This window comes from Kitasatospora sp. NPDC087314 (assembly GCF_044744365.1).
Taxonomy (GTDB): domain Bacteria; phylum Actinomycetota; class Actinomycetes; order Streptomycetales; family Streptomycetaceae; genus Kitasatospora.
The window spans coordinates 173,015-228,708 of the sequence record NZ_JBIUYE010000010.1 but is presented as its reverse complement, the minus strand read 5'-3'; the positions used below and the strand labels follow the sequence as shown (position 1 = coordinate 228,708).

The window sequence follows — 55,694 nt, the reverse complement described above, 5'->3', positions numbered from 1 at the left end:
CACCGCCCGGCCCGTCCTCGACGGCGTCGACCTCACCGTCCGGGCCGGGGAGACGGTCGCCCTGGTCGGGGAGTCCGGTTCGGGCAAGAGCCTCACCTCCCGCAGCGTCCTCGGGCTGCTTCCCGACGGCGCGACCACCGAGGGCACCGTACGGGTCAACGGCGAGGACGTCCTCACCATGACGCCCGAGCGGCTGCGCGACCTGCGCACCGGCACCGCCGCGATGGTCTTCCAGGACCCCCGCGCCGCCATCAACCCGCTGCGCCGCCTCGGCGACTTCCTCACCGAGAGCGTGCGCCTCAACGGCCGGCTCGCCGCCGCGGCGGCCGCCGAGCGGGCCGCCGAGATGCTGGACGCGGTGGGGCTGCCCGCCGCCGTCCTGGACCGGTACCCGGGGCAGGTGTCCGGCGGCATGCTGCAACGCGTGATGATCGCGGCCGCCCTGATGGGCGACCCGGCGCTGATCCTCGCCGACGAGCCCACCACCGCCCTGGACGTCACCACCCAGGCCGAGGTGGTCGCGCTGCTGGGCGACCTCCAGGAGCGCTTCGGCACCGGTCTGCTGTTCGTCACCCACGACCTGGGCCTCGCCGCCGCCATCGGCGACCGGGTGTCCGTGATGTACGCGGGCCGGATCGTCGAGACCGGCTCCGCCGAGGACCTGTTCGACCGGCCGCGCCACCCGTACACGGCGGCACTGCTCGCCTCGACCCCGCGCCTGGACGCCCCGCAGGGCCGGCTGGCCGCCATCGAGGGCCGGCCGCCCGGCCTGCGCGAGGAGCTGACGGGGTGCCCGTTCGCGCCGCGCTGCCCGATCGCCACCGAACTGTGCACCGAACGGGCGCCCGCCCTGCTGCCGATCGAGGCCGAGCCGGGCCGCCACACCGCCTGCCACCACAGCGACCGGACGGGGGAGGGGAACGCCGATGCCTGACCTGAACCGGGAGGACACCGTCGATCCGAAGGGAGCGCCCGCGGTGCGCAGGACCGTGCTGGAGGTCGTCGGCCTGCACCGCGCGTTCGGCGGGGTGCGGGCGGTGGACGACGTCTCCTTCACCCTGGCCGAGGGCGGGTCGCTGGGCATCGTCGGCGAGTCCGGCTCCGGGAAGACCACCACCGCCCGGATCGTGGTCGGGCTGGAACGGGCGGACGCCGGGCAGGTCCTGGTCCACCGCCGGGACCGCACCGAGCACCGGCGCGGCCGGGCCCACCGGCTCGCCCGGGCCCGGGAGGTCCAACTGGTCTTCCAGGACCCGTACCTGTCCCTGGACCCGCGCACCACCGTCGGCGCCGCGCTGCGCGAGACCCTTCGGCTGCACTTCCCCGACGCGGACCACCCGCGGCGGATCGCCGAACTCCTCGACCAGGTCGGTCTCGGCGAGCGTGAGGCCGACGCACTGCCCCGGCAGCTGTCCGGCGGCCAGCGCCAGCGCGTCGCCATCGCCCGCGCGCTGGCGGTCGAACCGGCCGTGCTCGTCCTCGACGAGGCGGTGGCCGCCCTCGACGTCTCCGTGCAGGCGCAGATCCTCAACCTGCTGGCCGACATCCGCGCCCGGACCGGCATCGGCTACCTGTTCATCACCCACGACCTCGGCGTCGTCCGGTGCGTCACCGACGACGTCGTGGTGATGCGGCACGGCCGGATCGTCGAGTCCGGGCCCACCGCCGAGGTCCTCGCCCACCCGCAGCACGACTACACCAGGCTGCTGCTGGACTCCGTGCCCCGACCGGGCTGGGACCCGCGGTCCATCGCGGCCGCCCGCCGGGCGCTGTAACGCGGCGGCCCCTGACCCGGGTCCGGGTCGTCGACGCCCCCACGGCGGCGGCCCGGACCCGATTCCCCCGATCGGCGGCGCGCGGGTTCACCGACCTGCCCCCGTCCGCCCACCGGGCTTGTCCCACCGTTCCCGCCGCGCGCTGATGCGACCCGAATGGTGAGACGAGCCCTACTGTCGGATTCGCCCGTTTCCGGGTGAATCCGACCACGAGGGGACGTGCCATGAGAGAACCCGCCCTGTCCCGCCGGGCCCTGCTGCGATCCGGAGCCGTCGCCGCCGCGCTGGCGGTACTGGAGGGCTGCGGCTCGGACGCGACCCCGCCCGGGGAGGAGGAGTCCTCGGTACCTCCCGCCGCCACGACGGCCCCGGGCCCGCTCGCGATGCCGGCCGAGTGGCTCCCGCACACCCGGACGTTCATGGCCTGGCCGGCCCTCGACCAGGTGTGGGGCGACCAGCTGCCCGCCGTCCGCCAGGACATCGCGCACGTGGCGCAGGCCGTCGCCCGGTTCGAGCCGGTGGTCCTGATGGCCCGCCCGGACCAGAGTGCCGGGGCCCGGCAGCAGTGCGGTTCCGCCGTCGAGGTCATCGACCTCATGGTGGACGACCTGTGGGCCCGCGACACCGGCCCCACCTTCGTCACCGGGCCGGGCGCGCTGGCCGGCGTCGACCTCAACTTCAACGGCTGGGGCGACAAGCAGAACCACGACAACGACAGCCAGGTCGCCCGCAAGCTCCTCGACCACTACGGGATCCGGCGCATCCAGGCACCGGTCACCGGCGAGGGCGGCGCGATCGAGGTCGACGGCGAGGGCACCCTGATGGCCACCGAGAGCTCGTGGGTCAACGGGAACCGCAACCCGGGCAAGGACCGGGGCCAGATCGAGGCCGCCCTGATGGACCTGCTCGGCGTCCGGAAGGTCATCTGGTTCGCCGGCGTGTCCGGGCAGGACATCACCGACTGCCACGTCGACGCACTGGCCCGCTTCGCCGAGCCGGGCGTGGTCGTCATCCACCGCCCCGGCCCGGACACCCCGCCGGACATCTGGTCCCGCGCCTCCGACCAGGCCCTGCAGGTGCTCCACGGCGCCACCGACGCCCAGGGCCGGAGACCGCGCGTCGTGGAACTCGTCGAGCCCGACCTCAGCGGACAGCCGGACCGGGGCAAGGACTTCCTGGCCACCTACCTCAACTACTACGTCGTCAACGGAGCCGTGATCGTGCCCCAGTTCGGGGACAAGACCTCCGACGACCGGGCGGCGGGCATCCTGGGCGACCTCCACCCCGGGCGCGAGATCGTGCCGGTGAGCATCAACGCGATCGCCGCCGGCGGCGGTGGCATCCACTGCTCCACCCAGCAGCAGCCGGTGGCCGCCGGCTCCTCCGGGTCCGCGGCGGGCGCGGCGACCTGACGGGGGCCGGCCGGGGACGGCGGCGTCCCCGGCCGGCCGGTCGCGGGCCCGCTCAGCGCGGGCGGGATCCCGGCGTCAACACCTGGGCCCTGAGCCGCAGCTCCGGGCTGTGCCGGAAGCCGAGGGTGAACTCCACCCACTGGCCGGCCCGCAGCGGCGGCGGGTCGGCGATCATCAGGTCGGCGTCCTCCGGGGACATCGCCAGCTCGCCGCGGCCCGGTACCGGGAGCGCGCTCACCGGCTCCCAGCGTCCTGCGGCGCCCTGGTGCAGGTGCCGCTTCAGGGTGATCCGACCACCGAACTCCCAGCTGGCACTGGTCAGTTCGTCCGGCACGTCGCCCGGGTTGCGGATCGTGAAGAACGCCGCCGTGGCCGGGGCCGCGCCCGCCGTCGGCAGCAGCAGCCAGCCCGCTCCAGCCTCTACCGGCCGGGGCCGCCCGGCTCCGCCGGCCGCCGTCCACCCGGTCAGCAGCGCCAGCGTCAGCGCCGCCGCGCCCACCGGCGGGCCGACCGTCCGCAGCCGCTCGATCGCGCTCATCGCCGCGCCCCCTTCCAGGCCTTCCGGGCTGTCGAGGTGCCGCGCCCCGGCTGCCAGGTGCGCAGCCGCAGGCTGTTGCCGACCACCAGCAGCGAGCTGAGCGACATCGCCACCGCCGCCAGCATCGGGTTGAGCAGTCCGACCGCCGCCAGCGGGATCAGCACGACGTTGTAGCCGAAGGCCCACAGCAGGTTGGCCCGGATCGTCGCGAGCGTCTGCCGGGCCAGCCGGACGGCGTCCACCACCGCCTCGATCTCGCCGCGCACCAGGGTCAGCCCCGCCGCGCCGATCGCGGCGTCGCTGCCCGAGGCCAGGGCCACCCCGAGGTCCGCCGAGGCCAGTGCCACCGCGTCGTTGACGCCGTCGCCGACCACCGCGATCGTCCGCCCGGAGGCCCGCAGCTCGGCCACCACCTCGGCCTTGCGCTCCGGCGAGGCCGAGGCGTGCACCTGCTCGATGCCCAGCTCGCGCGCCACCGCCCGGGCCGCGCCCGGACCGTCCCCGGTCGCCAGCACGGCCTCCAGGCCCATCCCGCGCAGCCGGTGGAGCGCCCGCCAGCTGCCCGAGCGCAGCGTGTCGCCGACCGCGAGCACGGCCGAGGCCCGCCCGTCCAGCTCCACCACGACGGCCGTGCGGCCCGCGTCCGCAGCCACGGCGACGGCGTCCGCCAGGGCGGTGGGCAGCGGCTGCGCCGTGCCGTCCGGGCGGATCACCCGGACGGCACGGCCCTCGACCGCCCCGGACACCCCGAGCCCGGTGGCGGCCGCGAAGCCGTCCGCCGTGGGCAGCGGGCCGCAGCGCTCCCGCGCGGCCGCCGCCACGGCCCGCCCGATCGGATGCTCCGAGCGGTGCTCCACCGCGCCGGCCAGCCGCAGCACCTCGCGTTCGTCGAGGCCCGGCGCCACCGTGACCTCGGCCAGCTCCATCCGCCCGGTGGTCAGCGTCCCGGTCTTGTCCAGGACGACGGTGTCGACCCGGCGCAGGCTCTCCAGCACCTCCGGGCCGCGCACCAGCACGCCCAGCTCCGCGCCCCGCCCGGTCGCCGCCAGCAGTGCCGTCGGCGTGGCCAGGCCCAGCGCGCACGGGCAGGCCACCACCAGCACCGCGACCGCGGCCGTCACCGCCGCCTGGGGGGCCGCGCCCGCGCCCAGCCAGAAGCCCAGCACGCACACCGCACCCGCCAGCACGCAGGGCACGAACACCCCGGCCACCGCGTCCGCCAGCCGTTGGGCGCGCGCCTTGCCGGCCTGGGCCTCCGCCACCAGCGCGGTGATCCGGGCCAGCTGGGTGTCCGCGCCGACGGCCGTCGCCCGCACCACCAGCGCGCCGCCGACGTTCACCGTCGCACCCGCCACCTTGTCCCCGGGACCGACCTCCACCGGGACGCTCTCGCCGGTCAGCAGGCTCAGGTCGAGCGCAGAACCGCCCTCGACCACCACCCCGTCGGTGGCCACCCGCTCGCCCGGGCGCACCACGAACTCCTGCCCGGGCAGCAGCAGTTCGATCGCCACCAGGCGCTCCTCCCCGGTGCCGGCGTCCCGGACGCAGACCTGCTTCGCGCCCAGCTCGGCCAGCGCCCGCAGCGCGGAACCGCTGCGCCGCCGCACCCGGCCCTCCAGCAGCCGCCCGGCCAGCACGAACAGCGGCACCCCGACCGCGGCCTCCAGGTAGACGTGCGCCACGCCGCCGCCGTCCGCGGTCAGCGAGAACGGCATCCGCATGCCGATCTCCCCGGCGCCGCCGAACACCAGCGCGTACGCCGACCAGCCGAAGGACGCCACCACCCCCAGGCTGACCAGGGTGTCCATGGTGGCGGCCGCGTGCCGCAGCCCCTGCCAGGCCCGGCGGTGGAACCCGGCCGACCCCCAGGTCACCACCGGGACGGCCAGCGCGAAGCAGACCCACTGCCAGGCGGGGAACTGCAGCGACGGCACCATCGACAGCACCACCACCGGGACGGCCAGCAGGGCCGTCACCAGCAGCCGCCACCGCTCCGCCGGCTCCTCGTCCGGCACTCCGACGCCCACCCCCTCGGGCGCGGGCTCTGCGGTGTAGCCGGCGCGTTCGACCGCCGCCACCAGCTCCGCGACCGGCACCGCGGCGGGATGCAGCACCCGGGCCCGACCGGTCGCCAGGTTCACCCCGGCGCTCACCCCGTCGATCCGGGCCAGCCGTTTCTCCACCCGGCCCACGCAGGCCGCGCAGGTCATCCCGCCGACCGCCAGATCGGTGCTCACCAGGGCCCCGGCCTCGGCCCCCGCGACCGGGCTCACCGCATCCCGCCCATGTCGTGCCCGCCCATCCCGGGCGAGTCGCTGCCCTGGTTCCCGGGCCTCAGCCCGGGGGACACCGGCCCCGCCTGCCGTCCCACGGCATACGCCGCCACGAACACCACCACCAGCAGCAGGGCGAACCCCGCCAGCACACTCAACGGCCGGACACCCGGCGACTTCGCACTCACCCCCCAGCAGTCGGACGGCGGAGGCGGTTGGTTCCCGTACGGTTCGAACCACCAGCGGTTTTATTCAGATGACGAGCCCGAACGGAGCGGGTAGCGTCCGGGACGGCGCCTCCCGCTGTGCTGGGCCCGGCTACTTCCCGTCAGAAGAGCTGCCGGTGCCCGTTGGTGATCCCGGGAGGCGCCCTCCATCGCCCACGCCGTCCGCCGCCCACCATCTGGGGTGCGTCCGGGAGCCGGAGTCCGAGCTGTTCCCGCTCGTCGTCATCCCATCCACTCGAACGGGTGTGCAGCTCTCGCCCCCGCCCCGGGGCACCCCGAAGCATGGGGTGCATACGGGCCTCCGGCCGCCGGACGCCGAGCGAGAAGAGAGAACCCCGGTGCGCGAACTCCACAGCCTTCCCAGTCCCTCGGCCACCAGCCGTCGGCGGAGCCGCCGTCCCCTGCTCCGTCCCCGCCGTCGGGCGGCCGCCCTGCTGGCGGCCCTCGCGGCCGCCGGGGTGCTGGCAGCCTGCAGCAGCTCGTCGACCAACCCCTCGGTCGCCGCCTCGGCGCCGACGCCGTCCGAGTCGGCCACCGCCTCCGAGGGCACCGCCTCCCCGTCACCGGCCGGGTCGCCGTCCGTGCTCCCCACGGCCGACGCGTCGGTGGCAGCCTCGTTCGCCGCCTCGGTCTCCGCCCAGGAGGCCCAGACCCAGGCCAAGGCCGCCTCGGTGCTCGCCGATCTGCCCGGCGGCGGCAACGCCCTCGGCTCGGTCACCCTCACCCCGGTGCCGCTGAGTGATTCCGGTGGGCTGCCCGCGGTCGTGGCCACCATCAAGAACCAGGGCATCAACGAGGCCTCCTACGCGGTGCAGGTGGACTTCACCGACACCGACGGAAGGGCCGTGGACAGCGCGGTGGTCGGTGCCGAGCACGTCCCGGTGGGGGAGCAGGCCACCCCGATCGCGTTCAGCCGCACCCCGGCACAGCAACGGCTGCTGCCTGTGGTGGTCAAGGCCGTCCGGTACTGAGTCCGGCTGCCGGTGCATGCGCCCGGCGCCGAATCGGCTTGTCATAGGATCACTTCGTGTGCCGAAGACCGGCACGCCGACCGGCTGCGCGACGTCGTGCGGCCGGGCGGACGGTCAACGCAGCGGGGAGTGGCGATGACAAGGACGAAGAAGCGGATGCTGGCCGGGGCGGCAGCCGCGCTGGGGACGGTGCTGGCGGTCGCCGGGACGGCCTCGGCGCAGCCGGGCACGGCCGCGGTCCAGAGCGGTCCGGGCACGGGGGAGATCCTGCCGCACCCGGGGGAGCAGGGCCTGATCTGGATCCCGGAATGGATCGGCGACGGCGGCGCCGTGTCAGCCTCCGTGAACCCCTCGATGCCCTTCACCGTGACGGTCGGCTGCCAGGGCGGCGGCTCGGTGCAGGTCCACGTCGCCGGCCTGGCCCCGGCCGACTTCGCGGTCCAGTGCCCGGTGGACACCATCGGCGTCGGCTCGGTGGAGATCCCCGCCAGGCCCGGCCGGGACCTGGAGTTCACCGTCACCGCCTCCGACCAGGCGATCCACTGGGGCATGTACGCCACCCAGGCGGACTGACGCCACCGGGGTAGTCCCTGGGCTTGTCCCACCACTCGCGTGCCGTCAGCGCGCGGCGGGAACAGTGAGACGAGCGCTAGCGCCGCACGCTGCGCGGCCCGGTGACCGCTGCGCCCAGCGCGCCGACCCGGGCCCGCAGTTCGCGGTCGGCGGTGACGACCAGGCAGTCCCGGTCAGGCTGATCGGCCCTGGCCGCCCGGACCAGCTCGACGATCAGGTCGTCACCGCTGCCGGTCGCGGCGACCACCCGTACCTCGGGCACCTCGCTCACGCCCCGGGCCGCGCCCTCCACGACCAGCACCACCTCCAGCGGCCCCGGCCGCTCCGGCAGGCCCTGCCCGGCGACGGCGACCAGCTCGTCCCGCAGCCGCTCGGCGGCGCCGCGCCGGTCCCGCCACCACCCGTCGGGCACCGACCCGACCACGTTGGCACCGTCCACCACCAGCAGCGACAGCCCGTCCCGGGCCCCGGCCGCGTCCTTGACTCCCATGGCCGCCAAGCCTGCCACGGCCCGGGCTGCTCCCGCTCCGCCCACCGGGCAGGCCGGGCGGCGGCGGGGCGTCAGGTCAGCGTGATCCGGATGCCGACGGTGCCGCGCTCGCCGCGGCGCAGCCGGCTGCCGAGCAGGGTGAGCACGCCGAGCAGGCCGTACTTCTGCCGCAGCAGGGTGCGGTAGGCGGCGGTGCGCTCGGGGCCGAGGAGTTCGGCGGTGGCCGGGTACTGCTCGCCGGTCGGCCGGCCCTTGACGTCGCACGGGCCGACCAGGACGTCCGCGCGGTTGCGGATCCGCTTGACCTTCCAGGAGTCCGCGACGGTCCAGACGCCGAGCGCCTCGCCGTCGCGGACCACCCACACCGGGGTCGGTACGGCGGTGCCGTCCTTCTTGTAGGTGCTGACGAGCAGGTAGCTCCCGGCGGAGAGGCTGATGATCCGGGCGAGCCGGTCCGGCGAGGCGGGGTCGGGCGTGGTCATGGCCGGAAGTCTAGGGCCCTGGGCCCCGCCCCGATCACCGCTGGCCGGCCGGTCGCGGCCGTGGCCGGGGGCTCAGCGGTGCAGGCGGGTGCGGGCGGTGACGGCCAGGGCGCGGGCCCGGCGGGTCAGCCGGCCGCGCCCGCCGACACCGGTGGAGCCGACGGCGCCGGCGCCCGGGCGGGGGAGCTCGGCCGGCGGCGCGGCGGGGGCCGGGTCGGCGGGTGCGCCGAGGCGGCGGGCGGCGGCGCGCCAGGCGGCCCAGAGCGCGAGTGCGGCGCCGAGGGCCGCGGCCGTCCAGGCGGCCGGGCCGAGGTCGGGTCCGCTGTCCTGGACGGCCTGCGGGTCCACCTTCGCGGTGGGGTCGGAGGCGGACCCGCCGCGCACGGGGGCCGGGCTCGCGGAGGCGGCGGAGGTGTCCTCCACCAGCTGCCCGACCGGCTGGACCTTGCCGGTCGCCGCGAAGCCCCAGTCGAGCAGGTCGGCCGCCTCGTCGTAGACCTTGGCCTGCGCCTCGGGGTGCATCACCGTCACCAGCAGGGTGCGGCCGCCGCGCTGGGCGGCGCCGGTGAAGGTGGCGCCCGCGTTGGTGGTGTAGCCGTTCTTGACGCCGATCAGGCCCGGGTACTTGCCGAGCAGTCGGTCGGTGTTGGCGATGTCGAAGCTGATGCGTTGCCCGGTGAGCTTGTCCAGCCCGCCGGGGAAGCGCGCGGTGCGGGTCGAGCAGTAGGAGCGGAAGTCGGCGTTGCGCAGCCCCGCGCGGGCGAACAGGGTGAGGTCGTAGGCGGAGGAGACCTGGCCGTCCATGTCGTAGCCGTCGGGGGAGACCACCTTGGTGTCGCCGGCCTGTAGCGCCTTGGCGCGGGCCTGCATCTGCGCGACGGTCTGCTGGAGGCCGCCGTTCATGTGCGCGAGGACGTGGACGGCGTCGTTGCCGGAGCTGAGGAAGACGCCGCGCCAGAGGTCCTCGACGCGGTACGGCAGGTTCTCCTTGACGCCGACCAGGCTGCTGCCGACACCGACGTCGGCCAGTTCCGCCGCGGTCACCTGGTGCTCCGTCGCGCGGTCGAACTTGGGCAGCACGGTGTCCGCGAAGAGCATCTTCAGGGTGCTGGCCGGGGCCAGCGGCAGGTGGGCGTTGCGGGCCGCGAGCACCTCGCCGCTGCCGGCGTCGGCGATCAGCCAGGACCGCCCGGTCAACGCGCGCGGGAGCTCGGGCGCCCCGGCCAGCGGCGCGACCTGGACGGCCGATCGGCCGAGCCGCTCCCCGCCGACCGCGCCGGTGGAGTCCTTCCCGAAGGCCGGCGGGGCACCGACGGCCGTCGGATCGCCGTCGGCGGTCGGGACGCCGGCACCGAGCGCCAGGGCGGACACCGCGGCGGCCGCCGCCATCCTGCTGACCTGCTGTGACTTCTGCTGCACACGGCGAACGTACCCGGGCCGCCGCCGGGCCGCCGCGCCTGCTGCTCCGTCCGGCTGGCCGCGCTCCACCTGCGGATCGGTGATCATCCGCCCCGGACGCGCGCCGCCCGCCAGGGCCGCCTCCGGTCGACGAGATGATCGGCTGCGAGCCGGTGACCTCGCCCTCCCGGAGACCTCATCCGGCCTGGTCAGAGGGCATACCGGTAGCGCGTGGCCTCCTGCGGGGCGGGTGGTCGCGGTCCGGGCCGACTACCATGAAAGGGACATTCTTCGGTGCCCGGGCCGCAGTGGTAGGGAGGCCGACATGGCGTTCGGGAATGCTTGTCTCGGAGGCGTGGACGGCGCCCGCTACCTGCCGATCTCCGAGCACGGCCTGATCGGTGACCTCCGTACCGCCGCACTCGTGGGCACCAACGGCACCATCGACTGGTACTGCTGCCCGCGCTTCGACGCACCCAGCGTGTTCGCGTCCATCCTCGACGCCGACCGGGGCGGATCGTTCGAACTGGCCGCCGATGTACCGACCCGCACGCGACAGTTCTACTTCCCCGACACCAACGTGCTGATCACGCGGTTCTTCGCCTCCGACGGTGTGGCGGAGATCCAGGACTTCATGCCGGTCGTCGACGAGTCGCGCGAGGCGGCCCGGCACCGGCTGATCCGACGGGTGATCTGTGTGCGGGGGACGCTCCCGTTCCGGGCACGGATCGCTCCCCGCTTCGGCTACGGGGCCGAACCGCACACCGTGGAGCTGCGGGGCCACGAGGCGCTCTTCCGGTCCCGGTCGATGGCGCTCGCGCTGACGGCCACCGCGACGCTCGAGTGCGACGACCAGGACGTGTGGTCGCACTTCAAGCTCCTCGAAGGCGAGACCGCGGTGTTCGCCCTCGACCAGATCGGCGACGACGTCGTTCCCCGGGCCTGCCCCCGGGCCGAGGCGGAGGAGCAGTTCGAGGCGACGGTCAGGTTCTGGCGGCGCTGGCTGGCCGGCTCGCGCTACCACGGTCGGTGGCGGGAGACGGTGCACCGCTCCGCGCTGGTGTTGAAGCTGCTCACCTATGCGCCGACCGGCGCGATCGTGGCCGCGCCCACGACCAGCCTGCCCGAGCAGATCGGCGGCGAGCGCAACTGGGACTACCGGTACGTGTGGGTCCGCGACGCCGCCTTCTGCATCTACGCCATGCTCCGGCTGGGCTTCACCTCGGAGGCGGAGGCGTTCATGGCCTTCCTCGACGAGCGGGGCATGCAGGGCTCCGGCCAGGGCATCGCCGATACGGGCCCGCTGCAGATCATGTACGGCATCGACGGACGCGACGACCTGCCCGAGTACGAGCTGTCCCACCTGGAGGGATACCTGGGATCCGCTCCGGTGCGGGTGGGGAACGCCGCCACCGGCCAGCTCCAGCTGGACATCTACGGAGCGCTGATCGACTCCGTCTACCTGTACGACAAGTGGGGACAGCCGATCAGCAGCGACCGGTGGGACGAGGTCGGTGCCGTGGTGGACTGGCTCTGCGGTCACTGGGACCAGCCCGACGAAGGCATCTGGGAGACCCGAGGGGGTCGACGGAACTTCCTGTACTCGCGGCTGATGTGCTGGGTGGCGATCGAACGGGCCATCCGGATGGCGAACCGGCGCGGCCTGCCCGCCGACCTCCCCCGCTGGCGGCAGAGCCGTGACGCGATCTACCGACAGATCATGCGGCGCGGCTGGTCGGCCGAGCGGGGAACGTTCGCCCAGGGCCTGGACAGCGACGTACTCGACGCCTCCCTGCTGATGATGCCGATGGCCAAGTTCATCTCGCCCACCGACCCCAAATGGCTCTCGACCCTGGACGCGCTCACCACGGACCTGGTGTCGGACTCGCTGGTCTACCGCTACGACCCGCAGGCCAGCCCGGACGGCCTGCGGGGAACCGAGGGCACCTTCTCGATCTGCTCCTTCTGGTACGTCGAGGCGCTCGCCCGCGCCGGCCGCCTGGAGGAGGCCCAGCTGGCCTTCGAGAAGATGCTCACCTATGCCAACCACCTCGGCCTCTACGCCGAGGAGATCGGCCCGACCGGTGAACAACTGGGCAACTTCCCCCAGGCGTTCACCCACCTCTCGCTGATCAGCGCGGCGTTCAACCTCGACCGGGCGCTCGGCTGACCCGGCGCGGATCGCCGAGGCCATCGCCCACCCGGTCGGCGACTCGGTGACGTCCGCCAAGCCCTAACCAGCGGCAGCGGCGGAGGCCGCCACGCCGTCGAGAAGGACGGCGAGGCCGGTGCGGAAGGCCTCCTGGTCGCGGTCCTGCGGGGTACCGTCGGCGGCGCCCTGCAGTGCGGTCAGCAGGGGGAAGCGCTCGGGGAAGTCCGGTGCCAGTTCGGCGAGTCGGGCGGATCGGGCGGTCCACCAGTCCTCGTCGGCGACGCCGGTCGCGGCGGCCGCGCCGCGCGATTCGGCGGCCACCGCCGCCATGCCGCGGACGAGCTGCCAGAGTGCCGCGACCACGCCGGGCAGCCGCCCCGGGGCGAGGGCGGCCGGCCGCAGGGCGCGCAACAGGCTTTCCATGGCGGCCAGTTCGGCCGGGCCGAGGACCGGGCGGGCCTGGGACACCTGGAGCATCCAGGGGTGGCGCAGGTAGCAGGCGTACAGTTCCCCGGCCCAGGCGGTGACGGCCGATCGCCAGCCGTCCGCGACCGGGGGGGCGGCCGGGAGTTCGGCGAGTGCCCGGTCGTGCATCAGGTCGAGGAGTTCGGCCTTGCCCGGCACGTAGGTGTAGAGGGCCATCGCGGTCCGGCCGAGCCGCTCGCCGACGGCGCGCATCGAGAGCGCGGCCATGCCGTCCGTGTCGGCCACCGCGATGCCGGCGGACACGATCGCGTCCACGCTGAGGCCCGGTTTGGGGCCGCTGCGCCCGGTACGCCCGGTGCCCGGTTCCGGTGTCGCGCCCCAGAGCAGGGACAGGGACCGGTGGGCGTCGCCCTGTCCCGCGTAGACGACCATGCAGCAACTCCTTATGGCGTAAAGTAACCTCGGTCACGGCAACTCTTTATGCCGTAAGGTTATCAACCGAAGGGGTTTCGCGATGACACTGCCCGTCACCTTCGTCGAGGTCGTCGAGGTCCGCCGGATCACGCCGCGCACCGCCCGGGTCACCTTCGAGGCCGGGGCCCTGGCGGACTCCGTGGGCGCGGCGCCCGACCAGCAGGTCAAGCTGTGCTTCCCCCGCCCCGGGCAGGCGGAGCCCGAACTGCCGGCGCAGAGCGACGATCCGATGAGCTGGTACCAGGCGTACCTGGCGATCCCCGAGGCCGCGCGCCCGCTGCTGCGCAGCTTCACCCTCCGCCGCCGTCGGCCCGGCACCCGGCTGGTCGAGATCGACTTCGTCCTGCACGGCGACAGCGGTCCGGCCGCGGCCTGGGCGGACCGCGCCGCGCCCGGGCAGCGGCTCGGCATGGTCGGTCCGTCGGCGCTGTACGCCCCGACGGTCCCGTTCGCCGAGGCCGCCGCCGCTGCCGACTGGGTGCTGCTGGCCGGGGACGAGACGGCGCTGCCGGCGATCGCGACGCTGGTCGCGGCGCTGCCCGCCGGAGTGCGGGCGGTGGCGTTCGTCGAGGTCGCGGACGAGGCCGAGCGGCAGCCGCTGGAGAGCGGTGCCGAGCTGGCCGTGCACTGGCTGCCCCGGTGCGGGCGGGCTCCGGGGGAGGCGCTGGCCGGGGCCGTCCGGGCCGCCGGGCTGCCGGGCGGCACGCCGTTCGCCTGGCTGGCCGGCGAGGCGGGCGCGGTGCGGGCACTGCGCCGGCATCTGGTGGAGGAGCGCGGGGTGCCGAAGCCGTCGATCGACTTCACCGGGTACTGGCGCCACCGGTTGACCCAGGACGACGCGCCCACCCCCGAGGATCTGGCGGACGCCCAGGAGCGTTTCGCGGCCTCCTGATCCCGCCCTTGCGGCTCTGGCGGCCGGGCTTTCCGGCCGCCCTCCCGCGGCCGCCGACTCTGTCATGTCCGGTTTCGGCGCGGGCGTGCGGGGAAGGGTGTGTGGCGGTGTTGACGATGCGTCGCAGGTGGCGGGGGTTCGCCAGTGTCCAGAGTTCGCCACCGATATTTTCCGACCGGGATCGAACGGATCCGACCGGGCCTGGTCAGGGGAAAAGGGGCGGACATGGCCCGATTTCTGCTGTGAATTTTACTTTCTGATGGTCTTTTTTACTTTCTAATGGGGATTTCCCCCCTTGTCGCGGTCGTGTCGGATGCGCTGGAATGCGACCGCTGTCGGGACGCGCGGTCCGGAGCAACCACGCGTCCGACAGGATCCGCGTACGCTGGGCTGCGCAACCTGACGTCTCATCAGACGAAAGGATGTCCATTGATCGGCTGGCGGAAATCCCAGCTAGCAGCTGCCGTCACGGTCACCGCCGCGTCCATGGTCCTGACCTTCGGGTCCAGCGCCAACGCGACTCCGGTCCCCGACTCGCAGAACGCCCCCGTGGCGTCCGCGGACGGGGCGCCGGTGCCGGTGATCGTGATTCTCAAGGACCAGATAGCGGACGCCCCGGCCGACAACGGCCACCTCGGCGCCCGTAAGCAGAAGGCCGCGAACGCCCAGGCGCCGCTGCTGGACAAGGTCAAGGCCAACGGCGGCACCAACATCAAGAGCTTCGTGGTCGGGAACGCGTTCTCGGCCACCGTCAGCCCGGCGCTGCGCGCCGCGCTGCTGGCCGACCCGGCCGTCGCCTCGGTGGTGGCGGACGAGCAGGTCGCCGTCGCGCCGCCGGCCGCCGGCGCGGCCAAGAAGGACGCCGCGGACACCACGGCCGGCGCCAAGGCGCCCAAGGCCGCCGCCGCCCCGCAGGCCGTTTCGGGCAGCAACGGCAGCCAGGGCGCGGAGCAGAACGCCACCAACACGGTCTGCCCGTCCGACCCGTCCCAGCCGCTGCTGGAGCCGGAGGGCCTCTACTCCACGCACGCCGTCGGCGCCGACGGCAAGCCCGGCGCGGCCGACCTGGCCACCGGCAAGGGCGTCAAGGTCGCCTACATCGCGGACGGCCTCGACCCGAACAACCCGGACTTCATCCGGGCCGACGGCTCGCACGCGGTCGTCGACTACCAGGACTTCGCGGGTGACGGCGTGGACGCGCCGACCGGTGGCGCGGAGGCCTTCGGCGACGCCTCGGCGGTCATCGCCCAGGGCCGCCAGGTGTACGACGTCGCGAAGTTCGTCAACCCCTCGCACGCCCTGCCGGCCGGCTGCAACATCCGCATCCGCGGCCTCGCCCCGGACGCCTCGCTGGTCGCCCTGCGGGCCGGCGGCGAGATCATGTCGAACTCGTCGATCCTGCAGTCCATCGACTACGCGGTCTCGGTCGCGAAGGTCGACGTGCTGAACGAGTCCTTCGGTGGCAACGTCACCCCGGACAGCGGCGCGCACGACACCATCTCGCTCTTCAACGACCAGGCCGTCAAGGCCGGTGTCACCGTCTCCGTCTCCTCCGGTGACGCGGGCATCAGCGGCACCATCGGCACCCCGGCCACCGACCCGAACGTGATCGCGGTCGGTGCCTCCACGGACAACCAGAACTACCAGCAGACCGGTTACGCGGCCGCCCAGTTCTCCAACAAGACCTGGAGCAACAACCGCATCTCCGCGCTCTCCTCAGGCGGCTTCACCCAGGCCGGCCGCACGGTCGACCTGGTCGCGCCGGGCGAGTCGGACTGGGCGCTCTGCTCGCCCGACACCAGCAAGTACACCGACTGCACGGGCTTCAGCGGCCAGGGTTCGCCGATCCAGTCGTTCGGCGGCACCAGCCAGGCCGCGCCGTTCGTCACCGGCGCCGCGGCCCTGGTCATCCAGGCCTACCGCGACACCCACCACGGCCAGTCGCCCGCCCCGGCGCTGGTGAAGAAGTTCATCACCGGCACCGCCCAGGACCTCGGCGTGCCGGCCGAGGAGCAGGGCGCCGGTCTGCTGAACGTCCGCGCGGCCGTCGAGGCCGCGCGCGGCTACCAGGGCGGCTCCGGCTCGTCCGACAGCAAGACCGTCGTCGTCACCTCCGGTCAGGTCGACATCGCCGGCACCCCCGGCTCGACCCACACCGCCGACGTGACCGTCACCAACACGAGTGGCGCCACCCAGACGGTCAGCGGTGCGACCCGCACCTTCGTCCCGCAGGCGAGCAACCAGCAGACCGTCCAGCTGGACACGGCCTCGACCGACACCTTCAAGTACGCCACCAACGGCGCCACCTGGGTGCAGAAGCAGGTCAAGTTCACCGTCCCGGCCGGCGCCGACCGCCTCGCGGCGTCGATCGCCTGGCAGGGTGCGGCCAGCCCGGTCGCCAACGGCCCGGTGGTCCGCATGACGCTGCTCGACCCGTCGGGCCGCTTCGAGACCAACACCCGTCCGCAGGGCGGCGCCACCTCGGCGAACTTCGGCCTGGTGGACGTCCCGCACCCGGTGGCCGGCGAGTGGACCGCCATCCTGTACACCCCGGCGGGCAAGGCCGGCTACAACGGCCCGGTCCAGCTGGGCACCGCCACCCAGCGCGCGGTGCCGGCCGGCGCCGTCAGCCCGACCGTCGCGGACCTGAAGCCGGGTGAGACCAAGACCCTGAAGGTCCAGCTCACCACCCCGGCGACCAGCGGCGACTCCAGCGAGTCGATCACCGTGGCCGGCTCCAACGGCACCACCACCAGCGTCCCGGTCGTGCTGCGCAGCCTCGTCCCGGTCAACCAGGGCACCGGCACCTTCACCGGCACCATCACCGGTGGCAACGGCCGCGGCTCCTCGCCGACGCAGAGCTTCGCGTACGCCTTCGACGTCCCGAAGGGCCAGAAGGACCTGCGCGTCGGTCTCACCGTCGCCAAGGACTCGAAGCTGCTCATGCAGGGCGCGCTGATCAGCCCGAACGGCACCCCGATCGACATCGAGGGCAACGGCCTGCTCGACGCGCAGGGCAACCTGACCGGCACCACCGGGGGCGTCTCGGCCACCACCGTCAACCCGGCCGCCGGCCGCTGGCGGTTCGTCCTGAACGTGCTCGGCCCGGTCAGCGGCCAGGAGCTCGCCCAGGACTTCACCGGCACCGTCGCGTTCAACCAGAACCGCGCCACCGCCGCCGGCCTGCCGAACGACGCGCGCACCAAGCTGGCGGCCGGCAAGCCGGTCACCGTCCAGGTGAACTACACCAACAACACCGTCGCCCCGCAGAACATCTCGGCCGACGGTCGCCTGGACCGCCGGGCGGACCTCCCGCTGGTGCCGCAGGGCGCCTCCGCGACGGTCAGCCTGCCGCTGAGCCTCACCTCCGCGGTGCCGTCCTTCCTCGTCCCGCCGGGCACCGACCAGCTGAAGGCGGTGGCGGCCTCCTCGACGCCGGCCCACCTGGAGCTGTCCGGCACCACCGGCTCGCCGGACCTCTTCGGTGACCTGAAGAAGGCCCAGGACGGTTCGACCATCTCGGTCGTGACCGACACCGGCAGCCAGGCCCAGCCGATCCTCCCCGGCGTGTGGGGCACCTTCCTGCAGCAGATCGGTCCGTTCGGCACCGCCGGGGCCCCGACCGGCACCGCCACCATCACGGCGACCGCACACACCCAGGCGTTCGACCCGGCGCTGGCCTCCAGCACCGGTGACCCGTACGCCCGCGCGGTCGACGCCACGGCCCCGGCCGCCAACCCGGTGACCGTCCAGCCGGGTGCCAGCGGCTCGCTGCAGGTGACCGTCACCCCGACCGGCCCGAAGGGCAGCACCGTCCACGGTGTGCTGTACCTGGTGTCCGGCCCCACCTCGCTGGCGACCGCCAACAACGTCCTGAGCACCACCGGTTCGGTGCTCGCGGCGATCCCGTACAGCTACACGGTGAACTGACGCACCGCCATGAGTCCGAGGCCGTCCCGGAGTTCCGGGGCGGCCTCGGCCGCGTTGCGTGCGGGGCGGGGAATGCCCGGGGCTCCGGGGGTGTTGGGGCGGGCAGAACCGGGGCGGCCGACGCCCCGGACCTTCGGAGCGGACCGGGAGCGGGAGTTGAACGACGCGATCAAGCACAGCCACGTCGAGGTGAACGGCGTACGGCTGCACCTGGCGGAACAGGGCGAGGGCCCCCTGGTCCTGCTGCTGCACGGCTTCCCGGAGAGCTGGTACTCCTGGCGGCACCAGTTCGGCCCCCTCGCGGAGGCCGGTTACCGGGTCGTCGCCCCCGACCAGCGCGGGTACGCCCGCAGCGAGCAGCCCGAGTCCGTGGACGCGTACAGCCTGCTGCACCTGGTCGGCGACGTGACGGCGCTGATCGGCGCGCTCGGCGAGGAGCGGGCCGTCGTGGTCGGGCACGACTGGGGCGCCCCGGTCGCCTGGGCCGCCGCCACGCTGCGGCCGGACCTGGTACGCGGCGTCGCCGGGTTGAGCGTCCCGCCGGTGGGCGTGAACGGGCTGCGGCCGACGAGCGAGTCCCGGGAGAGGTTCGGCGAGGGCTTCTACCAGATCTACTTCCAGCAGCCCGGCCGGGCCGACGCCGAGCTGGCGGCCGACATCAAGTCGAGCTTCCGCCGGATCCTCGGGGGCACCCACCCCGACGGCAAGCCACGGGCGTGGGTCGTGCCCGAGGGCAAGACCCTGCTGGACACCGTCCCGGAGCCGGAGCGGCTGCCGGACTGGCTCACCGAGGCGGACATCGACGCCTTCGCGGCCGACTACGCCCGGCACGGCGAGCACGCCTTCACCGGCGGGCTCAACTGGTACCGCAACATCGACCGCAACGCCGAACTGCTGACCGCCTTCGACGGCCTGACGGTGCAGGTCCCGGCGCTGTACGTGGCCGGAGAGCTGGACCTGGTGAACGCGCTCGTCCCGCCGGACGTGCTGGCGCACCTGCTGGGCCGGGTGCCCCGGCTGCACCGCCATGTCCGGCTGCCGGAGACCGGGCACTGGACGCAGCAGGAGCGCCCGGCCGAGGTGAACGAGGCGCTGCTGGACTTCCTGAAGCACCTGGACGACCAGGCGGCCTGAGCAGCCGGCCGACGGGCCGGTCCGGATCCGACGGGGGTCGGACGGGCCCGTCGAGGTCCGTGGTCAGCGGTGGTGGTGGCTGCCCATGGGGTGGTCACACGCGCGGCACTTCCGGATGAACAGCAGGCTCACCCCGACGGTGACGAGTGCTCCCACCGTCACCCCGGTACCCCGCGCCGCCTTGCGGGCCGCGTTGCCGCCGATCGAGCCGGTGCATCGCGAGCAGTTCTGACATCCGGTCCGGACCGGGATCTTCTTCCCCACGGCGGTTCCTCCCAAGCGCGATCCCGGCCAACGGCCGGGAAGGGGCGGGTCCAGGATGCTGGATGCCGGCGGCGCGTGGTGCGGACCGCGCGGTTTCGGCTGGTTCCGGCCGGTGTCCGGCAGACCGGGCGCCCCCTGATGTCCTCCCAGCGTACGAAGGCGCCCGGGGCGGAGCCGAATCGGGGCGGGTTCAGGGATTCCGTCCGTCGGCACGTCGTGTTCCATCGGCCGGCCCGCGCTCGCCGGAGGTGCCGCGCCGGAGGCGTTTCACCCCGGGCGGCCCGACGCCCGGACGATCTGTCGGCTATGTGGGGATACCGTCGCCGAGCCGTGAATTCCCACTGGCCGAAGAGGTCGTGGACCCCCTAAGGTCGGCGAGCCTGCCCCAGTCGGGGCCTCGGCGTGACCAGCGCGGATGTCCGGGCGCGCGGCAAATCCAGGAGTTGACGATCTGATGGTGTGTGTGGCGTGCGGGGCGCGTCCCGTGGGGACCGAGAGCGGGCGCTGCTTCGGCTGCGCGGAGGCGACTCCGGGCTGGCTGGCGGCATACCGCTCGGCGAACGGCCGCGCGGTGGCGGCCTTCGTCCTGCTGGGGCTGAGCGCCGCGGTGTCGGCATGGGTGGTCGTGATCGACCTCTGGAGCGACACGATCCTCGGTCGGCTTCTGGACGGGGCGGGCGACGTCGGCGCCGACGAGGTCGCCTCGCTGCACACTCTGGCGACCGGGGTGAACACGTTCTCGATCGTGGTGATGCTGGCCACCGCCGTGGTGTTCATCCTCTGGTTCCACCGTGTCCGCGGGAACGCCGATCTGCTGGTGCCGAACGGGCACCGCCTCGGGCGCGGCTGGACCATCGGCTCCTGGTTCACCCCGATCGTCCTGCTGTGGTTCCCCTGGCAGTTGATGGTGGACTGCTGGCAGGCGAGCGCCCCACTCGACGCCGACGGACGGCGGCGCACGCTGTCGCAGCGGGTTCTGGTCCTGTGGTGGTCCACCTGGATCGGCTCGCTCCTGGTCGGCCGGTACGCCGACTCCGTCCTGAAGTCCGCGTACGCAGCGGTGGACGGCAACCTGGAGGAACTGCGCAGTGCGGTTCGGGTGGAGGCGGCCGGGGCGGCGCTGCGGCTGGTGGCGGCCGTGGCGGCGATCGTGGTGGTGCACCGGCTGACGGCCATGCAGCAGGCGCGCCGGGCCGACGTCAACCCGATCGCCGTCAGGGCCGCCCAGCTGGCGGCCGAGCGGAGCCGGGCCCCCCTCGCCGCGGTGGCGCCCGCCGCCGCGCCGGCGTCCCCCGAGGTGCCGCGTGATGCCGCACCTCAGGGACAGCCTCCGGCCTGACGACGCCCCGGCCCGGCCGAGGGCGGAGCCGTCGGCCGGGCAGCCGGTCGCGGAACCGGATCCGGTTGCTCCGCAGGCCGGTTGGCGAGCGATCACCCGGTACCGCGGGTCACGCCGTGCGGCCCTCGCGGGGGTCGAGGAGCTCGGCGACGAGGCGGCGTGCGTAGGCGGGGGAGAGGCCTGCCGGGCGGAAGAGGATGCGGTACATCAGGGGGGCGACGACGCCGTCCATGACCGTCTCGACGGCGGGGGTGTTCTCCTGGCGGTCGATCGCGCGGGTGAGGACGGCGTCGATCTGTTCGGCCGCGTAGGCCGAGCACTGGCCGGCGTTGCCGCCGTCCGGGTCGCCGAGCAGGGCGTCGCGGATGTAGGCGCGGCCCGAGGGGGACGCCATCTCGTCGAGGAACTGTTCGGCCCAGGCCGTCAGGTCGGACCTCAGGTCGCCGTGGTCCTCCGGCGCCGTGTCGGGGCGCAGGCGCTCCACCGCGACGTCCGACAGCAGCTCCTGCAGGTCGCCCCAGCGGCGGTAGACGGTCGACGGGGTGACTCCTGCGCGGTGGGCGACGAGCGGCACCGTCAGTGCGTCGCGGCCCACCTCGGCCAGGAGTTCGCGGACGGCGGTGTGCACCGACGCCTGGACCCGGGCGCTGCGGCCGCCGGGGCGCACCATCGGTTTGCGGCTCATGGAATCATCTTAAAACATATTCCTTGCGTTTAGACCGCCCACCATGTGCCGGTCGGTCTTAGTGGGCGGCGGCCGGCGCGAGTGCCCGGGCGGGCTGGGTCTGCTCGTAGGCGTGGCCGACCCGTAGCAGTGTGCGTTCCCCGAGTGGGCGGCCGAGCAGTTGCATGCCGATCGGCAGGCCCGCCGTGTCGTGGCCGACCGGGACGGACAGGGCGGGCACCCCGGTGATGTTGGCGGGGGCGGAAAGGCGTACGAGGGCGTCGGAGACGCTCTCGGCCGTGCCGTCGGGCCAGCTGACCGTCTCCTCGCCGGCCCTCACCGCGGTGATCGGGACGGTCGGGGCGGCGATCACGTCGACCTCCGCCAGCATGCGGCCCCACTCGCTCCGCATCAGCGTCCGGGAGCGCTGGGCGCGCAGGTAGTCGCCGGCGGTCATCAGCTCGCCGGCCTCCAGGAGGACGCGCACGTCCGCCTGGTACAGCTCGGGGGCCGTCCGCAGGTCGGCCTCGTGGTAGGCGCTGGCCTCCGGCGCCACCAGGCCCCACAGGGTGGCCTGGATGTAGCGGGTCATCGGGATGTCGACCTCGACGAGCCGTGCGCCGAGCGCCTCCAGCTGCCCGATGGCGCGCCGGACGGCGGCCTCCACCTGGGCGTCGACGTGGTCGAAGTAGTAGGTGCGCGGCACGCCGACGCGCAGCCCCGTCAGATCCGGGTCCGCGCCGGGCCGGTGGTCGACGGCGGGGGTGGCCAGCGAGGCGGGGTCGCGCGGGTCGTGCCCGGCGAGGGCGTTCAGGACGACGGCCGCGTCCTCGACGGTGCGGGTGATCGGACCGACGTGGTCCAGCGACCAGGACAGGGACGTGACGCCGTGGCGGGGGACCAGGCCGTAGGTCGGCTTGAGGCCGACGACCCCGTTGAGCGCGGCGGGTACGCGGATCGAGCCTCCGGTGTCGGTGCCCAGGGCGAAGGTCGCCGTGCCCGAGGCGACGGCGACGGCGGATCCGCCGCTGGAGCCGCCGGCGACCCGACCGCGGTCCCAGGCGTTGCCGGTCTGCGGGGTGGTCAGGCCGTAGGCGAACTCGTGGGTGTGCGTCTTGCCGACCAGGACCGCGCCGGCCGCCGTCAGGCGCGCGGCGACCGTGCTGTCGGCCCGTGCGCGGTGGTTGGCGCGGACCCGGGAGCTGGCCGTGGTGGGGAGCCCGGCGACGTCGATCAGGTCCTTGAGCCCGGCCGGGACGCCGTGCAGCGGCCCCCGGTCCCGGCCCTGCGCTGCTTCGCGCTCGGCCTCGCGCGCGGCCCGTCGGGCCTGCTCCGCGGTGACCGTGACGTAGGCGCCGAGCTGCGGTTCGACCTGCTCGATGCGGTCGAGGACCGAGTCCACCAGCTCGACGGGGGAGAGCCGCCGGGCCCGGATCGCCTCCGCGGCGGCGGCGAGGGAGAGCTCATACGGTCGCATCGTGCTGCTCCTCTCCGGCGCGGTAGAAGCCGGCGGGCGGGGTGTCCCCGAAGTCGAGCTCCCGAAGGAGGGCGACGACGGAGTGGAGGTGGTTGGCGGTGGCCGCGACCGCGGTGTGGCGGTCGGCGGGCAGCGGGAGTCCGGCGCGGGCGGCCCAGCGGGCGGCCTCGGGCGGTGTCAGGTCAGCGGGGGGCATGGGGGATCTCTCCTGGTCGGGGCCTGGTCGGGGCTGGAGCGAGATGGCCCTCGCTCCAAAAGCTAATGGTTTGCTTTAGGTGGACTGTAGGTTCTACCGTGGCTTAACGCAAATGCCTTGCGTTTGCGGGGTGGGCTCGCGCGTCCAGCGGGATGTGTCGACCTGCCCGCGCCCCGCAGGCAACCGCCTGCGCCGCCGAGAGCGGCCGCCGAGAGCAAAGGAACGACGGATCATGCAGACTTCCCCCGCCGCCCCCATTCCCTCCTGGGCCGTGGGCGACGTCGTCGTCCACCGGGTCGACGAGGCCCTCCTGCCGCCCGCGACCGGACGGTGGCTGCTGCCCGACGCCACCCCCGAGGTGGTGGCCGGCCAGGACTGGCTGCGCCCCCACTTCACCGACCACGACAGCGCCCTGCGCCTCGCCAGCCACAGCTTCGCGTTCGTCGTGGACGGCCTGCGGGTCCTGGTCGACACCGGCATCGGCAACGGCAAGGAGCGGGCCAACCCGGCCTGGCACAACCTGAGGACCGACTTCCTGGAGCGCCTCACCGCCGGCGGCTTCCCGCCGGACTCCGTCGACCTGGTGATCCTCACCCACCTGCACGCCGACCACGTCGGCTGGAACACGCGGGAGGTGAACGGCGAGTGGATCCCCACCTTCGGCAACGCCCGCTACCTCACCGCCCGTGCCGAGCGGGAGTTCTGGGCCGGGTACGCCATGGACGAGGCGCGTGCGCAGATGTTCCGCGACTCCGTCATCCCGGTCGAGCGGGCGGGACTGCTGGACGCCGTCGACGTCCCGGCCGGGGGCGTCGCGATAGCCCCTGGTCTGCGCCTGGTCCCCACGCCCGGCCACACCCCCGGCCACGTCGCCGTCGAACTGACCAGCCGGGGTGAGGTGGCGCTGATCACCGGAGACTGCATCCACCACCCGGTCCAGCTCGCCCACCCTGCGATCGGCGCCTGCGTCGACATCGACCCAAGGCGGTCCGAGGCCTCCCGTCGCGCGCTGCTCGCCTCCGTCGCCGACACGGACACCCTCGTCCTCGGCACCCACTTCGCGCCGCCCACCGCCGGCCGCGTGGTCACGCACGGGGGCGCCTACCGGCTACGGCCCGTGCCCGCGGTCTGACCGCCGCGCGGCCGACTTCTCCGGACTTGCGAGTCCGTTTCTTCGGTCCCGGTCCACTGTGCCGATGCGGCCACGGCGGGCGGGTGTTCGGTGCGGGCCGCCCGACCCCGCCCTTCGATGGGCCCGGGCGGGCGGTGTCCGCCACGACCGCGCCAAAACCGGCCGCGCACCCCCGGAATGCCGCCATGCGCCCGTGAATCCCGGCGCACTCGCCCAAACGCCACCGTCGAACCACGTGACCGGCGTCACAAAACATCGCTCCGCCCTCGAACCGCTTGCGACAGTCATGGTCTAGACCTATAAGTGGTCATGGCAGGTGCGCCCCAAAAGCGCGCCGGCGCACGCCTGTTGTGCGACCGGCGCAGCCGCGGCGTCGACGTCTGCGCAGCAGATCCGTTCCGGGGTGGGGGGTGGAGTGATAGGCGCCGAGCAGTTGCGCCGGCAGCGGAGGCTCTTCCTCGCCGTCGGGATCGACACGGTCGGCGCCGGTGTCTTCATGCCCCTGTCGCTGCTGTTCTTCGTCACCGTCCAGCACTTCTCGGCGGCGGCCGCAGGTACCGCCGTGACGGCGGGATCGATCGCCTCCTTCGCCGTCGTGCCGGTCTGCGGCAGGATCGTCCAGGCCGCCGGGCCGAAATCCTGCCTCCTCATCAGCAACGTGTTCACCGCGTGCGGATACGCCCTGTACTTCGCGGCCGGAGACCTGTTCGTCGTGGCGGCCGCCGCCTTCGTCGTCATGGTCGCCGACCGCCTCTACGGAGCCGCCTGGCCGACGCTGCTCGCGCGGCTCGCGGAACCGGGGGAGCTCACCCAGTGGTTCTCCTCGATCAGCGCCCTCAGGACGACCTGCCTCGGCGCCGGCACCCTGGGGGCGACCGCGCTGATGGCCCTGGCCGGCGGGCGCGGCCTGGAGATCGCGCTGGCCCTGAACAGTGCGAGCTCCCTGCTCTCCGCCTTCCTCCTCCTCGGGGTCACGGCACCGGCATCCGGACCGCAGGACGCGAGGGCGGCGAGGTCCAGCATCCGAGGCGCGATCGGCGACCGGCTCTTCCTGTCGCTGGTCGTGTCGCAGACGCTCCTGTCGGCGGCCTGGCTGATTCCGACGGTGGCCTTCCCCGTCTACCTGGTCCAGTCCCTCGACCAGCCCGCCTACTGGCCGACCGCCGTGGTCGCCGTCCGCTACGCCACCATCGCCTGCCTGCAGATGCGGGTCAGCCGCCGTCTGGCCGGCTGGACCCGGTCGCAGGTCCTGCGCCTCTCGATCGGCGTGGTGGCCGGGGCCATCGCCCTGACCGCGACGATCTCCGGGGCCCCGCACGCCCTGCAAGGGCCGCTCGCCGTCCTGGTGGCGGCGGTCCTGGCCCTGGCGGAACTCGCGTCGAAACCGACCGCCGCCGCGGAGGCGGTGACGATGGCCCCCACCGGCGACGAAGGACCGTACATGTCCCTGTTCCAGGTGACCTGGACCGTGTCCTACGCCGTCGGGCCCGCCGTCATCGGCCTGGGCCTGCACAACCCCCCGCAGCTGTGGGCCGGTCTGGGCCTCTGCGTGGCCGCCAGCGCCCTGGCCCACCGCCTCAGGGCCCCGCTCCGACGCCCCCGCAGCGCGCCCCTCATGTGAGTGCCGCCGGGCCGGCCCGGCGGTCAGTCCGGGGCGGGCGGAAGCCAGCGCAGTGCGAACCAGAGCTCCATCCGGACGTCCGCGTCGCCGAGGTCGAGCTCCAGCAACTCGCCGACCCGGGCGATGCGTTGGCGCACGGTGTTGCGGTGGAGCTGGAGCGCCGCGGCGGTGCGGTCCCAGCTGCCGTGCAGGGCGAGCCAGGTGCGCAGGGTCTCCCGGAGCACCGCCGGGCCGGGGGTGCCGGCGGCGGAGAGCGGAGCGAGGCGGGTGCGGGCGAGGGCCGTGGCGTCCTCGGCGTCGACCAGGGTGTGGACGCTCGGCCCGACGGCCTCGCGGTGGTGGACGGCGGCGGCGCCGGTGCCGAGCGCGTGGCGCAGGGCGCGGTCGGCCTGGGCGTCTGCGGTCCTCAGGCCGGCCGTGGCGACGGGCGCGCTGACGCCGAGCGTCCAGCCGAGCCGGGTGACGGGTTCGGCGTCCACGACCCGGCCCGGAGCCGCCGGGCCGGGTAGCAGCGCCCGCAGCCGGGTTCCGTCCAGGTCCAGGTACGGCGTGCCGAGCGCGGTGCCGAGGGCGGCGAGCTGGACGGCCTCCCCGCCGCCGCCCGCCCGGCCGGTCAGCCGGCCGTGCACGACCAGCCAGGTCCCGTCCGCCGGCAGCAGGGTGGCCGCTGCCTCGTCCGGCGTGGCGCCGAGCAGCAACCGGACGAGTGCGCCCGAACTGCGGGCGTCCGCGCCGAGCGCGTGCCGCGGGCTGGTGAGCAGCGAGAGCAGCACGACCGCGACCCCGGCCACGGACCGGTGGACGGCCGTGGGCGGCTCCTGGGCGGCGGTGACGAGTGCGAGCGGGCCGCCGGGGCCGTCCGAGCCGGGCAGGGTTCGTACGGTCAGGTGCCGCCCGGCGTGGTGCTGGGCGGCCGCGGTGGGCGGCTGGGCACGGCCGGCGGCGCGCGTGGTGGTCCGGGCTGCGAGGGCGCGCAGTTCGGCCGGCACCGGCGCGGGCGGGCGCGGTCCGGCGCTGAACAGTTCGGCGCCGCGCCCGTCCAGCAGCGCCGTCCAGCCGCCCAGGTGCACGGCGAGCTGCTGGACGACGGCGCGCAGCGCGTCCGGGCGGGCGGCGGCGGAGGCGAGCGCGGACTGGGCCTCGGAGATCTGCCGGAGGTTGCGGTGGGCGGCCTCGGCCATCGCCGAGTAGGCCGCCCGGCCGACGGCCACGAACGGGGTGCCGTCGGGCACCCGCAGCAGGGGCAGGGCGTGCCGTTCGCAGGCGGCGACCAGGTCGGGCGGCACCTCCTCGTAGACCGGTGCGACGCCGAAGCCGAGCGCGGCGGCGCCCGCCTCGACCACGCAGCGGACGTAGGCGTCGATGCCCTCCGGGCTCTCCGGGAGGCGGACGCCGGCGGTGAGCAGCAGTTCCCCGCCGAGCAGGTAGGGCCCGGGGTTCTCGACCTCGGTGGTGCCGACGGTGCCGATCAGCCGGGCGTCGACCGGTCCGGCGATCTGGCGCAGCCCGAGAACGGGATCGGCGAGCAGTGCGGCCAGCGGGACGCCGGGGCCGCCGGGGGAAGGGGACGGGTTCGACACACCGGCCGCCTTTCGTCAGAGGTTTTGCACACCGGTCACCACCATATTGGACGAAACCGATACTTCTGCAGGCCAGACGGGGCGGTTAGGTTCGGCGCACGGCACTCCCCCTCGGGCACCCCCGGCCCCGGCCGTTCGCTCCCCGCCTTCCCTGCCTGCCCCGCTTCCCCCCGCTCCCCCCACCCACAGCCCTGGCCCCGGCCGCTCCCCCCGGAGCGTCCGGCCGGATCGGAGGACCCCCCATGACCCTCGACTACGTCGTGATGATCGGCTACCTGTTGGGCATCGTCGGCGTCGGCTGGTGGGGCAAGCGGCGCGCCTCCTCGAAGGCCGACTTCCTGGTCGCCGGCCGCCGTCTCGGCCCGCTGATGTACACCGGCACGATGGCCGCCGTCGTGCTCGGCGGCGCCTCCACCATCGGCGGGGTGCGGCTCGGCTACACCTACGGCCTCTCGGGCGCCTGGATGGTGTTCGCGATCGGCCTCGGCCTGCTGGCGCTGAGCATCCTCTTCTCCGCCCGGATCGCCCGGCTGCGTGTGTACACCGTGGCCGAAATGCTGTCGCTGCGCTACGGCGGGGCGGCGAGCGTGATCTCCGGCGTGGTGATGTGGATCTACACCCTGATGCTCGCGGTGACCTCGACGATCGCCTACGCCAGCGTCTTCGACGTGCTGTTCGACGTTCCCCGGTGGGCGGCCGTGGTGATCGGCGGCACCATCGTGGTCGGCTACTCGGCGCTCGGCGGCATGTGGTCGATCACCCTCACCGACATGGTGCAGTTCGTGGTGAAGAGCATCGGGGTGCTGTTCCTGCTGCTGCCGATCGCGCTGGTGAAGGCCGGCGGCTTCGCCCGGCTCAAGGCCGAACTGCCGTCCGGCTACTTCTCGTTCGGCTCGATCGGCGGCGACACCATCTTCACCTACGTGCTGATCTACACCTTCGGCATGCTGATCGGCCAGGACATCTGGCAGCGGGTGTTCACCGCCCGCACCGACCGGGTGGCCGCCTACGGCGGCACGGTGGCCGGCGCGTACTGCCTGGTCTACGCGATCGCCGGCGCGGTGATCGGGATGGCGACCAAGGCGCTCTACCCGCACCTGGCCAGCGCCGACAGCGCGTTCGCGACCATCGTCAAGAGCACCCTGCCGGCCGGGGTGCGCGGCCTGGTGCTGGCGGCGGCGCTGTCGGCGATGATGTCGACCGCGAGCGGCGCGCTGATCGCCTCCGCCACGGTGGCCAACAACGACATCTGGGCCCGGGTCCGCACGCTCCTCGGGCGGGGCGGGCCCGGTGCCCCGGCCGCGGACCATGACGAGGTGCGGTCCAACCGGCTGGCGATCGTGGCCCTCGGCGTGGTGTCGATCGGCGTCGCCTGTGCGCTGGACGACGTGATCTCGGCGCTCACCCTCGCGTACAACCTGCTGGTCGGCGGCCTGCTGGTGCCGATCCTCGGCGGGCTGGTCTGGCGGCGGGGCAACCTGCCCGGCGCGCTCGCCGCGATGATCGCCGGCGGCGGCACGGTGATCGTGCTGATGGCCGTCAAGGGTGTCCTGGCCAACGAGCCGATCTACTTCGGCCTCGCGGTGAGCCTCGTGGTCTACCTGGTCGTCAGCCTGGCCACCCGCCCGACCGACGCCACCGTGCTGGAGCGCTGGCGCGGCCGGCTCGCCGGGCAGACCGAGACCCCGGCCGCGCCCGCCGCCACCGTCCCGGCCACCGCCGCGGTCTGAGAGGAAACCCATGGCCCTGCCCGCCGCACCCGCCACCTGCGCCGCGCCGCCGGCGGCCCCGCCCGCCCGAGCCGAGGCCCGGCTGCGCCGCGAACTCGCCGCCGTCTACCGGCTGGTCGCCCACTTCCGGATGACCGACCTGATCTTCACCCACATCTCGGTCCGGGTCCCCGGCCCCGAGCAGCACTTCCTGATCAACCCGTACGGCCTGCTGTTCGAGGAGATCACCGCCTCCGGACTGGTCAAGATCGACCTGGCCGGGAACCCGGTGGAGCCGACCCCGTACCCGGTCAACCCGGCCGGTTTCGTGATCCACAGCGCCGTCCACGCGGCCCGCCCGGACGCCCACTGCGTGCTGCACACCCACACCCGGGCCGGCTGCGCGGTCGCCGCCCAGCGGGACGGGCTGCTGCCGCTCAACCAGATCTCGATGGAATTCCACGACCGGGTCGGCTACCACGACTACGAGGGCGTCGCGCTCAACCTGGCCGAGCAGGAGCGGCTGGTCGCCGACCTCGGCGGGCACCCGGCACTGATCCTGCGCAACCACGGCCTGCTGACCGTCGGCCGCACGCCCGGAGAGGCCTTCCTGCGGATGTACTACCTGGACAAGGCCTGCGAGATCCAGATCGCCGCCCAAGCCGGCGGCGGCCCACTCGTGCTGCCCTCCCGCGAGACCGCCGAGCTCACCGCCCGCCAGCTCACCGGCCAGGACCACGGCTCCGACCTCCAGGACGACCAGGCCGCCGAACTGGCCTGGGCCGCCCTGCTGCGCCTGGCCGACCGGATCGCCCCCGACCACGCGGACTGACCCCGTCGGCCCGACGGACCGACCGCCCTCCGCCCTCCGCCCTCCGACCTCCCGACCGACCAGCTCCAGGAGTCCCCATGAGCACCGCCCCCACCCCCCACCGCCCCCTCGGTCCCACCGACTCCTCCCGCGTGCCGCGCTACGCCGGGCCCGCCACCTTCGCCCGGCTCCCGCGGATCGACCAGGTGCCGCGTGCGGACGTCGCGGTGGTCGGCGTGCCCTTCGACACCGGCGTCTCCTACCGACCCGGCGCCCGCTTCGGCGGCAACGCGATCCGCGAGGCCAGCCGGCTGCTGCGTCCGTACAACCCGGCCCAGGACGCCTCGCCGTTCGCGCTCGCCCAGGTCGCCGACGCGGGGGACATCGCCGCCAACCCGTTCAACATCCCCGAGGCGGTCGACACCGTCGAGGCCGCCGCCGGCGAGCTGCTGGACACCGGCGCCCGGCTGATGACCCTCGGCGGCGACCACACCATCGCGCTGCCGCTGCTGCGCGCCGTCGCCCGCCGGCACGGGCCGGTCGCGCTGCTGCACTTCGACGCCCATCTGGACACCTGGGACACCTACTTCGGCGCCGAGTACACGCACGGCACGCCGTTCCGCCGGGCCGTCGAGGAGGGGCTCCTGGACACCTCCGCGCTCTCCCACGTCGGCACCCGCGGGCCGCTCTACGGCAAGCAGGACCTCACCGACGACGAGAAGCTCGGCTTCGGCATCGTCACCTCCGCCGACGTCATGCGGCGCGGCGTGGACGAGGTCGCCCAGCAACTGCGCGAGCGGATCGGCGACCGGCCGTTGTACATCTCCATCGACATCGACGTGCTCGACCCGGCGCACGCCCCCGGCACCGGCACCCCGGAGGCCGGCGGACTCACCTCGCGCGAGCTGCTGGAGATCCTGCGCGGCCTGAGCGACTGCCGGCTGGTCTCCGCCGACGTGGTCGAGGTCGCGCCCGCGTACGACCATGCCGAGATCACCGCCGTGGCCGCCTCGCACACCGCTTACGAGCTGACCACGCTGATGTCACGTCAGATCGCCGCTGCCCGTTCCGAGTCCGGCCCCCAGGCCACCGCGGACGGCCACGCCGGCACCCGCGCCGAGGTCCGCGACGCCGCCGGTGAGGTGCGCGCATGACCCACGTCCGCAACGGCGGCGACCTGGTGGTCGAGTCGCTCGCCACGCTCGGCGCCCGGTGCGTCTTCGGCCTGCCCGGCCAGCACGCGCTCGGCCTGTTCGACGCGCTGCGCCGCTCCGCCCTGCGCTACGTCGGGCTGCGGGTGGAGAACAACGCCGGCTTCGCCGCCGACGGCTACGCCCGTACCGCCGGGACGGTCGCCCCGCTGTTCCTGTCCACCGGGCCCGGCGCGCTCACCTCGCTGGCCGCGCTCCAGGAGGCCGCCGCCGCCTCGGTGCCGGTGCTCGCGGTCTCCAGCCAGATCCCCTCGGCCGGGCTGGGCGGGCGGCGGCGCGGCTACCTGCACGAACTCGTCGACCAGCAGGCCAGTTTCCGGGACGTGGTGAAGTCCGTGCACACCGCGCGCACCGCCGCGCAGATCCCCTCCGCGCTGGCCGCCGCCTGGGAGTCGGCGCTCAGTGCGCCGTACGGGCCGGTGTGGGTGGAGATCCCGCAGGACGTCCTGCTCGCGCCGGTCACCGTGCCGCCGGTCACCGGGCTGCGCGCCGAACCCCGGCCGCCGGTTCCCCGCCCGGAGCTGATCGCCGAGGCGGCGGTGCTGCTCGCCGAGGCCGAGCGCCCGGTGATCCTGGCCGGCGGCGGCGTGGTCCGAGCCGGAGCCAGTGGCGAACTGCTGCGGTTGGCCGAGTTGTTGCGCGCCCCGGTGGCCTGCACCTTCGGCGCCAAGGGGGCCTTCCCGTGGGAGCACCCGCTGTCCCTGCGGTCCTGGCTGGAGGACCGCCACACCACCGACCTGCTGGAGGACGCCGACGTCCTGCTCGTCGTCGGCTCCGGCCTGGGCGAACTGTCCAGCAACTACCACACCCTGGCGCCGCGCGGCCGGATCGTCCAGATCGAGGCCGACGCGGGCAAGCTGGAGGCCAACCACCCGGCCTTCGGCATCCACGCCGACGCCCGGCTGGCCCTGTCCGCCCTCGCCGACTCGGTACCCGCCGCCGCGCCGGACGGTCGGGCCGAAGCGGTGGCCGCCGAACTGCTCAAGCGGGTGCGGGAACGGATCGACGGCCAGGGGCTGGAGCTCGAACAAGGCCTGTTGGAATCCGTTCGCCGTGCGCTGCCGGACGACTCGCCGGTCTTCTTCGACATGACGATCCTCGGCTACTGGGCCTGGTCCGCCTTCGATGCCCGCCACCCGGGGGCGATGCACTCAGCCCAGGGCGCCGGCGGACTCGGGTACGGCTACCCCGCCGCGCTCGGCGCCGCCGTGGCCACGGACGGCCGCCCGGTGCTCGCCGTCTCCGGCGACGGCGGCGCGATGTACTCGCTCGCCGAGCTCGCCAGCGCCCGCCAACTCGGGCTCGACGTGACCTGGTTGATCGTGGACGACGGCGGCTACGGCATCCTGCGGGAGTACATGACGGACACCTTCGGCGAGGCCACCGGCACCGAGCTGGCCCGCCCGGATTTCGTCCGCCTGGCCGAGGCCTTCGGGGTCCCGGCCGCCCTGACCACGCCCGACGACCTCGCCGACGACCTGGCCGCCGCGCTCGCCGCACCGGGCCCCAACGTGCTGGTCCTGCCCGCCGTGCTGCGGATGTTCGCCCCCACGCACCTGGACGTCTGACCTGCGGCGCCAACGGTGTTCACCCTTTCAGGTGAACGCCGTTGGCCTTTGCCTGCGGGGGCCGATCGTCGGCTGGATAGTGAGGGGTCCCGGGAGGCGGCCCGGACGGCGACGGGATCGTCCTGAACGGCCGACTCCCACGGCGTCGACCAACCCGATCGGCCACGACCGCACGGACCTGGACGCCCTCGACGGTTCGGCGCTTCGACGCCGCGCCGCCTCGGCGCCCGATCGCCGGTCGAGGTGACGACCGGGCACCGACCCGCATCGCTGTTCGTGGTCTCGACTCGCCCCAAGGGAGGACACATGGTCGGCACAGCACATCCGAGCACCGGTGTGGAAGGCGTGGAGGGGGGAGTCGGCCTGACCGCCCTCCTGGTCGCCGCGGCCCGGGCGATCGAGACCCACCGCCACGACAGCCTGGCGCAGGACGTCTACGCGGAGCACTTCGTGCTCGCCGCTCCGGCGTCCGCGGCCTGGCCGGTCCGCATCCAGGAGGTGGCGGACGGGGACGCGGACCCGCTGTGGGGGCGGTTCGCGCGCTACTTCGGCCTGCGGACGAGGGTCCTCGACGACTTCCTCCTCCGGTCGGCGCACGCCGGAGCCCGCCAAGTGGTCCTGCTCGGCGCGGGGTTGGACACCCGGGCGTTCCGACTCGACTGGCCGCCCGGCTGCGTGGTGTTCGAGATCGACCGGGCGGGCGTGCTGGCGTTCAAGCACGGGGTGCTCGGCGGGCTGTCGGCCGCCCCGACGGCGGCGCGCGTACCGGTCCCGACCGATCTGCGCGCCGACTGGATCGAAGCGCTGACCGCCGCCGGCTTCGACACCGCCGCACCGAGCGTCTGGCTGGCCGAGGGCCTGATGTTCTACCTGCCCAGCGCCGTCGAGACGTCCCTCATCGACACGGTGGACCGGCTGAGCCCGGCGGGAAGCGCCCTGGCCTTCGAGGTCAAGCTCGACAAGGACCTGCTGGAGTACCGCGACAGCCCGCTCTACACCTCGACGAAGCAGCAGATCGGCATCGACCTGCTCAACCTGTTCGACCGGGAGCCGCGCCCCGACTCCGCGGGCGACCTCGTGGACCGGGGTTGGTCCACCTCGGTGCACACCCCCTTCGAGTTCACCCACCGGCACGGACGGGGCCCGCTGCCCGAGCCGAACGACGCGCTGGCGGGCAACCGGTGGGTGTTCGCGAACAAGCCCCTCGACGAGCCCGTTGACAAGCCTCTCGACGAGCCGCTCCCGTAACGCCGTTGTCAGCCGGCCCGGCGGCGGGGACGGAGCCTCCGTTCACCGCCCCGGCCCCTCCGGAACCAGGACGGGCTTGACCACCCGGCCCGCCTCGCAGTCCCGTTCCGCCTCGTTGATGTCGGCGAGCGGGTACGTGCGGATCAGCTGGTCGAAGGGGAACCGCCCGGCCCGCCACAGCCCGGTGAGCCGCGGGATCAGCAGCCCCGGCACCGCGTCCCCCTCGCAGATGTGGGAGATCCGCCGGCCCCGGTCCAGCGTCCCCGGTTCGAGCGCCAGCGCGGTGTGGAGCCGCGCGACCAGTCCGAGGTGGCCGGTCGGGCGCAGCGCCCGGAGTGCGTCGTTGATCAGCCGGGCGGAGCCCGTGGTGTCCAGCGCGTACTGCGCGCCGCCGCCGGTCCGCCGCCGGATGCGCCCGGGCAGGTCCGCCGAAGCGGCGTGCAGTGGGACCGCGCCGAACCGCTCGGCGAGGGCCAGGCGTTCGGGCTGCCGGTCGACGGCCACGGTCACCGCCCCGGCGGTGGTGGCCGCCAGCACCGCGGCCAGTCCCACCGCCCCCGCGCCGAAGACCGCGACGGTGTCGCCGGGGCCGACGCCGAAGGAGTTCAGGACGGCCCCGGCGCCGGTGAGGAAGCCGCAGCCGAGCGGTCCGAGCAGCTCGACGGGCAGGTCGGGGTCGACCCGGACGGCGTTGCGGGCGGCGACCATCGCGTACTCGGCGAACGAGGACTGTCCGAACCACCGGGGCGCCAGTGCGCCCCCGGCCGCGTCGGTGAACCGCGCGGCGTTCTCCTCGCGGCCTCCGAAGAGGTTGAGCGGGGCGAAGGTGTCGCAGTAGGCGGGGGCCGCGCCCAGGCAGTTCCGGCAGCGCCCACAGGAGTCGAAGCTCAGCACGACGTGGTCGCCGATGCTCAGGCCGGTGTCCGGGCCGCCCGCCTCCACCACGACCCCGGCCCCCTCGTGACCGAGCACCGCCGGCAGCGGCGAGCGGCCCGCCGAGCGCCGGACCGCGAGATCCGTCCGGCACATCCCGCAGCCCGCGATCCTGACCAGGACCTCGCCGTCGGCCGGCCCCGCGTCCAGGCGCACCTCCTCGACGGCGAACCGGCTCTCGTACGAACGCAGCACCGCCGCGGTGAATTTCACGGTCACGCCTCCTCCGGGCGGTGCACGACGAACGGACTGAGGTTCCCGTAGAGCCCCCACGGCCCGCCCGCGACGCCGACACCGCTCTCCTTGGTGCCCGCGAAGGGCTGGGCGAGGGACAGCTCGGCGTGGTGGTTGATCCACGCCGTCCCGCACTCCAGCCGGTCGGCCACCGCCTCGGCCCGGTCGAGGTCGCTGCCCCAGACCGAGCCGCCCAGCCCGAAACCGGTGTCGTTGGCCGCCTCGACGGCGTCGTCCAGGTCCTCGTAGGGCAGCACCGGCAGGACCGGTCCGAACTGTTCCTCCGTCACCACCGGGCTGTCGGGCGGGACGTCGACGAGGACCGTCGGGGCGAAGAAGTAGCCCGGCCGGTCCAGCCGGTGGCCGCCGGCCGCGGCCCGGGCGCCGTCCGCCAGGGCCCGGGCCGTGTACCGCTCGACCCGGGCCAGTTGGGGCCCGTTGTTGACCGGCCCCAGCTGGGTACCGGGATCGAGCCCGGCTCCGACGACGACGGACCTAGCGCGCTGGGCGAGGGCCTCCACCACCTGGGAGTAGAGCCGGGCCGGGGCGTAGACGCGCTTGACCGCCATGCAGACCTGACCGCAGTTGCGGAACGCCGCCCAGAACAGCCGGTCCGCGATCCGGTCCACCTCCACGTCCTCCAGCAGGATGGCGGCGTCGTTGCCGCCCAGCTCCAGGGTGACCCGGGCGAGCGAGGCCGCCGCGCCCTCCGCGACGGCCCGTCCGGTGGGGATCGAACCGGTGAAGGTCACATGGCGGATGCCCGGATGGGACACGAGGCGGGCACCGAGCGGTTCGCGACCGGTGACGATCGTCAGGACGCCCTCGGGGAGGGCGGCGGAGAGGACGGACCCCAGCAGCCGGGTGGCGAGGGGCGTGAACGGGGAGGGCTTGAGCACCATCGTGTTGCCCGCGGCGAGCGCCGGTGCGAACTTCGCCGCCGCGAGCTGGAGGGGGAAGTTCCACGGGACGATCGCGGCGACGGGCCCGAGCGGCCGCCAGCGGACCTCGCTGCGCACCGGCCGGCCGTCCGTGATCGGCCGGGGCCCGGGGTCCAGTGTGGCGAAGTAGCGCAGGCGGGCCGCCGTCCGGGCGACCTCCGCGGACGACTCGGCCAGGGGTTTGCCCTGTTCCCGGGTGAGCAGCGGAGCGAGGTCGGCCCCGGCCGCCTCCACGGCGTCGGCCGCCGCGAGCAGGGCGGTGGTGCGGGCGACGGGGTCGGCCCGCCAGCCGCACCAGGCCGCGCGGGCCCGGTCGACGACGGCGTCCACCTCGTCCGGCGACTGGTCGGGAGCCTCGTCGAAGGCCTCACCCGTGGCCGGATCGAGGACGGCGAGGCGACCCGCGCCGGCCAGCGGTGCGCGGCGGGGCTGACGTGTCGGCATGCCGGCGGTCAGCTCGCGGCGGCGGCGGCCGAGTGCTCCCGGGCGTGCCGGTCCATCTCCGCCCGGAAGGCGGCCACCAGGTGCGGCCGGATCCGTCCGGTGGTGCGGTCGCCGCCCTCGCAGACCGCCCCGCGCACGCCCACGATGTCGGTGCCGATGCGGGTCAGCTCGCCGAGGTCCGCCGCCTTGACGCTGCCCGCGAGGGCGGCGAGCAGGTCGGCCTCGTGGGCCAGCCGGACGAACTCCGCGCAGACGTCCGGCCGGACGTGGTCGAACAGCCGCGTCCCGTCCTTGATCGCGGTGTCGAGCATGGCCGCGTCGGCGCCGGAGCGGAGGGCGACGTCGGGCAGCGCGAGCGGGTTGATGCAGCCGATCCGGTGGGCGTCGGCGTAGCCCGAGGCGACGACGAAGGCGTCCGGCCGGTAGTCCTTCACCGCCCGGACGACCCCCCGCATCACGTCGACGGCCTGTTCGGGCGTCGTGCACCCGTAGAGGCCGACCTTGATGTACGTGGCCCCGGAGACGGCCGCGCCGAGCGCTGCCTGGGCCACCGTACCGGGCTTGTACGGCACGTCCCCCACGGTGGCGGACACCGGCTTGTCCGCCGGGACGGCGTCGCGGATCTCCCGGATGACCCACGGGAAGTTCGCGCCGAGCGAGCCCTCGTCGGGCTTCTTGACGTCGACGATGTCGAGGTGTTCCGCCGCCTTGGCGCAGTCGAGGGCCTCCTCGACGCTGTCCGGGGAGATGAGAAGCAACAACGTGGACTCCTTCCACCGCACGTCCGCCCGTGGCGGGCGGGCCTGCGGAGCCGTCTGGATCACGCGTGGTCCGCTCATCATCACCGCGGCCCGTGGCCGCTGGTAGGGCGCGCGCTGCCCGACCGGATCACTGCCACGGCGTGTCCGCACCCCGACGCGCCGTCCACACCAGTTCGAACCGACCGGACACCCGTGCCCGCCGCCGGCGGCCGCGGCGTCCCGCCCTCCTCAAGCGGCAGGTGACGGCCATTCGGTGCAGCCGGCTCCGCGCGTCGCGGGCCCGGCCCGGGCGGGCGCCTACCGTGGGCGGATGACCGATCGTCGGACCACGCGGCCCGCCGCAGGCCGGGCGGGCTACCTCGGAGCCGCCGGCGCCTTCGCCGTCGCCATGGCGGGGACCACCCTGCCCACCCCGCTGTACGGGCTGTACCAGGAGGAGATCGGCTTCTCCGAACTGATGGTGACGGTCGTGTTCGCGATCTACGCCGTCGGTGTGATCGGTGTCCTGCTGCTCGGCGGCAACGTCTCCGACTCCGTCGGACGCCGGCCCGTCCTGCTGTGCGGGCTGGTGCTCTCGGCCGCGAGCGCCGTCGCCTTCCTGGCCGAGGGCGGCCTGCCCCTGCTGTCCCTGGGCCGCCTGCTGTCCGGCCTGTCGGCGGGCCTGTTCACCGGCACCGCCACCGCGTACGTGCTGGAGCTCGCCCCGCCCGGGGAGCGGAGCCGGGCGGGCTTCGCCGCGACCGCCGCCAACATGGGCGGCCTGGGCTGCGGACCGCTGCTGTCGGGAGTGCTCGCCCGGTACGCGCCCGGCCCCCTGGTCCTGCCCTTCGTCGTGCACCTGGGGCTGCTCGCCGTGTCGTTCGCGGTGACCTGGTTCCTGCCGGAGACGGTCGCCGACGCCCGCCGGCTGCGCACCGCCCGGCCGCGCCTGCCGTCCCTGCCGCCGGAGGTCCGCGGGGTGTTCGTCCCGGCCGGGGTCGCCGCGTTCGCCGGCTTCTCCCTGCTGGGCGCGTTCACCGCGGTCAGCCCCGCCTTCCTCGCCAGGGTCCTGCACGTGCACGACACCGCCGTCGTCGGCCTCATCGTCTTCACGGCCTTCCTCGGTTCCACCCTCGGCCAGCTCCTGGTGCCCCGGCTGGGCACCGCACGGGCGATCCCGCTGGGCTGCCTGGTGCTCATCGCCGGGCTGGCCCTGATGGCCGCCTCGCTCGCCTCGACCACCCTGCCACCCCTGGTGCTCAGCGCCCTGATCGGCGGCGCGGGCCAGGGCATGGGCCTGCGCGGCGCGGTGGGCGAGGTCGCCGTCGCGGCTCCCGCCGAGCACCGCGGCGGCGTCCTCTCGGCGCTCTTCGTCGTCGCCTACCTCGGCATCTCGATCCCGGTCCTCGGGGTCGGGCTGCTCGCCGAACTGATCGGCCTGGCCGACGCCGGTCTGGTCGTCGCCGTGTGCATGGCCCTCCTGGCCGCCGCCTCCGGGGCGTACCTGCTGCGCCGGGCCGGCGCCACCACGTGAACCACCGCCCCTCCGGCGGCCGCTGCCGGGCGGGTCAAGCCGCCTGCGGGTGATCGGGTGAGTGGACCTAGCCGTGGCGCGCCGGGCCGAGTACCTCGTCGATGCTGCGCGGCTCCGTGCGCGGCTGCCGGTTGAGCTTGTGGCGCTCGATGGAGGAATGCCGGTAGACCTCCTTGCGGGCCCGCATGATGTTGCCCAGGGGTGCGTGCTCGGCGGTGACCCGCCAGGGCGTGAAGGACAGTGCATCCATCGCCTCGAGGTTTTCCGGGCCGGAGATGTCCTGCTGTGGTAGCCGCAGCTTGGCCACGGTGACGGATGGCGAGAGCTGCTCGGGCCACTCCACGGTGGTGTCCTCCACCGGCATGCGCTCCAGGTCGGTACAGAGCTGGACCTGGATGTCGAAGGAGTAGGGGCGTTCCTGCAGCTCGGCTTGCAGGGCCGGTCGGAAGACCTCCGCCGCGGAGGCCGGGTCGATGGCGCGCCGAACCACCGCAGCGGCGAAGCGCGGGTCGGGGGCGATGCGCACCTTTGCGATGTAGTCCCCGTGCCTGACCGCTCCCATGGTCCAGTAACTCGACAGCAGGACGTTGACCGGGGCGATCTTCGACAGCCGCACGAAGGCCAGGAACTCGTCCCACGCCCAGTCGTCCTGGTCCAGCGTTCCCTTTCCGGTCACGAAATCGGTGAAGAAACGATGTGCTCCGGGTCGGCCCCGGGAGAAGTAGGCCGGCGCGTTCAGGAACAATTCCTGGATGAACAGGTAGTGCTCGACCGTGTTGCAGAAGAAAACCGGCGCGTTGATGTTGGCGTAGTCGAAGGTGCCGGTGTCCGGTTCGTCCTCCAGCAGGGTCGGGCCGGCGATGTCGAAAATCTTCAGCGCCAGTCCGGTGGCGCTGCCCAGTCGCGCGTCGGCTCCGGCGTGAGGCGAACCGTTGGAGAAGCGGATGAGCGCGTCGTGGGTTCCCGGAGTCGCGTAGATGCCCTGGGCGTACTCGGGAGGAAGCCCGTCCAGGATCTCCACCTGCCCTCGGACCAGCCCGTAGCCCTTGGCATGGGCGTCGCGGAGGGCCCGGCCGGTGCCACCGGCGCTGACCGACTCGCTGATGTAGCTCTCGGTCCTTTCGATCACCGTCTGCAGGGTGCGGTCGAAATGCGGATCATCGTCTTCGACATCCGGCGTGTAGGGGACGAACTGTGCTGCCATGGCTTCGACCTCTCCTCGGAGCCTAGTGGGGTCTGAGGGGGCGGAAATCCGCCTCAGCCCTCCAGTTCCGCGAGCCAGCGCAGGGCGCGCAGACCCGGCACGAAGCAGTACTCACCGCCCCGGGTGACCACGAAGCTGGGCAGGTTCCGCAGACGACGCCGGACCGGCTTCTCCGGGATGGTGACGCTGCCGGTTCCGCCGTGATGCCCCGCTACCGGGTCCTGCTCGCCGGGGTAGCCGATGAAGTTGCCGTCGTTGACCCACTCGGCCTTGATGAACTCGAACTGCCGTTCCAGATGGGCCCCGAGGAAGACTCCGACCAGGCCCCGGTCGGCGCCGTCGTCCTCCAGCACGCCCTCGGGCAGCGGCGGGCCGTAGGTGGTGCCGCGGCGGATGAGGCGGTGCATCCGGGCATCGCCGATGATGGTGGCATCGCGGGGGTTGGTGCGCCGGATGTGCGCACCGGCGGGGCACCGGAAGCCACGATCATCGTTCTCCCGGTACAGGAAGTCGTTGACGCGGTGCGGATCGGCCGCCAGCTCCGGATCATCGCGCTCCGGCGTCAGCGCCAGTGGCGCCCCGCTGGGCCAGCGCCCGACCATCTTCGCCGCCAGGAGTGCCTCCTCCTCGGCGCTGGAGCTGTTCGCGCGCAGGTACCGGCGCCAGGCCGCCACGTTGGTGTGGACCTTGCGCACGGCCGCGTAGGTGCCATTGCGCCCCAGCACCTCGGGGCTGGGCATGGGCGGCAGATTGCCGGTTTCGTCGGGGTAGCCGAGGATGAACTCGCCGGCCTTGATGGGGGTTTCCCGCGGGTTGGAACCGGGCAGTCCGACGCCTTCGATGTTCGGATGGCTGATGCCGTCGCGGAAGCCGAAGGTGGTGCGCCCGGTCGGAAGTTGATGGACCTCCTGCTGCCAGATCACCTGGACACCGGGCGTGTCCTGGAAGGCGACCCGGGCCCGCTCCAGCTCCTGGTCCAACTGCGCCGCATCGGAGGAGAGGGCGCTCAACGCGATATGAACATCGCCCGTTCCGAACGGTGCCTCCCAGTGGGCCGGGCCGCTCTCGCCCACGTCACCGATCAGCTCCGCCCGAGCGGCCATGCCCTCACGAAACGCCCGCGGAAAGCTGTCCAGCGATTTCTGCGGCACCCCCAGGGCCCTCAGTCCCTGGTACGTGAACGCCACCGCCACCCAGGCGCCCTGGTCCGAGTCCACGTTGGGCAGACCACCCGAGGTCAACGGAAGCAGCCGCTGCAGCAGGGCACGCCCGGCGTGGCGGTCGTCGACGCGCAGGAAGACGAACTTTCCCTGGTACGGAACTGGCCGTGGACGCAGCGCGCCACTCTGGACGTCGTCGATCTCAACGCCCACGTCGGCTGCGCTGCCGCTGTCCGCCGTATTCATGTGTGCTTCTGCCTCCGTATCGGTCTCTGTATCGGTCTCTGTCCGGACAGCCCAGCCGCAGCCGGCCGACCACCGCCCGCGCGGGGCCAACGGTGTCGGGCCGGCTGTGAGGGTTGATCGTGTCCGGGTGCTAGGCCGCGGCTTCCTCCAGCAGCTTCTGGAAGGCAGGCGTCGCCAGCAGCTCCGCGTTGGCCGGGTTCTCCAGTGCCGCCCGGAACTCAGGGGTGTCCAGCACCGCCTGGAACGCCTCGTTCACGTGCTGGTCCTTCCAGATCTGCTGAACGGTCAGATCGGGATAGGAGCTGACGAAGACACCCGCGGGTTCCTGGTGAGCGACGAACCAGTCCTTCGCCCCTGGATCGCTGACGCCGGGGAACCCCTCGCTGTGTGCGAAGATCCTCTCGAAGTTCGCTCCGACCGCCGTCTTGCCGAAGTCGTCGATATAGGTGTCCCAGGAGCCGTCGAAGACGCTGGCGAACATGAACCGGGTGTCGTTGTCGAATATCACATGGCGTGCGTCGTGCAGGGTGCCGATCTGGCGCAACGCCGCACGGTTCCCCTCGTTGTCCGCCGTGTCGGCGATCTTGGCGAGATCCTCACGCAGCGCATCCGCATGGCCCGGCTTGATCTTGGTGAACACCGTGAACTCGCCACAGACCCCGTCTTTCCTGCCCGGACGCTCGGGTTGAGCCGACTGGGCTGCTCCTGCCGTTGCGGTCATCGTGAGATCCTCCTGCCACGGATCGGCGCGAGGGACGCCAGGCACCCGAAACGGGGCGCCATCGCCCTCACCCTCAATCCTGGCCGCCTACGCGCCGCCTCGCACGTCCGGCCCGAGGCGATGTGGTGACCGGGAGTGGCTTCGGGAGAGCGCTCCGAGAAGCTCCGGAGGACATATGCGGAACGGCGCAGGACCATGGAACGGGGAGCTGCGGATCCTCTCCACACGCCCCGGACACGTCCACGGCAGTCCCGTCGCGCCGCGTGCCGGCGGTCGGGGCACGCACTCCCCGCCGGCCTTGCTCGACTCGATCGCCACCCGACCCCTCAGCTGGAGGCACGCATGGGCAAAGTCCTCGGTGACGTGCTGGGGCTTGCGGCCGGTGTCGCGATCAGCCCGCTCCCGATCATCGCCATCATCCTCACCCTCGCCACGCCTCGGGGACGTCTCAACGGATCGCTCTTCGCCGTCGGCTGGATCCTGGGACTCTCCGCACTGGGCGCGGTGATGCTGGCGATCGCCTCCCCCGCAGGTGCCTCCGCCCACGACCACCCGGCCACCTGGGTGGGGGTTCTCAAGCTCGCTCTGGGCGTGCTTCTCGTCCTCTTCGGCGCCCGGCAGTGGCACCGGCGCCCGGTGGATCCCTCGCAAGCTCAGCTGCCGAAGTGGATGGGCGCGATCGACCGCCTCACGCCGGTCAAGGTGTTCGGACTCGGAACGGCCCTGGCCGCGCTCAACGCCAAGAACGCCCCGCTGACCATCGCCGCAGGTGCCGCGATCGGTTCAGCCGGACTACCGGTCGGGCAGCAGATCGCGTCGCTGGCAATCTTCGTCCTGATCGCCTCCCTCGGCCTGCTGGCCCCACTGGGAGTCTTCCTCCTCGGAGGAGAGCGAGCGAGAACCACGCTCGGCGGTTGGAAGGACTGGGCGGCCCGGCACAATGTCGCTGTGATGGCGGCCCTGTTCTTCGTTCTCGGGTTGAAGCTGCTCGGAGACGGCATCTCCGTCCTCACCTCCTGACACGCCTAGACCGGCAGCAGGCGGGCGATCAGTTCGGTGAGGCGGCGGGCGTTGCGGCAGGAGTGCATCTCGACGACGTCCGCGTAGGCGGGGGCGGCGGAGTCGCCGGTCGGCCAGAGGGCGGGCTGCTCGGGGTTGAGCCAGTAGACCCGCCGGGCGCGGCCGGAGATCCGGCGCAGCGCGTCCAGGTTCGGGTCGCGGTGGTTGTTGCGGGCGTCGCCGAGGATCAGCACGCTGGTGCGCGGGCCGACCGCGTCGAGGTGCCGCTCGGCGAACTCGCCCAGGGCGGAGCCGTAGTCGCTGTTGCCGTGGTGGCCCATCACCCTGGCCTCGGTGAGGATCCGGGCGGCGATCCGGGCCGGGTCGGCGCCGCCGCGCGACAGCAGGGCCGTCACCTCGGCGGTGCGGTTGACGAAGGCGAACACCCGCACCTTGCTGAACTGCTCGCTCATCGCCTGCACCAGCAGCATGGTGAAGTCGGCGAACCCGGCGACCGAGCCGGAGACGTCGCACAGCAGCACCAGTTCCGGCCGGGCCGGGCGGCGCCGCCGGTACGCCGGGCGCAGCGGTACCCCGCCGGTGGACAGCGAGCGGCGCAGAGTGCGGCGCAGGTCGATCTGCCCGCGTGCGGCGCGGCGGCGCCGGGTGGCCAGCCGGGTGGCCAGCTTGCGGGCCAACGGGTGGACGGTGCGGCGCAGTTCGGCCAGCTGGTCGCGTCCGGCGGCGAGGAAGTCGATCCGGTCGGCGGTGGGGGCGACGGCGCGCTCGGCGATCCGCTCGGCGCCGCGCAGCTCGGCGACCCGGCGGCGGGCCTCGGTGGTGACCCGGGCGCGGAATTCCTGGATGCGACGGCGGATCTCGTCGGCGAGCACCCGGTCGGAGAGGTCCGGTGCGCCGGCCTGCTCGCGCAGGGCGGCGAGGATCCGGGCGAGCAGCGTCTCGGGGGCGAGCCGGCCGAGGGCCTGGTGGGCCGACCAGCCGTCCGAGGTCGGCGTGTTGCCGGTGCCGTACCGGCCGAAGGCCTCCACCACCTCGCGGGCCAGCCGGGACTGGGCGGTCCGGTCGTCGGCCGCGAGGGCGGCGGCGAGGCGTTCGCGCAGGTCGTCGCGGAGCGGGTCGGGCCGGCCGAAGCGCGGTGGCGGGGAGTCGTCCGGGTTCCTGGGCGGGCTCCCGTCCGGGTGCTCGTCCGAGTGTTCGGCCGGGTGGGTGCGCAGGGCCTCGGGAGTGCCGACGCCGAGCGGGAAGAACAGGTCGAAGGTGGCGTCGAAGACGGCCCGTTGGCCGTCCGAGCGCAGCAGCGCGGCGGCCAGACCGGCCCGCATCTGCTCGCGGTCGGCGAGCCCGAGGACGTCGAGGACGGCCGCCGCGTCCACGGTCTCGGCCGGGCCGATCCGCAGGCCGTGCCCGCGCAGCGCGCGGACCAGGCCGGTGAGCCGGGTGGCGGTGTCGGCGGGTGGCGGGGCGGTGGTCATGCGACGGTGAGCTTCTGCGCGGCCTTCCGGATGTCGTCCTGGTGCTTGAGGATCACCCCGAGGGTGTCCTGGACGACCGCCTCGTCGAGGGTGTCCGCGCCGAGCGCGAGCAGGGTGCGGGCCCAGTCGATGGTCTCCGCGACGGACGGCGCCTTGCGCAGTTCCATCGCGCGCAGCGCGCCGACCACCCGGACCAGCGAGGCGGCCAGTGTGTCGTCCAGGCCGGGCACCTTGAGCCGGACGATCTGGCGCTCCAACTCGGCGTCCGGGTAGTCGAGGTGGAGGAAGAGGCAGCGGCGGCGCAGCGCCTCGGACAGCTCGCGGGTGGCGTTGGAGGTGAGCAGGACGAACGGCCGTCGGCTCGCGGTGATGGTGCCGAGCTCGGGCACGGTGACCTGGAAGTCGCTGAGCACCTCCAGCAGCAGCGCCTCCACCTCGACGTCGGCCTTGTCCATCTCGTCGATCAGCAGCACCGTGGGCTCGTCGCCGCGGATGGCGGTGAGCAGGGGGCGGGTGAGCAGGAACTCCTCGCCGAAGATGTCGGTGCGGGCCTGGTCCCAGCCCTCGTCGCGGCCGGCGGTGATCCGTAGCAGCTGCTTGGCGTGGTTCCACTCGTAGAGCGCGCGGGCCTCGTCGATGCCCTCGTAGCACTGCAGCCGGACCAGCCGGGCCCGGCCGACCGCGGCCACCGCCTTGGCGAGTTCGGTCTTGCCGACGCCGGCCGGGCCCTCGACCAGCAGCGGCTTGCCGAGCCGGTCGGCGAGGAAGACGGTGGTGGCGACGGCGGTGGAGGCCAGGTAGCCGGTGGCGGCCAGCTGGTCGGCGGTGTCCGCCACCGATGCGAAGAAGCCCGTGCCGTCGCCGTCGCCGCTGCCCATGCCCCGCCCCGTTCCTGTCGGCCGTGTCCGTGCGGCAGCACCCTACCCGCCGGTCACTTCGCTGTCGCGGGGGTGGCGCGGTCGCCTCTCCGGTGCGTGGTTAGGGCGGGTCTGACGATTCGCGGCGAGGTGCGTGCCCAGGCGCCGCTCGCCATGGCGGTCTTCGCGCTGGGCAGTTACGCGGCGAAGCAGATGGAGGAGGCCACCGTCCTGGCGATGTACACGTCGGTGGTGCTGGTATTCCCGCTGGGTGCCATCGGCCAACGCAAGGAGCTGGCCCGGCGGTTGATGGAGGCGAAGCGCAAGGGGGAGTCGGAGGACAGGACCTGGCCGCCGACGATGGTGGGTCAGATCTTCCTGGCCGCTGCCGTGATGGTGGCGGTGTACTGCGTCTGGCTCGCCCCGTAGGCCCTGGACCTGACGAAGCGGCGTACGGCGACCCCGGGTCGCCGTACGCCGCTCGTTCGTTCCGGCCCGCCCGGGGGCGTCGATCGACCGTCAGTTGACGAAGATGAGCGGGCTGCCCGCCACCGAGCTGTCGGTGACCGGGCCGTAGGTGGCGCTGAAGTAGCCGGTCGAGAAGCACAGGCCGGAGCCGGAGACCAGGCTGAACGGCTGGCTGGAGAAGCCGATGGTGTTGCCGGTGTTCGAGGTGGTGCCGGAGATGCCGGTGGTGGTCTGGTAGACGCAGTTGATGCTGCCGAGGATGGTGTTGAGCACCACCGTGGTCTTCATCGCGCCGGCCGCGCCGGGGGTGAGGGAGACCGGGTTGCCGGGGCCGTCGCCGACGGTGTTGGTGAACGGCAGGTTGTTGACGGTGATGCTCTTGACGCCGGTGACGCCGAGGACGTTGGAGGAGCAGGAGCCGAAGGTCTGGGTGTTGAGCTGCTCCACCGCGTTGCCGGGGGCGGCCGGGTTGGCCGTCACGGTGGCGGAGAAGGCGGAGTTGGCGCAGCTGATGCCGCTGGAGCCGGTGGCGCTGTTGTAGAAGGTGGCGTTGGTGCCCGAGACCAGGCTGGCGGTGAGGACGTCGCCGACGGCGGCGTTCGGGCCGGTCGAGCTGCCGGTGGTCAGGACCGCGGAGCCGGCGGCCTGGGCGGGTGCGACGGCCGCGCAGGTGAGGGCGAGTGCGGCGAGGGCGGCGGTACCGAGGGTGCGGCGAAAGCGCATGAGGGTGACCTCTCTCCGTGCGGAGACGGGTGGGGGATGCCCGCGGTGCGGGTGTGACGGCGTGCACGGCGGGGGAGGTGCGTGGGCATGGCGTGCGTGGCCCGGCGTACCGGGGGCTCCGCGGGGCCGTGGTGCGGCGGGCCCGGCGCCACGGGCCCGCTCGTACGGCACAGCGGTGTGAAGGCACAACGGTGTGAAGGTGCGGACGTGCGCTGCAGTGCAGTGGGGTGCACGTCGGCGGCTGCCACCGCCGCGGGCCTGCGTCCGCTCGTGGTCCCGCGGCCCGGGCGGTTGGCCCGGGGCCGTCGGAGCCCTGGAGGTCCGCCGGTGGTGACAGGGTCGCCCACCGGTTGGAAACCTGTCAGTGTTGTAAACCCGGCGTTGCGTCAATGTCAAGACAGGTCACAGGAGTTGGTGATGGAACGGAAACACCTCCGAAGTGCCGACGTGATCCTGCTGCCGGGCGCGCGGACCGGCCGTGACCCGGCCCGGTCGATCAAGCGCGGGCCGAGCCGGCTGCCCCCGGGCGTGGTCGCCGCCACCCAGCGCGAGCGGCTGCTCGACGGGCTGGTCCACACGGTGGCCGAGCGCGGCTACCAGCGGGCCACGGTCAGCGACATCTGCCGCGCCGCGGGTGTGACGAGGCCGGTCTTCTACGAGTTGTTCAGCGGCAAGGAGGACGCCTTCCTGGCCGCGCACCGGCACGGTACCGGGGTGGTGATCCGGCGGATGGCGGCGGCCTTCGCGGCGGAGTCGGACTGGTGCGCCGGGATCCGGCAGGCCCTCGGCGCGATGCTCCAACTGCTGGCGGGGACACCGGCCTTCGCGACCATGGCGGTGATCGAGATCGAGGCGGTCGGCCCGGCCGGGCGCCGCGAGCGGGACCAACTCCTCACCCGATTCCGGGCGTTCTTCGCTGAGGTGCCCCAACCGCCCGCTGGTGTACGGCTGATGGAGATGGTGGATGCCGTGGTGGGTGGTGTCTACAGCGCGGTCTACCGGCGGATCGACTCCGGTCGGACCGTTCAACTGCCGGAACTCCTGCCGGTGTTGAGCATGTTCTGCCTCGCGCCCTTCCTCGGTGCGGCGGAAGCGGCCGGTCGGCTCGGGTTGCCGATTGGTGAAGATCCTTCGTGCACCCGTATTGACCCGGCCAATACTGAGCAGTAGCTTCCCAGTTACTCAACCTGCGGTCCGACCGCACCCGCCCCGCTGCCGAGGGGCGGGCGGCCCGGTCGGGCCGTGGAACGCTGTCCGCGCCAGGGCACCGTGCCAGTGCCTGTACACCCCACCCACCTACAGGGAGCACACATGGCCATGTCCGAGGAGGCCGCCGCCGCGGCCGAGGCACCGGAGACGCCGACCGGCGCCAGGAGAGGTCGGGTACGGCTGAAGCGCAGCGCCCTGATGGCCGTCCCGGCCGTCGCGGCGGGCGCCGTGCTGATGACCCTCACCGCCCAGGGCGTACTCGCCGCCCAGTTCTCCATCAGCGGCATGCCGTTCACGATCACCGCGGACAGGCTCGACGGCAAGGGCTTCGCGCAGTTCGGCGGTCTGGACTCGATGATCCCCGACAGCCCCAACCAGGGCTCCACCGGCGGTCAGGTCCTGGTCGCGGTATCGGCGATCAAGAACGCCCAGATCACCAACCTGTGCCAGAGCGTCGACCTCGGCGGCGTCAACCTGGTGATCCACGCGGGTGACGGCGGTACTCCCGTCAGCGCCACGGACCTCACCACCGACTCCGACATGCTGTCCGGCGACGCGGAGTTCAGCAACATCGAGATCGGCGGCGACGCCAGCACGTACACCAAGGCCGGCGACAAGGGCAAGGGCAACCCCGGTGTCTTCGGGCAGCAGGCCGACACCGTCGTGCTGACGCACCTCAACCAGCACAACTACGCGAGCACGGCGGTCGGGTTCAAGCTGCCCAACCTGCGGCTGAGCTTCAGCTCCAAGGGCTGCTGACCATGGCGGAGTCCGTGCCGGAGCCGGCCGGCCCCGGCGAGGGCGTGGCGGAGGGTGCCGAGGGGACGGCCCCCACCCCTGCCCCCGCCACCCGCCCGGTCAAACGTGACTGGCGGGGCAAGCGGCCGTTCTGGGGCGGGCTGCTGGTGTTCCTCGGCGGCGCCGAGATCCTGTTCATCGAGCGCGCCCCGTTGCCCGTCATCCTGCACGTCGGGATCCAGGGCCTGGCCGGGTACCTGGTACCGGCGGTGATGGTGGTGTGCGGTCTGCTGATCCTGTTCAACCCGGCTCAGCGGCTGTTCTACTCCGTCATCGGCGTGCTCGCCTCGCTGGCCAGCTGGCTCACCTCCAACTTCGGCGGCTTCCTGATCGGGATGCTGCTCGGGCTGGTGGGCTCCTGCCTCACCTTCGGCTGGCTGCCCGAGCAGCCGCTGCGCCGGGGGCGGCAGCGGCGGGAGGACCGGCGCCAGGAACGCCGATCCTCCCGGGCCAAGGTCGGGGTGTAGGGCTGGTCCGACAAGCCCTGGGACGCCCCGGCCCGCGATGACGCCCGCCCCCTGGTGTTGGGAGAGCACCAGGGGGCGGGCGTCGCCGGGTACGGGGCGTCGGGGCGCCGCCGGAGGTCGGGGCTCCGGCTGCCGACCCGCGGGATCAGATCGTCGCGGCGTCGATCACGAAGCGGAACCGGACGTCGCCGGCCAGCACCCGCTGGTAGGCCTCGTTGATCTGCTCGGCGCGGATCAGCTCGATCTCGGCGGTGATGCCGTGCTCGCCGCAGAAGTCCAGCATCTCCTGGGTGCCGGGCAGCCCGCCGATCATCGAGCCGGCCAGCGAGCGGCGGCCGGTGAGCAGTGCGTGCGCGTTCACCGTGACCGGCTTCTCCGGCGCGCCGACCTGCACCAGGGTGCCGTCGGTGCGCAGCAGGCCGAGGTAGGCGCTCAGGTCGAGGTCGGCGGAGACCGTGTTGACGATCAGGTCGAAGGTGCCCGCGAGCTCGGTGAAGGTGGCCGGGTCGGAGGTGGCCCGGTAGTGGTCGGCGCCGAGCTTCAGCCCGTCCTCCCGCTTGCGCAGCGACTGGCTGAGCACCGTGACCTCCGCGCCCATGGCGTGGGCGATCTTCACACCCATGTGGCCGAGCCCGCCGAGGCCCACGATCGCGACCTTCCGGCCAGGGCCCGCGCCCCAGTGCGCGAGCGGCGAGTACAGGGTGATCCCGGCGCACAGCAGCGGCGCGGCGGCGTCCAGCGACAGGTTGTCGGGGATGCGCAGCGCGTACTCCTCGTCGACGACCAGCTCCGAGGAGTAGCCGCCGTAGGTCGGCAGGCCGTCGTGGCCGACGCCGTTGTAGGTGAAGACGGCGCCGCCCCGGCCGGTGCAGTACTGCTGCAGGCCGGCCCGGCAGTTGTCGCACTCCCGGCAGGAGTCGACGAAGCAGCCGACCCCGACCCGGTCGCCGACCTGCCAGCGGGTGACGCCCGGGCCGACCTCGCGGACCACGCCGGCGATCTCGTGGCCCGGCACCATCGGGAAGATGCCGGAGCCCCAGTCCTCGCCGACCTGGTGGATGTCGGAGTGACAGATGCCGGAGAACTTGATGTCGATCACGATGTCGTGCTCGCCCACCGCCCGGCGGGTGATGGTGGTCTTCTCCAGCGGGGCGTCCGGCCGCGCCGCGGCGTAGGCGGCGACCGTGCGGGTGGTGCCCTCGGTGGCGACCTCGGTGGTGCTCGTCGTCGTTGCGTTCGTCGTCGTGTTCGTCATGCTTCCAGCCTGCAGCGGCGCGGAGCGGCCAACCAGTCCAGAGGTCTTCGTACGAACCCCGGACGTAGGGAACCCGGACGTACGACCAGGGAGCGTACGCATGGCAGTGTCACCCTGGCCCACCCCGTCCGCGCGGATCCCCCGCATACTGCAGACATGGACCAGCGCACCGAACTGAGCGAGTTCCTCCGATCCCGCCGCGCCCGGCTGCGGCCCGAGGACGTCGGGCTGCCGGGCACCACCACCCGGCGGCGGGTGCCCGGGTTGCGCCGGGAGGAACTGGCCCAGCTCGCCGGTGTCAGCACCGCCTACTACACCCGGCTCGAACAGGGCCACGGCGAGAGCGTCTCCGCCGCCGTCCTGGACGCCATCGCCCGGGTCCTGCGGCTCAGCCCCGCCGAGCGCGAGCACCTCGGCCGGCTCACCAAACCCGCCCGCCGCCGCCCCGGCCGGGCCGTCACCCGCCGGCAGTGTGTCCGGCCCGCGCTCCAGCAGCTCCTGGACGCCATGGAGGGCGTGCCCGCGTACGTCATCGGCCGGCGGCTGGACGTCATCGGCTGGAACCGGCTCGGTACCGCCCTGCTCGGCGACTTCGCCGCGATGCCGCCCGAGCAGCGCAACATGGCCTGGCACGTCTTCCTCGACCCGGCCGCGCACGAGCTGTACCAGGACTGGGAGGGCAAGGCCACCGACGTCGTCGGCATGCTGCGGCTGGACGCCGGACGCGACCCCGACGACCCCCGGCTCGCCTCGCTGATCGGCGAACTCTCCCTCAAGAGCGCCGACTTCCGTCGCCTCTGGGCCGCCCACGGCATCCAGGACAAGGGCCACGGAACCAAGCAGCTGCACCACCCGGTGGTCGGCCGGCTCAGCCTCCAGTACGAGACGCTGCGCCCGGCGGGGGAGCCCGACCAGGTGCTGGTCACCTACCACGCCGAGCCCGGCTCCGGCTCGGCCGAGTCCCTGCGCCTGCTGGCCAGCTGGGCGGCCACCGACGACCACGCCGAGGCGGCCGGGGCGACGGGCGGCTCGACGGGCGGGGTGACCCGGGCCGGGCAGGCCGTTCAGGGCAGCCAGGGCAGCCAGGGCGGCCAAACCGGCCAGGGCGCCTGAGAGGGGCCGATGGTCCCGGGACCGTCCGGGGCCATCGGCCCTTCACCGTTTCGGCGGACGGCGGTTGACTGGGCAGGTCATGGACAACAGCAGCACACACGAGTACGACCGCCTGATCGCCCGCCACCACGCGATGCGACTGCGGCGCCAACTCCTCACCCCCGCCTCGCCGTCGGAGGCCGAGACCGGGAGCGACGGCTACGACGGCGCCGCCGACCAGCAGGTGATCCGACGCGGCCTCGGCCCGGTCTCCCCGCTCGCCGACCTGATCGACCACCTCTACGCGGTCATGTTCAGCCAACGCCCCTACCTGCGCCCGCTCTTCCCCGCCTCGATGGACTTCCAACAGGCCCACCTGGAGCGGATCTTCCGACACCTGATCGACCAGCTGCACCGACCGGCCGAACTGGAGTCGATGCTCCGCCAACTCGGCCGTGACCACCGCAAGCTGGGCGTACGGCCGGTCCACTACGAGGCCTTCGAGGAGGCTCTGTGCGCGGCGATCCGGCACCGGGCCGGCGAGCGGTGGAGCGGGGAGCTGGAAGCCGCCTGGGTGCGGATGCTGCGCTTCGCCGTCGGCGCGATGACCGCCGGCGCCGACTCCGCCCTCACCGAACCCCCGTACTGGCACGCCGTGGTGACCGGCCACGAGCGCCGCCGCCCCGACCTGGTCGTGCTGCGGGTGCGCACCGGCGAGCCGTACCCGTACCGGGCGGGGCAGTACGGCACCGTCGAACACCCGCGGCTGCCGCACACCTGGCGGCAGTACTCGATGGGCTGCGCCCCGCGCACCGACAACGAGTTGGAGTTCCACGTCCGCCGCACCGGCCCGGACGGGGTCAGCGCGGCACTGGTCGAGCACACCGCCGTCGGCGACCGGCTGCGCCTCGGCCCGCCGCGCGGCGGCCTGCCGCCCGAGGACGACCCCCGCGACCTGCTGCTCGTCGCGGGCGGCACGGGGCTGGCCCCGATGAAGGCCATCATCGAGCAGCAGGCCGCCCACCGGCCGCCCGGGCGCCGGGTGCACCTGTTCGTCGGCGCCCGGGACCGAACCGACCTCTACGACTGGTCGGCCATCGCCGAACTGGGCGTGCACAAGCCCTGGTTGGCGCTCACCCCGGTCACCGCCGGGCGGCTCGCCGACGCGGTCGCCGGCGCCGGGGACTGGCGCGAGCACCTGGCCTGCATCAGCGGCCCGGTCGGCATGGTCGCCTCCGTCCGCTCCGAACTCCTCGCGGCCGGGCTGCCGTTGGCGCGGGTCCGGTACGACCAGGCGCTCTACCGGTAGCAGTACGAGTCCGAGGAGGCGTCGCCGCCCGACAGGTGGGTCTGGTGGACGCGCAGGCCCCGGAAGTCGGCGCCGTGCGGGAAGAAGCGCTCGTCGATGCGCAGCCCGCCCGCCTCGGTGTCGGCGTCCAGCTTGACGATCCACGGCTCGATGCCGTCCGGGTAGAACTGGTCGTCCCAGGCGCCGTAGAGGGAGTTGGTGAGGTAGAGCCGCCGCCCGTCCCGGCTGATCTCCACCATCTGCGGTGCGCCGCTCAACGGGCGCCCCGGCTCGGCCGGGTGCGGGGTGCGCGCGGTGACGCCGCCCAGGCGCACCGAGTCGGCGAGGCGGGGGTGGAACGGGTCCGAGACGTCGTACTGGAACAACTCGCCGGTGCCCCAGGCGGACACGTACAGCCAGCGGTCGTCCACCGACAGGTTGATGTCCGTGACCAGCGGTGGCACCGCGCCGAACGGCTGCAGCGCGGGCGGCAGATCCTCGGCCTTGGCCGGTTCGGCGGGGATCTCGATCACCTTGCGCGCGGTGAACGCCGGTCCCTCCCGGTACCAGAGCCAGACCGAGGAGGACAGGTCCTCGACGTTGGTCACCACCCCGGCGAAGCCCCACTCCGCCTGCGGATCGTGCGCCGGGCGCAGCTCCAGCACCATCTGGTACTGGTCGCCGAGGTCGACGCGCTGGAGGTGGCGTCCCGAGTCCAGCTCCCAGAAGTGCAGCGCGTGCCCGTACTTGCGGCCCAGCAGCAGCTCCGGCAGCACCCCGTCCTCGACCATCCACGGGGTGCCCCACTCGCTGGTCACGCCGACGTTGGTGCCCAGGTGCCACCAGACGTCGTACGCGAAGTGCTGCGGCCCGCGCTCGGTCTCCCAGGGGCGCAGCACCTCGAAGGTGGTGTGGTCCAGCAGCGCCACCCCGCCCGGGCCGTCGGTGCCGTCCCCGCAGCCCAGGCAGGACAGGAACACCCCGTCCGGCCCGCAGTGCAGCGTGTGCGGCCGCGAGTACCCGGCCTTGGCCGCCAGCTCCTCCGCCTCGACGGTCTTCACCAGGCGCGGCCGCACCGGGTCGGGCCTGGTGTCCATCACGTGCAGCCGCGACGACCGCAACCCCGGCAGCAGCAGATACCGCCGCTCCGGGTTCTCGTGGCAGGCGTGCGCGAGGGCACTGGAGCAGGCGTTCCACCCGAAGTGGTGCAACTCGTCGCCCAAGGTGGGAAGTTCGGCGAAGTTCAACACCTTCCCGTAGCTCGCCGAGGCCGGGTCGGTGTCCACCGTGAGCAGCGCGTCCGGCCGCTCCCCGGCCCGGTCGAACCCGGCGACGTACGCCAGCCGCTCCGGCGGCGCCGCGATCGCCTCAGCGGCCGAACGGTACAGCGACGGATCGGTGTGGCTCTGGCCGGCCTGCGGCATGTGTTCTCCTCAACTCGCCTGCGTGACAACCGGAGTCGGATCTGTCCGGAAGCGTTCCACACGACCACCGGCGCACAGCAGGCGCACGGGGAGCGGGCAGGAGGTGCGGCGCGGACCGGCCCCACCCGCGCAGCCCCGCCCCACCCGGAACCGGCCCGATGCGCCCCGGAGGCGGACGCCGCCGCGCAGTGGGGGGCTACCGGCCGGTATGGTCGTGGCTCGGAACGGTGGCGGCCTGCCAGGTCGGCGGGCAGAGCAGAGGACGGGTGCGGCGCAGATGGAGTTTCGGGAAGACGTCCTGGGTGCCCCCTACGAGGCGGCCGAGCTGACCCTGCGGGCGGACGAGGAGGGGGAGGTCTGCGCGACGCTGGTGCGCCGGGTGGTGCCGGGGGCGGAGCGGGCCGTGCTGTACATCCACGGGTACAACGACTACTTCTTCCAGACCAACCTCGCCGACCACTTCGCCGCGCTCGGGTTCTCCTTCTACGCCCTGGACCTGCGCAAGTACGGCCGCTCGCTGCGCCCGCACCAGTCGCCGAACTTCGTCCGGGACCTCGCCGAGTACGACGAGGAGATCGACGAGGCGGTGCGGATCATCCGGGAGGTGGACGGGCACCGGCAGCTGCTGCTGAACGGGCACTCCACCGGCGGGCTGATCGGGGCGCTGTGGGCCGGGCGGCGATCGGGGCGGGGCCTGGTGGACGGGCTGTTCCTGAACAGCCCGTTCCTGTCCATGCCGGCCGGGCCCGCCGTCCGGACGGTCGGCGGCCCGGCGGTGACCGCGATCGGGCGGCTGGCGCCGACCCGGGTGCTGCCGTCGACGCTCAACCCGCACTACACGCACAGCCTGCACAAGGACCACAAGGGCGAGTGGGACTTCGACCTCACCCTCAAGCCCGCCGAGGGCTTCCCGCTGTTCGCGGGCTGGCTGGCCGCCATCCACCAGGGGCACCGGCGGCTGCGGCAGGGGCTCGGGATCGACGTGCCGGTGCTGCTGATGGCCTCCACCAGGTCGATCGCCACCACCAAGTGGCACAACGCCCTGCACCACGCCGACGCCGTGCTGCGCGCCGACGACATCGCCGACCAGGGCCCCCGGCTGGGCCGGCACGTCACCGTCGTCCGGATCAAGGGCGGCATGCACGACCTGGTCCTCTCCGGCGAGGCCGCCCGCACCCAGGTCTTCGCCGAACTCGACCGCTGGCTCGCCGCCTACCTGGACGTCGTGTCGGTGGGGGAGCAGCCGGTGGAGGAGAAGGCATGACGAACGAGCCGGTGCCGGTCGGGCGGCAGACCGACCTCGGCTTCGCCAAGCTGATGCCGGACCTCGACCGGGACGGCGGCTGGCTGCTCACCCTGGACGGCACCCCGCAGTCCTACGTCGACCTCGCCGACCCGACCCACCTGGAGTTCGAGTACACCCGGCGGCTCGGCCACCTCGCCGACGCCCTGGCCCCCGCCGGGCGGCCGCTGGAGGCGCTGCACCTCGGCGGCGGC

Annotated in this window: 50 protein-coding genes (2 of these 50 running past the window's edge); 27 read left to right on the top strand and 23 right to left on the bottom strand. The window is 73.5% G+C overall.

Translation table 11 applies throughout. The annotated features are described in order from the left end of the window. The 3 genes from ACIO5E_RS22965 to ACIO5E_RS22955 all read left to right on the top strand — a co-directional run. Positions 1-934, top strand: the 3' portion of a protein-coding gene (locus ACIO5E_RS22965) for an ABC transporter ATP-binding protein (protein ID WP_400670752.1). Its footprint begins 44 nt before the window's first position; only the last 934 of its 978 coding nucleotides appear in the window; its start codon lies beyond the left edge, outside the window; the stop codon is at positions 932-934. After that, the gene (locus tag ACIO5E_RS22960; RefSeq protein ID WP_400670750.1) at positions 927-1,775 is read left to right on the top strand and encodes an ABC transporter ATP-binding protein; all 849 of its coding nucleotides are present in this window, start codon (positions 927-929) and stop codon (positions 1,773-1,775) included. The genes ACIO5E_RS22965 and ACIO5E_RS22960 overlap by 8 nt, the downstream gene beginning before the upstream one ends. A 224-nt stretch (positions 1,776-1,999) precedes the next feature. After that, positions 2,000-3,187 (top strand): agmatine deiminase family protein, encoded by a 1,188-nt coding sequence (locus ACIO5E_RS22955; RefSeq protein ID WP_400670749.1) that lies wholly within the window; start codon positions 2,000-2,002, stop codon positions 3,185-3,187. Between the two features lie 52 nt (positions 3,188-3,239). Here the strand turns inward: ACIO5E_RS22955 and ACIO5E_RS22950 are convergent, their stop codons facing one another. From ACIO5E_RS22950 to ACIO5E_RS22940, 3 genes are read right to left on the bottom strand one after another with little or no spacing between them, the layout of a single operon-like run. Continuing rightward, on the bottom strand, positions 3,240-3,725 hold the full coding sequence (locus ACIO5E_RS22950; protein ID WP_400670747.1) for a copper chaperone PCu(A)C: 486 nt from the start codon (positions 3,723-3,725) through the stop codon (positions 3,240-3,242). Further along, positions 3,722-5,935 carry a heavy metal translocating P-type ATPase gene (locus tag ACIO5E_RS22945; protein ID WP_400671046.1) on the bottom strand — a complete coding sequence of 738 codons (2,214 nt, stop codon included), beginning with the start codon at positions 5,933-5,935 and terminating at the stop codon, positions 3,722-3,724. Before ACIO5E_RS22945 ends, ACIO5E_RS22950 begins: the two co-directional genes overlap by 4 nt. Before the next feature lie 59 nt (positions 5,936-5,994). Then, positions 5,995-6,156 carry a hypothetical protein gene (locus ACIO5E_RS22940; RefSeq protein WP_280683222.1) on the bottom strand — a complete coding sequence of 54 codons (162 nt, stop codon included), beginning with the start codon at positions 6,154-6,156 and terminating at the stop codon, positions 5,995-5,997. Positions 6,157-6,563: 407 nt separating this feature from the next. Between ACIO5E_RS22940 and ACIO5E_RS22935 the strand changes: the two genes are divergently transcribed. Next, on the top strand, positions 6,564-7,196 hold the full coding sequence (locus ACIO5E_RS22935) for a hypothetical protein (RefSeq protein ID WP_400670745.1): 633 nt from the start codon (positions 6,564-6,566) through the stop codon (positions 7,194-7,196). Positions 7,197-7,331: 135 nt separating this feature from the next. Next, on the top strand, positions 7,332-7,769 hold the full coding sequence (locus tag ACIO5E_RS22930) for a hypothetical protein (protein WP_400670744.1): 438 nt from the start codon (positions 7,332-7,334) through the stop codon (positions 7,767-7,769). Between the two features lie 76 nt (positions 7,770-7,845). Here the strand turns inward: ACIO5E_RS22930 and ACIO5E_RS22925 are convergent, their stop codons facing one another. The 3 genes from ACIO5E_RS22925 to ACIO5E_RS22915 all read right to left on the bottom strand — a co-directional run bounded on the left by ACIO5E_RS22925 (position 7,846) and on the right by ACIO5E_RS22915 (position 10,160). Beyond that, positions 7,846-8,259, bottom strand: coding sequence for an NTP pyrophosphohydrolase (locus ACIO5E_RS22925; protein WP_400670742.1), 414 nt, complete (start codon positions 8,257-8,259; stop codon positions 7,846-7,848). A 71-nt stretch (positions 8,260-8,330) separates the two neighbouring features. Continuing rightward, a complete protein-coding gene (locus tag ACIO5E_RS22920) occupies positions 8,331-8,741 on the bottom strand; it encodes a PPOX class F420-dependent oxidoreductase (protein WP_400670740.1) in 411 nt (136 codons plus the stop codon). A 72-nt stretch (positions 8,742-8,813) separates the two neighbouring features. Continuing rightward, the gene (locus ACIO5E_RS22915; RefSeq protein WP_400670737.1) at positions 8,814-10,160 is read right to left on the bottom strand and encodes a D-alanyl-D-alanine carboxypeptidase family protein; all 1,347 of its coding nucleotides are present in this window, start codon (positions 10,158-10,160) and stop codon (positions 8,814-8,816) included. 304 nt (positions 10,161-10,464) lie between these two features. Between ACIO5E_RS22915 and ACIO5E_RS22910 the strand changes: the two genes are divergently transcribed. Then, positions 10,465-12,309: a glycoside hydrolase family 15 protein gene (locus ACIO5E_RS22910; RefSeq protein WP_400670735.1), complete on the top strand. Its 1,845-nt coding sequence runs from the start codon at positions 10,465-10,467 to the stop codon at positions 12,307-12,309. Positions 12,310-12,372: 63 nt separating this feature from the next. On the opposite strand, the gene ACIO5E_RS22905 is transcribed toward ACIO5E_RS22910, so the two are convergent. After that, a complete protein-coding gene (locus tag ACIO5E_RS22905) occupies positions 12,373-13,149 on the bottom strand; it encodes a TetR/AcrR family transcriptional regulator (RefSeq protein WP_400670732.1) in 777 nt (258 codons plus the stop codon). An 82-nt stretch (positions 13,150-13,231) separates the two neighbouring features. Here ACIO5E_RS22905 and ACIO5E_RS22900 point away from each other — a divergent pair, with 82 nt between their 5' ends. The 3 genes from ACIO5E_RS22900 (at position 13,232) to ACIO5E_RS22890 (ending at position 19,147) form a co-directional block, all read left to right on the top strand. Next, positions 13,232-14,083, top strand: coding sequence for a siderophore-interacting protein (locus ACIO5E_RS22900; RefSeq protein WP_400670729.1), 852 nt, complete (start codon positions 13,232-13,234; stop codon positions 14,081-14,083). Positions 14,084-14,512: 429 nt separating this feature from the next. After that, on the top strand, positions 14,513-18,013 hold the full coding sequence (locus ACIO5E_RS22895) for a S8 family serine peptidase (RefSeq protein WP_400670726.1): 3,501 nt from the start codon (positions 14,513-14,515) through the stop codon (positions 18,011-18,013). A gap of 156 nt (positions 18,014-18,169) precedes the next feature. Beyond that, positions 18,170-19,147 (top strand): alpha/beta fold hydrolase, encoded by a 978-nt coding sequence (locus ACIO5E_RS22890; protein WP_400670724.1) that lies wholly within the window; start codon positions 18,170-18,172, stop codon positions 19,145-19,147. A gap of 63 nt (positions 19,148-19,210) precedes the next feature. On the opposite strand, the gene ACIO5E_RS22885 is transcribed toward ACIO5E_RS22890, so the two are convergent. Then, complete coding sequence (locus ACIO5E_RS22885; protein WP_400670721.1) at positions 19,211-19,411, bottom strand: hypothetical protein; 201 nt, start codon at positions 19,409-19,411, stop codon at positions 19,211-19,213. A gap of 484 nt (positions 19,412-19,895) precedes the next feature. Between ACIO5E_RS22885 and ACIO5E_RS22880 the strand changes: the two genes are divergently transcribed. Continuing rightward, positions 19,896-20,750, top strand: coding sequence for a DUF4328 domain-containing protein (locus ACIO5E_RS22880; RefSeq protein WP_400670718.1), 855 nt, complete (start codon positions 19,896-19,898; stop codon positions 20,748-20,750). Positions 20,751-20,859: 109 nt separating this feature from the next. On the opposite strand, the gene ACIO5E_RS22875 is transcribed toward ACIO5E_RS22880, so the two are convergent. The 3 genes from ACIO5E_RS22875 to ACIO5E_RS22865 are packed head-to-tail and all read right to left on the bottom strand — an operon-like array spanning position 20,860 to position 23,087. Beyond that, entirely contained in the window at positions 20,860-21,435 is a 576-nt protein-coding gene (locus tag ACIO5E_RS22875) for a TetR/AcrR family transcriptional regulator (RefSeq protein ID WP_400670716.1), read from the bottom strand. A gap of 58 nt (positions 21,436-21,493) precedes the next feature. Beyond that, entirely contained in the window at positions 21,494-22,891 is a 1,398-nt protein-coding gene (locus ACIO5E_RS22870) for an amidase (protein ID WP_400670713.1), read from the bottom strand. Further along, a complete protein-coding gene (locus ACIO5E_RS22865; RefSeq protein WP_400670710.1) occupies positions 22,878-23,087 on the bottom strand; it encodes a hypothetical protein in 210 nt (69 codons plus the stop codon). The genes ACIO5E_RS22870 and ACIO5E_RS22865 overlap by 14 nt, the downstream gene beginning before the upstream one ends. A 232-nt stretch (positions 23,088-23,319) precedes the next feature. On the opposite strand from ACIO5E_RS22865, the gene ACIO5E_RS22860 reads away from it, so the two are divergent. Both ACIO5E_RS22860 and ACIO5E_RS22855 read left to right on the top strand, forming a co-directional pair. Then, positions 23,320-24,219, top strand: coding sequence for an MBL fold metallo-hydrolase (locus tag ACIO5E_RS22860; protein ID WP_400670708.1), 900 nt, complete (start codon positions 23,320-23,322; stop codon positions 24,217-24,219). 415 nt (positions 24,220-24,634) lie between these two features. Then, positions 24,635-25,840: an MFS transporter gene (locus tag ACIO5E_RS22855; RefSeq protein ID WP_400670706.1), complete on the top strand. Its 1,206-nt coding sequence runs from the start codon at positions 24,635-24,637 to the stop codon at positions 25,838-25,840. 23 nt (positions 25,841-25,863) lie between these two features. On the opposite strand, the gene ACIO5E_RS22850 is transcribed toward ACIO5E_RS22855, so the two are convergent. Further along, a complete protein-coding gene (locus ACIO5E_RS22850) occupies positions 25,864-27,420 on the bottom strand; it encodes a PucR family transcriptional regulator (protein ID WP_400670704.1) in 1,557 nt (518 codons plus the stop codon). A gap of 242 nt (positions 27,421-27,662) precedes the next feature. Here ACIO5E_RS22850 and ACIO5E_RS22845 point away from each other — a divergent pair, with 242 nt between their 5' ends. The 5 genes from ACIO5E_RS22845 (at position 27,663) to ACIO5E_RS22825 (ending at position 33,967) form a co-directional block, all read left to right on the top strand. Continuing rightward, positions 27,663-29,150, top strand: a complete 1,488-nt coding sequence (locus ACIO5E_RS22845) for a sodium:solute symporter (RefSeq protein WP_400670702.1) — start codon at positions 27,663-27,665, stop codon at positions 29,148-29,150. A 10-nt stretch (positions 29,151-29,160) separates the two neighbouring features. Further along, complete coding sequence (locus ACIO5E_RS22840) at positions 29,161-29,961, top strand: class II aldolase/adducin family protein (protein ID WP_400670700.1); 801 nt, start codon at positions 29,161-29,163, stop codon at positions 29,959-29,961. Positions 29,962-30,038: 77 nt separating this feature from the next. After that, complete coding sequence (speB, locus tag ACIO5E_RS22835; protein ID WP_400670697.1) at positions 30,039-31,094, top strand: agmatinase; 1,056 nt, start codon at positions 30,039-30,041, stop codon at positions 31,092-31,094. After that, complete coding sequence (locus ACIO5E_RS22830) at positions 31,091-32,719, top strand: thiamine pyrophosphate-binding protein (protein ID WP_400670696.1); 1,629 nt, start codon at positions 31,091-31,093, stop codon at positions 32,717-32,719. The genes speB and ACIO5E_RS22830 overlap by 4 nt, the downstream gene beginning before the upstream one ends. Before the next feature lie 306 nt (positions 32,720-33,025). Continuing rightward, positions 33,026-33,967, top strand: coding sequence for a class I SAM-dependent methyltransferase (locus ACIO5E_RS22825; RefSeq protein WP_400670694.1), 942 nt, complete (start codon positions 33,026-33,028; stop codon positions 33,965-33,967). 42 nt (positions 33,968-34,009) lie between these two features. Here the strand turns inward: ACIO5E_RS22825 and ACIO5E_RS22820 are convergent, their stop codons facing one another. From ACIO5E_RS22820 to ACIO5E_RS22810, 3 genes are read right to left on the bottom strand one after another with little or no spacing between them, the layout of a single operon-like run. Further along, positions 34,010-35,113, bottom strand: a complete 1,104-nt coding sequence (locus tag ACIO5E_RS22820; RefSeq protein ID WP_400670692.1) for an NAD(P)-dependent alcohol dehydrogenase — start codon at positions 35,111-35,113, stop codon at positions 34,010-34,012. 2 nt (positions 35,114-35,115) lie between these two features. Further along, positions 35,116-36,519 carry an aldehyde dehydrogenase family protein gene (locus ACIO5E_RS22815; protein WP_400670690.1) on the bottom strand — a complete coding sequence of 468 codons (1,404 nt, stop codon included), beginning with the start codon at positions 36,517-36,519 and terminating at the stop codon, positions 35,116-35,118. A gap of 8 nt (positions 36,520-36,527) precedes the next feature. Further along, on the bottom strand, positions 36,528-37,280 hold the full coding sequence (locus tag ACIO5E_RS22810) for a (5-formylfuran-3-yl)methyl phosphate synthase (protein WP_400670688.1): 753 nt from the start codon (positions 37,278-37,280) through the stop codon (positions 36,528-36,530). Positions 37,281-37,590: 310 nt separating this feature from the next. Between ACIO5E_RS22810 and ACIO5E_RS22805 the strand changes: the two genes are divergently transcribed. Next, the gene (locus tag ACIO5E_RS22805) at positions 37,591-38,793 is read left to right on the top strand and encodes an MFS transporter (RefSeq protein ID WP_400670686.1); all 1,203 of its coding nucleotides are present in this window, start codon (positions 37,591-37,593) and stop codon (positions 38,791-38,793) included. 67 nt (positions 38,794-38,860) lie between these two features. Here the strand turns inward: ACIO5E_RS22805 and ACIO5E_RS22800 are convergent, their stop codons facing one another. Genes ACIO5E_RS22800 through ACIO5E_RS22790 form a run of 3 tightly spaced genes read right to left on the bottom strand, consistent with a single transcriptional unit; the run spans position 38,861 to position 42,124 of the window. Further along, complete coding sequence (locus tag ACIO5E_RS22800) at positions 38,861-39,997, bottom strand: catalase family protein (protein WP_400670684.1); 1,137 nt, start codon at positions 39,995-39,997, stop codon at positions 38,861-38,863. A gap of 53 nt (positions 39,998-40,050) precedes the next feature. Beyond that, the gene (locus tag ACIO5E_RS22795; RefSeq protein ID WP_400670683.1) at positions 40,051-41,493 is read right to left on the bottom strand and encodes a Dyp-type peroxidase; all 1,443 of its coding nucleotides are present in this window, start codon (positions 41,491-41,493) and stop codon (positions 40,051-40,053) included. 40 nt (positions 41,494-41,533) lie between these two features. After that, complete coding sequence (locus ACIO5E_RS22790) at positions 41,534-42,124, bottom strand: hypothetical protein (RefSeq protein WP_400670680.1); 591 nt, start codon at positions 42,122-42,124, stop codon at positions 41,534-41,536. Between the two features lie 342 nt (positions 42,125-42,466). Between ACIO5E_RS22790 and ACIO5E_RS22785 the strand changes: the two genes are divergently transcribed. Then, a complete protein-coding gene (locus ACIO5E_RS22785) occupies positions 42,467-43,144 on the top strand; it encodes a GAP family protein (protein WP_400670678.1) in 678 nt (225 codons plus the stop codon). A 5-nt stretch (positions 43,145-43,149) separates the two neighbouring features. Here the strand turns inward: ACIO5E_RS22785 and ACIO5E_RS22780 are convergent, their stop codons facing one another. Beyond that, positions 43,150-44,616 carry a VWA domain-containing protein gene (locus ACIO5E_RS22780; protein WP_400670675.1) on the bottom strand — a complete coding sequence of 489 codons (1,467 nt, stop codon included), beginning with the start codon at positions 44,614-44,616 and terminating at the stop codon, positions 43,150-43,152. Beyond that, positions 44,613-45,494 (bottom strand): AAA family ATPase, encoded by an 882-nt coding sequence (locus tag ACIO5E_RS22775; protein WP_400670672.1) that lies wholly within the window; start codon positions 45,492-45,494, stop codon positions 44,613-44,615. The genes ACIO5E_RS22780 and ACIO5E_RS22775 overlap by 4 nt, the downstream gene beginning before the upstream one ends. Before the next feature lie 129 nt (positions 45,495-45,623). Here ACIO5E_RS22775 and ACIO5E_RS22770 point away from each other — a divergent pair, with 129 nt between their 5' ends. Then, entirely contained in the window at positions 45,624-45,902 is a 279-nt protein-coding gene (locus ACIO5E_RS22770) for a hypothetical protein (RefSeq protein ID WP_400670670.1), read from the top strand. A gap of 90 nt (positions 45,903-45,992) precedes the next feature. Here ACIO5E_RS22770 and ACIO5E_RS22765 read toward each other — a convergent pair whose 3' ends face one another. Then, the gene (locus tag ACIO5E_RS22765) at positions 45,993-46,664 is read right to left on the bottom strand and encodes a Tat pathway signal sequence domain protein (protein ID WP_400670667.1); all 672 of its coding nucleotides are present in this window, start codon (positions 46,662-46,664) and stop codon (positions 45,993-45,995) included. Between the two features lie 417 nt (positions 46,665-47,081). Here ACIO5E_RS22765 and ACIO5E_RS22760 point away from each other — a divergent pair, with 417 nt between their 5' ends. From ACIO5E_RS22760 to ACIO5E_RS22750, 3 genes are all read left to right on the top strand, one after another. After that, positions 47,082-47,834 (top strand): TetR/AcrR family transcriptional regulator, encoded by a 753-nt coding sequence (locus tag ACIO5E_RS22760; protein WP_400670664.1) that lies wholly within the window; start codon positions 47,082-47,084, stop codon positions 47,832-47,834. Between the two features lie 141 nt (positions 47,835-47,975). After that, the gene (locus tag ACIO5E_RS22755) at positions 47,976-48,632 is read left to right on the top strand and encodes a DUF6230 family protein (protein ID WP_400670662.1); all 657 of its coding nucleotides are present in this window, start codon (positions 47,976-47,978) and stop codon (positions 48,630-48,632) included. 2 nt (positions 48,633-48,634) lie between these two features. Beyond that, a complete protein-coding gene (locus ACIO5E_RS22750; RefSeq protein WP_400670659.1) occupies positions 48,635-49,138 on the top strand; it encodes a DUF6114 domain-containing protein in 504 nt (167 codons plus the stop codon). Between the two features lie 145 nt (positions 49,139-49,283). Here the strand turns inward: ACIO5E_RS22750 and ACIO5E_RS22745 are convergent, their stop codons facing one another. Then, positions 49,284-50,393: an NAD(P)-dependent alcohol dehydrogenase gene (locus tag ACIO5E_RS22745; RefSeq protein ID WP_400670658.1), complete on the bottom strand. Its 1,110-nt coding sequence runs from the start codon at positions 50,391-50,393 to the stop codon at positions 49,284-49,286. Positions 50,394-50,549: 156 nt separating this feature from the next. On the opposite strand from ACIO5E_RS22745, the gene ACIO5E_RS22740 reads away from it, so the two are divergent. Continuing rightward, positions 50,550-51,506, top strand: a complete 957-nt coding sequence (locus tag ACIO5E_RS22740; protein WP_400670655.1) for a helix-turn-helix domain-containing protein — start codon at positions 50,550-50,552, stop codon at positions 51,504-51,506. Between the two features lie 79 nt (positions 51,507-51,585). Further along, entirely contained in the window at positions 51,586-52,794 is a 1,209-nt protein-coding gene (locus ACIO5E_RS22735) for a globin domain-containing protein (protein ID WP_400670653.1), read from the top strand. Here ACIO5E_RS22735 and ACIO5E_RS22730 read toward each other — a convergent pair. Continuing rightward, a complete protein-coding gene (locus tag ACIO5E_RS22730) occupies positions 52,785-54,197 on the bottom strand; it encodes a selenium-binding protein SBP56-related protein (protein WP_400670651.1) in 1,413 nt (470 codons plus the stop codon). The two genes, ACIO5E_RS22735 and ACIO5E_RS22730, sit on opposite strands and share 10 nt — an antisense overlap. Before the next feature lie 277 nt (positions 54,198-54,474). On the opposite strand from ACIO5E_RS22730, the gene ACIO5E_RS22725 reads away from it, so the two are divergent. Both ACIO5E_RS22725 and ACIO5E_RS22720 read left to right on the top strand, forming a co-directional pair. Then, complete coding sequence (locus ACIO5E_RS22725) at positions 54,475-55,461, top strand: alpha/beta hydrolase (RefSeq protein ID WP_400670649.1); 987 nt, start codon at positions 54,475-54,477, stop codon at positions 55,459-55,461. After that, positions 55,458-55,694: the 5' portion of a spermidine synthase gene (locus tag ACIO5E_RS22720; RefSeq protein ID WP_400670647.1), read on the top strand. 615 nt of this gene lie beyond the right edge of the window; the window shows 237 of its 852 coding nt (coding positions 1-237); the start codon lies at positions 55,458-55,460; its stop codon lies off the right edge, out of view. Before ACIO5E_RS22725 ends, ACIO5E_RS22720 begins: the two co-directional genes overlap by 4 nt.

Coding starts and splice junctions, on each gene's coding strand:
- ACIO5E_RS22910 (WP_400670735.1), top strand. CDS start 10,465: ATGGCGTTCGGGAATGCTTGTCTCGGAGGCGTGGACGGCGCCCGCTAC.
- ACIO5E_RS22780 (WP_400670675.1), bottom strand. CDS start 44,616: ATGACCACCGCCCCGCCACCCGCCGACACCGCCACCCGGCTCACCGGC.
- ACIO5E_RS22905 (WP_400670732.1), bottom strand. CDS start 13,149: ATGGTCGTCTACGCGGGACAGGGCGACGCCCACCGGTCCCTGTCCCTG.
- ACIO5E_RS22920 (WP_400670740.1), bottom strand. CDS start 8,741: ATGACCACGCCCGACCCCGCCTCGCCGGACCGGCTCGCCCGGATCATC.
- ACIO5E_RS22775 (WP_400670672.1), bottom strand. CDS start 45,494: ATGGGCAGCGGCGACGGCGACGGCACGGGCTTCTTCGCATCGGTGGCG.
- ACIO5E_RS22900 (WP_400670729.1), top strand. CDS start 13,232: ATGACACTGCCCGTCACCTTCGTCGAGGTCGTCGAGGTCCGCCGGATC.
- speB (WP_400670697.1), top strand. CDS start 30,039: ATGAGCACCGCCCCCACCCCCCACCGCCCCCTCGGTCCCACCGACTCC.
- ACIO5E_RS22740 (WP_400670655.1), top strand. CDS start 50,550: ATGGACCAGCGCACCGAACTGAGCGAGTTCCTCCGATCCCGCCGCGCC.
- ACIO5E_RS22840 (WP_400670700.1), top strand. CDS start 29,161: ATGGCCCTGCCCGCCGCACCCGCCACCTGCGCCGCGCCGCCGGCGGCC.
- ACIO5E_RS22845 (WP_400670702.1), top strand. CDS start 27,663: ATGACCCTCGACTACGTCGTGATGATCGGCTACCTGTTGGGCATCGTC.
- ACIO5E_RS22870 (WP_400670713.1), bottom strand. CDS start 22,891: ATGCGACCGTATGAGCTCTCCCTCGCCGCCGCCGCGGAGGCGATCCGG.
- ACIO5E_RS22725 (WP_400670649.1), top strand. CDS start 54,475: ATGGAGTTTCGGGAAGACGTCCTGGGTGCCCCCTACGAGGCGGCCGAG.
- ACIO5E_RS22745 (WP_400670658.1), bottom strand. CDS start 50,393: ATGACGAACACGACGACGAACGCAACGACGACGAGCACCACCGAGGTC.
- ACIO5E_RS22830 (WP_400670696.1), top strand. CDS start 31,091: ATGACCCACGTCCGCAACGGCGGCGACCTGGTGGTCGAGTCGCTCGCC.
- ACIO5E_RS22765 (WP_400670667.1), bottom strand. CDS start 46,664: ATGCGCTTTCGCCGCACCCTCGGTACCGCCGCCCTCGCCGCACTCGCC.
- ACIO5E_RS22955 (WP_400670749.1), top strand. CDS start 2,000: ATGAGAGAACCCGCCCTGTCCCGCCGGGCCCTGCTGCGATCCGGAGCC.
- ACIO5E_RS22925 (WP_400670742.1), bottom strand. CDS start 8,259: ATGGGAGTCAAGGACGCGGCCGGGGCCCGGGACGGGCTGTCGCTGCTG.
- ACIO5E_RS22755 (WP_400670662.1), top strand. CDS start 47,976: ATGGCCATGTCCGAGGAGGCCGCCGCCGCGGCCGAGGCACCGGAGACG.
- ACIO5E_RS22825 (WP_400670694.1), top strand. CDS start 33,026: ATGGTCGGCACAGCACATCCGAGCACCGGTGTGGAAGGCGTGGAGGGG.
- ACIO5E_RS22865 (WP_400670710.1), bottom strand. CDS start 23,087: ATGCCCCCCGCTGACCTGACACCGCCCGAGGCCGCCCGCTGGGCCGCC.
- ACIO5E_RS22930 (WP_400670744.1), top strand. CDS start 7,332: ATGACAAGGACGAAGAAGCGGATGCTGGCCGGGGCGGCAGCCGCGCTG.
- ACIO5E_RS22960 (WP_400670750.1), top strand. CDS start 927: ATGCCTGACCTGAACCGGGAGGACACCGTCGATCCGAAGGGAGCGCCC.
- ACIO5E_RS22750 (WP_400670659.1), top strand. CDS start 48,635: ATGGCGGAGTCCGTGCCGGAGCCGGCCGGCCCCGGCGAGGGCGTGGCG.
- ACIO5E_RS22800 (WP_400670684.1), bottom strand. CDS start 39,997: ATGGCAGCACAGTTCGTCCCCTACACGCCGGATGTCGAAGACGATGAT.
- ACIO5E_RS22805 (WP_400670686.1), top strand. CDS start 37,591: ATGACCGATCGTCGGACCACGCGGCCCGCCGCAGGCCGGGCGGGCTAC.
- ACIO5E_RS22950 (WP_400670747.1), bottom strand. CDS start 3,725: ATGAGCGCGATCGAGCGGCTGCGGACGGTCGGCCCGCCGGTGGGCGCG.
- ACIO5E_RS22730 (WP_400670651.1), bottom strand. CDS start 54,197: ATGCCGCAGGCCGGCCAGAGCCACACCGATCCGTCGCTGTACCGTTCG.
- ACIO5E_RS22815 (WP_400670690.1), bottom strand. CDS start 36,519: ATGCCGACACGTCAGCCCCGCCGCGCACCGCTGGCCGGCGCGGGTCGC.
- ACIO5E_RS22945 (WP_400671046.1), bottom strand. CDS start 5,935: ATGACCTGCGCGGCCTGCGTGGGCCGGGTGGAGAAACGGCTGGCCCGG.
- ACIO5E_RS22790 (WP_400670680.1), bottom strand. CDS start 42,124: ATGACCGCAACGGCAGGAGCAGCCCAGTCGGCTCAACCCGAGCGTCCG.
- ACIO5E_RS22875 (WP_400670716.1), bottom strand. CDS start 21,435: ATGAGCCGCAAACCGATGGTGCGCCCCGGCGGCCGCAGCGCCCGGGTC.
- ACIO5E_RS22785 (WP_400670678.1), top strand. CDS start 42,467: ATGGGCAAAGTCCTCGGTGACGTGCTGGGGCTTGCGGCCGGTGTCGCG.
- ACIO5E_RS22860 (WP_400670708.1), top strand. CDS start 23,320: ATGCAGACTTCCCCCGCCGCCCCCATTCCCTCCTGGGCCGTGGGCGAC.
- ACIO5E_RS22760 (WP_400670664.1), top strand. CDS start 47,082: ATGGAACGGAAACACCTCCGAAGTGCCGACGTGATCCTGCTGCCGGGC.
- ACIO5E_RS22735 (WP_400670653.1), top strand. CDS start 51,586: ATGGACAACAGCAGCACACACGAGTACGACCGCCTGATCGCCCGCCAC.